The sequence below is a fragment of the Mesorhizobium sp. P3_A2 genome, assembly GCF_056403115.1.
The window spans coordinates 1-55411 of sequence record NZ_JBFUGC010000016.1; the positions used below are offsets into that span (position 1 = coordinate 1).

The 55411-nt window shown below is 62.0% G+C and carries 55 protein-coding genes and 3 tRNA genes (1 of these 58 cut by a window edge); 25 read left to right on the forward strand and 33 right to left on the reverse strand.

What is annotated here, in order from left to right; all coding sequences use genetic code 11:
• Positions 1 to 1009, reverse strand: a 1009-nt coding sequence (gene tuf, locus AC1DXM_RS28010) for an elongation factor Tu (RefSeq protein WP_477238209.1), incomplete at its 3' end; no start/stop codon positions are given.
• A gap of 297 nt (positions 1010 to 1306) precedes the next feature.
• Here tuf and AC1DXM_RS28015 point away from each other — a divergent pair.
• Entirely contained in the window at positions 1307 to 2194 is an 888-nt protein-coding gene (locus tag AC1DXM_RS28015) for a DMT family transporter (protein WP_477238211.1), read from the forward strand.
• A gap of 48 nt (positions 2195 to 2242) precedes the next feature.
• Here AC1DXM_RS28015 and AC1DXM_RS28020 read toward each other — a convergent pair whose 3' ends face one another.
• Positions 2243 to 2500, reverse strand: coding sequence for a GlsB/YeaQ/YmgE family stress response membrane protein (locus tag AC1DXM_RS28020; protein WP_142864859.1), 258 nt, complete (start codon positions 2498 to 2500; stop codon positions 2243 to 2245).
• 134 nt (positions 2501 to 2634) lie between these two features.
• Here AC1DXM_RS28020 and AC1DXM_RS28025 point away from each other — a divergent pair, with 134 nt between their 5' ends.
• The gene (locus AC1DXM_RS28025) at positions 2635 to 3099 is read left to right on the forward strand and encodes a YidB family protein (RefSeq protein ID WP_352558764.1); all 465 of its coding nucleotides are present in this window, start codon (positions 2635 to 2637) and stop codon (positions 3097 to 3099) included.
• Between the two features lie 192 nt (positions 3100 to 3291).
• Here AC1DXM_RS28025 and AC1DXM_RS28030 read toward each other — a convergent pair.
• Both AC1DXM_RS28030 and AC1DXM_RS28035 read right to left on the reverse strand, forming a co-directional pair.
• Positions 3292 to 3365 (reverse strand) — tRNA-Gly (locus AC1DXM_RS28030).
• Between the two features lie 27 nt (positions 3366 to 3392).
• A tRNA-Tyr gene (locus tag AC1DXM_RS28035) sits at positions 3393 to 3477 on the reverse strand.
• 210 nt (positions 3478 to 3687) lie between these two features.
• Between AC1DXM_RS28035 and AC1DXM_RS28040 the strand changes: the two genes are divergently transcribed.
• Positions 3688 to 4539, forward strand: a complete 852-nt coding sequence (locus tag AC1DXM_RS28040; protein ID WP_477238214.1) for a TrmH family RNA methyltransferase — start codon at positions 3688 to 3690, stop codon at positions 4537 to 4539.
• A 30-nt stretch (positions 4540 to 4569) separates the two neighbouring features.
• On the opposite strand, the gene AC1DXM_RS28045 is transcribed toward AC1DXM_RS28040, so the two are convergent.
• From AC1DXM_RS28045 to gcl, 3 genes are read right to left on the reverse strand one after another with little or no spacing between them, the layout of a single operon-like run.
• Positions 4570 to 5457: a 2-hydroxy-3-oxopropionate reductase gene (locus tag AC1DXM_RS28045; protein ID WP_477238216.1), complete on the reverse strand. Its 888-nt coding sequence runs from the start codon at positions 5455 to 5457 to the stop codon at positions 4570 to 4572.
• A gap of 33 nt (positions 5458 to 5490) precedes the next feature.
• Complete coding sequence (gene otnI / locus AC1DXM_RS28050) at positions 5491 to 6288, reverse strand: 2-oxo-tetronate isomerase (protein ID WP_477238218.1); 798 nt, start codon at positions 6286 to 6288, stop codon at positions 5491 to 5493.
• A gap of 27 nt (positions 6289 to 6315) precedes the next feature.
• On the reverse strand, positions 6316 to 8097 hold the full coding sequence (gene gcl / locus AC1DXM_RS28055; RefSeq protein ID WP_477238220.1) for a glyoxylate carboligase: 1782 nt from the start codon (positions 8095 to 8097) through the stop codon (positions 6316 to 6318).
• Positions 8098 to 8301: 204 nt separating this feature from the next.
• Here gcl and bhcR point away from each other — a divergent pair, with 204 nt between their 5' ends.
• Positions 8302 to 9123, forward strand: a complete 822-nt coding sequence (bhcR, locus tag AC1DXM_RS28060; RefSeq protein WP_477238222.1) for an HTH-type transcriptional regulator BhcR — start codon at positions 8302 to 8304, stop codon at positions 9121 to 9123.
• 56 nt (positions 9124 to 9179) lie between these two features.
• On the opposite strand, the gene AC1DXM_RS28065 is transcribed toward bhcR, so the two are convergent.
• On the reverse strand, positions 9180 to 9536 hold the full coding sequence (locus AC1DXM_RS28065) for a hypothetical protein (protein WP_477238224.1): 357 nt from the start codon (positions 9534 to 9536) through the stop codon (positions 9180 to 9182).
• Between the two features lie 124 nt (positions 9537 to 9660).
• Between AC1DXM_RS28065 and AC1DXM_RS28070 the strand changes: the two genes are divergently transcribed.
• Positions 9661 to 10080, forward strand: a complete 420-nt coding sequence (locus AC1DXM_RS28070) for a hypothetical protein (protein WP_477238226.1) — start codon at positions 9661 to 9663, stop codon at positions 10078 to 10080.
• 57 nt (positions 10081 to 10137) lie between these two features.
• On the opposite strand, the gene AC1DXM_RS28075 is transcribed toward AC1DXM_RS28070, so the two are convergent.
• On the reverse strand, positions 10138 to 10446 hold the full coding sequence (locus AC1DXM_RS28075) for a BA14K family protein (RefSeq protein ID WP_023667455.1): 309 nt from the start codon (positions 10444 to 10446) through the stop codon (positions 10138 to 10140).
• Positions 10447 to 10722: 276 nt separating this feature from the next.
• Positions 10723 to 10890 (reverse strand): hypothetical protein, encoded by a 168-nt coding sequence (locus AC1DXM_RS28080; RefSeq protein ID WP_477238228.1) that lies wholly within the window; start codon positions 10888 to 10890, stop codon positions 10723 to 10725.
• 158 nt (positions 10891 to 11048) lie between these two features.
• Here AC1DXM_RS28080 and AC1DXM_RS28085 point away from each other — a divergent pair.
• Positions 11049 to 11124, forward strand: a tRNA-Thr gene (locus tag AC1DXM_RS28085).
• A gap of 121 nt (positions 11125 to 11245) precedes the next feature.
• Here AC1DXM_RS28085 and AC1DXM_RS28090 read toward each other — a convergent pair.
• The 5 genes from AC1DXM_RS28090 to AC1DXM_RS28110 all read right to left on the reverse strand — a co-directional run bounded on the left by AC1DXM_RS28090 (position 11246) and on the right by AC1DXM_RS28110 (position 17286).
• The gene (locus AC1DXM_RS28090) at positions 11246 to 11815 is read right to left on the reverse strand and encodes a DUF2569 family protein (protein WP_477238230.1); all 570 of its coding nucleotides are present in this window, start codon (positions 11813 to 11815) and stop codon (positions 11246 to 11248) included.
• Positions 11816 to 12356: 541 nt separating this feature from the next.
• On the reverse strand, positions 12357 to 13112 hold the full coding sequence (locus AC1DXM_RS28095; protein WP_477238232.1) for a hypothetical protein: 756 nt from the start codon (positions 13110 to 13112) through the stop codon (positions 12357 to 12359).
• 857 nt (positions 13113 to 13969) lie between these two features.
• Positions 13970 to 14662 (reverse strand): TetR/AcrR family transcriptional regulator, encoded by a 693-nt coding sequence (locus AC1DXM_RS28100; protein WP_477238234.1) that lies wholly within the window; start codon positions 14660 to 14662, stop codon positions 13970 to 13972.
• A 66-nt stretch (positions 14663 to 14728) separates the two neighbouring features.
• On the reverse strand, positions 14729 to 16156 hold the full coding sequence (locus AC1DXM_RS28105; RefSeq protein WP_477238236.1) for an amidase: 1428 nt from the start codon (positions 16154 to 16156) through the stop codon (positions 14729 to 14731).
• Between the two features lie 95 nt (positions 16157 to 16251).
• Positions 16252 to 17286: an extracellular solute-binding protein gene (locus tag AC1DXM_RS28110; protein WP_477238238.1), complete on the reverse strand. Its 1035-nt coding sequence runs from the start codon at positions 17284 to 17286 to the stop codon at positions 16252 to 16254.
• 665 nt (positions 17287 to 17951) lie between these two features.
• Here AC1DXM_RS28110 and AC1DXM_RS28115 point away from each other — a divergent pair.
• Positions 17952 to 18719 (forward strand): NAD kinase, encoded by a 768-nt coding sequence (locus AC1DXM_RS28115; protein WP_477238240.1) that lies wholly within the window; start codon positions 17952 to 17954, stop codon positions 18717 to 18719.
• A gap of 191 nt (positions 18720 to 18910) precedes the next feature.
• The gene (locus AC1DXM_RS28120) at positions 18911 to 20506 is read left to right on the forward strand and encodes a DEAD/DEAH box helicase (RefSeq protein WP_477238242.1); all 1596 of its coding nucleotides are present in this window, start codon (positions 18911 to 18913) and stop codon (positions 20504 to 20506) included.
• 68 nt (positions 20507 to 20574) lie between these two features.
• Here the strand turns inward: AC1DXM_RS28120 and AC1DXM_RS28125 are convergent, their stop codons facing one another.
• The 4 genes from AC1DXM_RS28125 to AC1DXM_RS28140 form a co-directional block, all read right to left on the reverse strand.
• A complete protein-coding gene (locus AC1DXM_RS28125) occupies positions 20575 to 21183 on the reverse strand; it encodes a hypothetical protein (protein WP_477238244.1) in 609 nt (202 codons plus the stop codon).
• A gap of 239 nt (positions 21184 to 21422) precedes the next feature.
• Positions 21423 to 22073 (reverse strand): YiaD family glycine zipper/OmpA-like lipoprotein, encoded by a 651-nt coding sequence (locus tag AC1DXM_RS28130; protein ID WP_112564362.1) that lies wholly within the window; start codon positions 22071 to 22073, stop codon positions 21423 to 21425.
• Between the two features lie 152 nt (positions 22074 to 22225).
• Positions 22226 to 22594 (reverse strand): GFA family protein, encoded by a 369-nt coding sequence (locus AC1DXM_RS28135; RefSeq protein WP_142864880.1) that lies wholly within the window; start codon positions 22592 to 22594, stop codon positions 22226 to 22228.
• 130 nt (positions 22595 to 22724) lie between these two features.
• A complete protein-coding gene (locus tag AC1DXM_RS28140) occupies positions 22725 to 23615 on the reverse strand; it encodes a LysR family transcriptional regulator (protein WP_477238247.1) in 891 nt (296 codons plus the stop codon).
• A gap of 103 nt (positions 23616 to 23718) precedes the next feature.
• Here AC1DXM_RS28140 and AC1DXM_RS28145 point away from each other — a divergent pair, with 103 nt between their 5' ends.
• Positions 23719 to 24588: an SDR family oxidoreductase gene (locus tag AC1DXM_RS28145; RefSeq protein ID WP_477238249.1), complete on the forward strand. Its 870-nt coding sequence runs from the start codon at positions 23719 to 23721 to the stop codon at positions 24586 to 24588.
• Between the two features lie 246 nt (positions 24589 to 24834).
• Here AC1DXM_RS28145 and AC1DXM_RS28150 read toward each other — a convergent pair whose 3' ends face one another.
• The 5 genes from AC1DXM_RS28150 to AC1DXM_RS28170 form a co-directional block, all read right to left on the reverse strand.
• Positions 24835 to 25212 (reverse strand): hypothetical protein, encoded by a 378-nt coding sequence (locus AC1DXM_RS28150; protein WP_477238251.1) that lies wholly within the window; start codon positions 25210 to 25212, stop codon positions 24835 to 24837.
• 270 nt (positions 25213 to 25482) lie between these two features.
• Positions 25483 to 25890, reverse strand: a complete 408-nt coding sequence (locus AC1DXM_RS28155; RefSeq protein WP_203280391.1) for a GFA family protein — start codon at positions 25888 to 25890, stop codon at positions 25483 to 25485.
• Positions 25891 to 25932: 42 nt separating this feature from the next.
• Positions 25933 to 27064 (reverse strand): peptide chain release factor 2 gene (gene prfB / locus AC1DXM_RS28160; protein WP_112564354.1). Its coding sequence is split into 2 segments (ribosomal slippage): positions 25933 to 26997 and positions 26999 to 27064, totalling 1131 coding nucleotides; the frame shifts between segments, so codons are not numbered across the junction.
• Between the two features lie 130 nt (positions 27065 to 27194).
• A complete protein-coding gene (locus AC1DXM_RS28165) occupies positions 27195 to 29651 on the reverse strand; it encodes a penicillin-binding protein 1A (protein ID WP_477238254.1) in 2457 nt (818 codons plus the stop codon).
• Between the two features lie 213 nt (positions 29652 to 29864).
• The gene (locus AC1DXM_RS28170) at positions 29865 to 31124 is read right to left on the reverse strand and encodes an N-acetylmuramoyl-L-alanine amidase (RefSeq protein ID WP_477238256.1); all 1260 of its coding nucleotides are present in this window, start codon (positions 31122 to 31124) and stop codon (positions 29865 to 29867) included.
• Positions 31125 to 31773: 649 nt separating this feature from the next.
• Between AC1DXM_RS28170 and AC1DXM_RS28175 the strand changes: the two genes are divergently transcribed.
• Entirely contained in the window at positions 31774 to 34722 is a 2949-nt protein-coding gene (locus AC1DXM_RS28175; RefSeq protein ID WP_477238258.1) for an Rne/Rng family ribonuclease, read from the forward strand.
• Positions 34723 to 34819: 97 nt separating this feature from the next.
• Here AC1DXM_RS28175 and AC1DXM_RS28180 read toward each other — a convergent pair whose 3' ends face one another.
• Positions 34820 to 35749 (reverse strand): glutaminase, encoded by a 930-nt coding sequence (locus tag AC1DXM_RS28180; RefSeq protein WP_477238260.1) that lies wholly within the window; start codon positions 35747 to 35749, stop codon positions 34820 to 34822.
• An 11-nt stretch (positions 35750 to 35760) separates the two neighbouring features.
• On the reverse strand, positions 35761 to 36909 hold the full coding sequence (locus tag AC1DXM_RS28185; protein WP_477238262.1) for a pyridoxal phosphate-dependent aminotransferase: 1149 nt from the start codon (positions 36907 to 36909) through the stop codon (positions 35761 to 35763).
• 155 nt (positions 36910 to 37064) lie between these two features.
• Between AC1DXM_RS28185 and AC1DXM_RS28190 the strand changes: the two genes are divergently transcribed.
• The 6 genes from AC1DXM_RS28190 to aat all read left to right on the forward strand — a co-directional run bounded on the left by AC1DXM_RS28190 (position 37065) and on the right by aat (position 42411).
• The gene (locus AC1DXM_RS28190) at positions 37065 to 38477 is read left to right on the forward strand and encodes a M48 family metalloprotease (RefSeq protein ID WP_477238264.1); all 1413 of its coding nucleotides are present in this window, start codon (positions 37065 to 37067) and stop codon (positions 38475 to 38477) included.
• Between the two features lie 57 nt (positions 38478 to 38534).
• A complete protein-coding gene (locus AC1DXM_RS28195) occupies positions 38535 to 39338 on the forward strand; it encodes a DsbA family protein (protein WP_477238266.1) in 804 nt (267 codons plus the stop codon).
• Between the two features lie 151 nt (positions 39339 to 39489).
• Positions 39490 to 39924 (forward strand): type II 3-dehydroquinate dehydratase, encoded by a 435-nt coding sequence (aroQ, locus tag AC1DXM_RS28200; RefSeq protein ID WP_112564337.1) that lies wholly within the window; start codon positions 39490 to 39492, stop codon positions 39922 to 39924.
• 26 nt (positions 39925 to 39950) lie between these two features.
• On the forward strand, positions 39951 to 40412 hold the full coding sequence (accB, locus tag AC1DXM_RS28205) for an acetyl-CoA carboxylase biotin carboxyl carrier protein (RefSeq protein WP_477238268.1): 462 nt from the start codon (positions 39951 to 39953) through the stop codon (positions 40410 to 40412).
• 10 nt (positions 40413 to 40422) lie between these two features.
• Positions 40423 to 41766 (forward strand): acetyl-CoA carboxylase biotin carboxylase subunit, encoded by a 1344-nt coding sequence (accC, locus tag AC1DXM_RS28210; protein WP_477238270.1) that lies wholly within the window; start codon positions 40423 to 40425, stop codon positions 41764 to 41766.
• Between the two features lie 27 nt (positions 41767 to 41793).
• The gene (gene aat, locus AC1DXM_RS28215) at positions 41794 to 42411 is read left to right on the forward strand and encodes a leucyl/phenylalanyl-tRNA--protein transferase (RefSeq protein ID WP_142864893.1); all 618 of its coding nucleotides are present in this window, start codon (positions 41794 to 41796) and stop codon (positions 42409 to 42411) included.
• A 46-nt stretch (positions 42412 to 42457) separates the two neighbouring features.
• Here the strand turns inward: aat and AC1DXM_RS28220 are convergent, their stop codons facing one another.
• From AC1DXM_RS28220 to AC1DXM_RS28230, 3 genes are all read right to left on the reverse strand, one after another.
• On the reverse strand, positions 42458 to 42844 hold the full coding sequence (locus AC1DXM_RS28220; protein WP_436261993.1) for a hypothetical protein: 387 nt from the start codon (positions 42842 to 42844) through the stop codon (positions 42458 to 42460).
• A gap of 75 nt (positions 42845 to 42919) precedes the next feature.
• Positions 42920 to 43471 carry a DUF2155 domain-containing protein gene (locus AC1DXM_RS28225; protein ID WP_477238273.1) on the reverse strand — a complete coding sequence of 184 codons (552 nt, stop codon included), beginning with the start codon at positions 43469 to 43471 and terminating at the stop codon, positions 42920 to 42922.
• A gap of 115 nt (positions 43472 to 43586) precedes the next feature.
• Positions 43587 to 43985 (reverse strand): NADH:ubiquinone oxidoreductase subunit NDUFA12, encoded by a 399-nt coding sequence (locus AC1DXM_RS28230; RefSeq protein ID WP_477238275.1) that lies wholly within the window; start codon positions 43983 to 43985, stop codon positions 43587 to 43589.
• A gap of 227 nt (positions 43986 to 44212) precedes the next feature.
• Between AC1DXM_RS28230 and panB the strand changes: the two genes are divergently transcribed.
• The 3 genes from panB to AC1DXM_RS28245 all read left to right on the forward strand — a co-directional run bounded on the left by panB (position 44213) and on the right by AC1DXM_RS28245 (position 47276).
• A complete protein-coding gene (gene panB, locus AC1DXM_RS28235) occupies positions 44213 to 45043 on the forward strand; it encodes a 3-methyl-2-oxobutanoate hydroxymethyltransferase (protein ID WP_477238277.1) in 831 nt (276 codons plus the stop codon).
• The gene (gene panC, locus AC1DXM_RS28240) at positions 45040 to 45897 is read left to right on the forward strand and encodes a pantoate--beta-alanine ligase (protein ID WP_477238279.1); all 858 of its coding nucleotides are present in this window, start codon (positions 45040 to 45042) and stop codon (positions 45895 to 45897) included. The genes panB and panC overlap by 4 nt, the downstream gene beginning before the upstream one ends.
• A gap of 218 nt (positions 45898 to 46115) precedes the next feature.
• A complete protein-coding gene (locus AC1DXM_RS28245; RefSeq protein WP_477238281.1) occupies positions 46116 to 47276 on the forward strand; it encodes a helix-turn-helix transcriptional regulator in 1161 nt (386 codons plus the stop codon).
• 17 nt (positions 47277 to 47293) lie between these two features.
• Here AC1DXM_RS28245 and AC1DXM_RS28250 read toward each other — a convergent pair whose 3' ends face one another.
• Positions 47294 to 47782, reverse strand: coding sequence for an N-acetyltransferase family protein (locus AC1DXM_RS28250; protein WP_477238282.1), 489 nt, complete (start codon positions 47780 to 47782; stop codon positions 47294 to 47296).
• A 4-nt stretch (positions 47783 to 47786) separates the two neighbouring features.
• The gene (gatB, locus tag AC1DXM_RS28255; RefSeq protein ID WP_477238283.1) at positions 47787 to 49286 is read right to left on the reverse strand and encodes an Asp-tRNA(Asn)/Glu-tRNA(Gln) amidotransferase subunit GatB; all 1500 of its coding nucleotides are present in this window, start codon (positions 49284 to 49286) and stop codon (positions 47787 to 47789) included.
• Between the two features lie 284 nt (positions 49287 to 49570).
• Between gatB and AC1DXM_RS28260 the strand changes: the two genes are divergently transcribed.
• A complete protein-coding gene (locus tag AC1DXM_RS28260) occupies positions 49571 to 49828 on the forward strand; it encodes a YjhX family toxin (protein ID WP_477238284.1) in 258 nt (85 codons plus the stop codon).
• Between the two features lie 48 nt (positions 49829 to 49876).
• On the opposite strand, the gene AC1DXM_RS28265 is transcribed toward AC1DXM_RS28260, so the two are convergent.
• Both AC1DXM_RS28265 and AC1DXM_RS28270 read right to left on the reverse strand, forming a co-directional pair.
• Positions 49877 to 50308 (reverse strand): CBS domain-containing protein, encoded by a 432-nt coding sequence (locus AC1DXM_RS28265; protein ID WP_112564313.1) that lies wholly within the window; start codon positions 50306 to 50308, stop codon positions 49877 to 49879.
• 88 nt (positions 50309 to 50396) lie between these two features.
• Positions 50397 to 51176: a rhomboid family intramembrane serine protease gene (locus tag AC1DXM_RS28270; RefSeq protein ID WP_477238286.1), complete on the reverse strand. Its 780-nt coding sequence runs from the start codon at positions 51174 to 51176 to the stop codon at positions 50397 to 50399.
• A gap of 272 nt (positions 51177 to 51448) precedes the next feature.
• Between AC1DXM_RS28270 and AC1DXM_RS28275 the strand changes: the two genes are divergently transcribed.
• The 5 genes from AC1DXM_RS28275 to AC1DXM_RS28295 form a co-directional block, all read left to right on the forward strand.
• Complete coding sequence (locus AC1DXM_RS28275) at positions 51449 to 52531, forward strand: WD40/YVTN/BNR-like repeat-containing protein (protein WP_477238288.1); 1083 nt, start codon at positions 51449 to 51451, stop codon at positions 52529 to 52531.
• Between the two features lie 5 nt (positions 52532 to 52536).
• Positions 52537 to 52830, forward strand: a complete 294-nt coding sequence (locus AC1DXM_RS28280; protein WP_477238290.1) for a MoaD/ThiS family protein — start codon at positions 52537 to 52539, stop codon at positions 52828 to 52830.
• Between the two features lie 475 nt (positions 52831 to 53305).
• Positions 53306 to 53944 (forward strand): PAS domain-containing protein, encoded by a 639-nt coding sequence (locus AC1DXM_RS28285; protein ID WP_477238292.1) that lies wholly within the window; start codon positions 53306 to 53308, stop codon positions 53942 to 53944.
• Between the two features lie 168 nt (positions 53945 to 54112).
• The gene (locus AC1DXM_RS28290) at positions 54113 to 54730 is read left to right on the forward strand and encodes a PilZ domain-containing protein (RefSeq protein ID WP_142864907.1); all 618 of its coding nucleotides are present in this window, start codon (positions 54113 to 54115) and stop codon (positions 54728 to 54730) included.
• 290 nt (positions 54731 to 55020) lie between these two features.
• A protein-coding gene (locus tag AC1DXM_RS28295) for a transglutaminase-like cysteine peptidase (RefSeq protein WP_477238294.1) crosses the window boundary here: on the forward strand, positions 55021 to 55411 show its 5' portion. 218 nt of this gene lie beyond the right edge of the window; 391 of the gene's 609 nt are visible here — the first part of the coding sequence; the start codon lies at positions 55021 to 55023; its stop codon lies off the right edge, out of view.

Below are 55411 nucleotides of genomic sequence, written 5' to 3' on the forward strand. Positions count from 1 at the left end.
TCATCACGTCGGTCGTGCGGAAGTAGAACTGCGGACGGTAGTTGGTGAAGAACGGCGTGTGACGGCCACCTTCGTCCTTGGTCAGGATGTAGGCTTCGGCCACGAACTTCTTGTGCGGCTTCACCGTGCCCGGCTTGGCCAGAACCTGGCCGCGCTCGACACCTTCACGGTCAACGCCGCGCAGCAGCGCGCCGATGTTGTCGCCGGCCTGGCCCTGATCGAGCAGCTTGCGGAACATTTCAACGCCCGTGCAGGTCGTCTTGGTCGTCGGACGGATGCCGATGATTTCCAGTTCCTCGCCGACCTTGACCACGCCACGCTCGACGCGGCCGGTCACGACCGTGCCACGGCCCGAGATCGAGAACACGTCTTCGATCGGCATCAGGAACGGCTTGTCCAGCGGACGAACCGGCGTCGGGATGTAGGCGTCGACCTGAGCCATCAGCTCGCGGATCGCGTCTTCACCGATGGTCTTGTTCGAATCTTCAAGAGCAGCCAGCGCCGAACCCTTGACGATCGGAATGTCGTCGCCGGGGAACTCGTTCTTCGACAGAAGCTCGCGAACCTCGAGCTCGACCAGTTCGAGCAGTTCCGCGTCATCGACCTGGTCGACCTTGTTCAGGAACACAACGATCGACGGCACGCCGACCTGACGGGCAAGCAGGATGTGCTCGCGGGTCTGCGGCATCGGGCCGTCGGCGGCCGAAACCACCAGGATCGCGCCGTCCATCTGTGCGGCACCGGTGATCATGTTCTTCACATAGTCGGCGTGGCCGGGGCAGTCGACGTGGGCATAGTGGCGGTTGGCCGTCTCGTATTCGACGTGAGCCGTCGAGATGGTGATGCCGCGGGCCTTCTCTTCGGGCGCCGCATCGATCTGGTCGTAGCGCTTGTATTCGCCAAAATACTTCGTGATCGCCGCCGTCAGCGACGTCTTGCCATGGTCGACGTGACCAATCGTGCCGATGTTCACATGAGGCTTAGTGCGCTCGAATTTACCTTTTGCCATAGTCTCTTTCCTTGGACGGCCTTGACCTTCAGTTCAGTCGAATGCGGGGCGATTAGCGACTACGGCCGAAAAACACAAGTGCCTTGTGGCCGGGTGCGCTGTCCACTCGGTCCTAACCGATGATCCGATTGCGGGGGTATGGCGCTGATATAGGAATGCGCGACGGGAAATGAAATGGGGGCGCCGGCTTCAGCGCGTGTCCTGCAACTCCCGGCTATGTCCTGGCTCTTCCTTGCTGGATTGGCAGCCCGCGCCTGGCCCATTGCCGCTGCGGCGCCGGTCTGATTTGCTCGTCCGATGCATTTCATCCCGACATCCATACGCGGCCCGCTGTTCATGATCGTTTCGACGGGGTCCTACCTCGTCAACGACACGATGATGAAGCTCGCTACCGCGGGCTTACCGTCCTATGAAGTGCTGTTCCTGCGCGGGGTCGCGGCCACGCTGTGGGGCATGCTGCTGTTGTATCTGCTCGGCTATCGTAAACAGATCCCGCTGATCTTCGACGGGCGCGTGCTGCGCCGCAACCTGCTCGAGCTGGCGGCGATCCTTTGCTACGTGGTGGCGCTGGCCAACATGCAGATCGCCGATTCAACCGCGCTCGGGCAGATCACCCCGCTCCTGATGCTGGTCGGCTCCTCCATTCTGTTCGGCGAGCGGATCGGCGGCGTGCGCACGGCGCTGATCGGGCTCGGCTTCGTCGGCGCGGTCATGGTGGCGCAGCCGACCATGGAGGGCATCTCGGTCTATGCCTTGCTGGCGCTCGGCAACGCTGCCCTGTCGGCCGCGCGCGATCTCGCCGGCAGGAGGGTCCCGGCCGAGGTGCCGGGCATGATCGTCGCCATTTCCGCCGTCGTAGTGGTGCTGATCGGCGCAGGTGCCGCGCATCTGGTTTCCGAGCGCTGGGTCATGCCGGAAGCCCGTCACCTGCTTTTGATGGCCGGCGCCGGGTTCTTCCTGATCTTCGGCCATTTCTTCATCTTCATGGCTTATCGCGTCGGGCCGACCGGCGTCGTGGCGCCGTTCTACTACTGCTTCACCGTCTGGGCGGTCATTTCAGGCGTGCTGGTGTTCGGGCAGTTCCCGAATGCGCTGGCCGTGTGCGGCATCCTGCTGGTGGTCGCGAGCGGACTGACGATCGTGTCGCTGGATGAACGCAAGCGCAGGCTGACCGTCGTCGCCTAGCCTTCACGGCAACGTATCGGCAGCCAGCCAGTTCGGCAGAACTGGCGCTTAGAGCGCCCGCCTGCCGCTGATCTGATGATAGGCCCACAGCACGACCACCGCGCCGATCACGGCGACAATCAGGCTCCAGATGTTGAGGCCGGTCACACCCGAAGCGCCGAAGGCGCTGAAGATCACGCCGCCGACAATGGCGCCGACAATGCCGAGCACGATATCCATGATCAGGCCCTGGCCGGTCTTGTTGACGATCTTGCTGCCGATGAAGCCGGCGATGACGCCGAGGATGATCCAGCTGATGATGCCCATTGTTCCTCTCCATTCCACCCGCTGGCCGATCATGGTCACATGATTGTCAAAAGCTCAAGCCAACTTGAAATTCGGCCCCCGCGCTCCATTCTAGCCAATGGGACGGGGCTTGGTCGCTATGGAGGATTGGACCTATGGGACTTTTTGACAACGCCGTACCCGGCGGCAACATCACCAAACCGCTGATGATCGCGCTTGGCGCGCTGCTGGTCGGAAAGATGCTGAGCGGAAGAAGTGCCGAACAGACCGACGAGCCCGCCGCCCAGCCTCAAACGCCCGCCCCCACCGGGACCACGGCTTCCGGCGATGGCGGCCTGCTCGGCGGACTGGGCGGGCTGCTCGACAAGTTGAAGGATGCCGGCCACGGCAATGTCGCCGATTCCTGGGTCGGCACCGGGCAGAACCAGCCGATCAACGCCAATGATCTTGGCAGGGCAATCGGCCCGCAGGTCATCCGCGAGATTGCCCAAAGGACCGGGCTCGACGAACAGGAGCTGCTCAAGCAGTTGTCCACCGCCCTGCCCGGCATCGTCGACAAGCTGACGCCGAACGGCCAGGTGCCGCAACAGCACCAGGTCGCGTCGGCTTTCAACAGCTAGGGCGCCGCTTTCGCTCCAGCATTTTCAGCCAAAACGCCCGGCACCGCCATGCGGCTGTCGGGCGTCGCTTCGACCAGCGCCGCGAACTGCCTGGCGGTCGATGGATCGACCGGCGTGTAGCCGGGAACCGAAAAGTCCCGACGGCAACGTCGTCGAAATATTCGCCTGAAATCTGATGCGAATTGGGAAGTTTGGAGCGGGTAGCGGGAATCGAACCCGCATATTCAGCTTGGAAGGCTGCTGCTCTACCACTGAGCTATACCCGCTTCGCTTAAAGGCTGACGGGCTGGCAGTGGTGGAGAGGGTTGGATTCGAACCAACGTAGGCTAAGCCAACGGATTTACAGTCCGTCCCCTTTAACCACTCGGGCACCTCTCCAGCCTGCCGTCGAAGCCTTGCAACGAGGCATTCTCGCCGATCCGGTCGAAACCAAGGTTTTGTCCGAAATCAGCGAAGCGCCTTATGGCGGCAAGGCCAGTGGGTGTCAACCGCACGTCTGGGCAAAATGCGCTGATTTTGACAGCCCGCCCGGCAAGCCGGCTTTCTGCCTGTATCCATGCCCTTGCGACACGGCTATAGAAGCCGGCCATGAGCAACGACAACACGCCCAAGACCGCCAAAGATACCCATTACGCGAAGCTGCGCCGCGCCCACCGCGACGAGAAGGCCGGCGGTGCGCCCGCCTTCCGGCCGCGCCAGCCGGTGCCGCCGGGCGAGAACGCCGCCGACGGACTGGTGCGACTCTATGGCCTGCACACGGTGCGGGCCGCGCTCGACAATCCGCGGCGCAAGATCAAAAAAATGCTGGTGACGCGCAACGCCGCCGAGCGGCTTGCGATTGCCGACCTCGCCGCTCTGCCGTTCAAGGCGGAGCTGGTCGAGCCCAGGGACATCGACAAGGTCACCGGTTCGGACGCCGTCCACCAGGGCGTCCTGATCGAAGCCGAGCCGCTGAAGCCCAAGCGCCTCGACGCGCTCGGCGACACCAAACTGGTGCTGGTGCTTGACCAGGTCACCGACCCGCACAATGTCGGCGCCATCCTGCGCTCGGCGGTCGCCTTCGGCGCTGGCGCGCTGATCACCACCGCCCGCCACAGCCCTCAGGAATCCGGCGTGCTGGCAAAATCGGCCTCCGGCGCGCTGGAACACATCGACCAGATCGAGGTGAAGAACCTGGCCGACGCGCTGGGACAGCTGCACGAAGCCGGCTTCCAGACCATCGGCCTCGATTCGGACGGTCCGGCGGAGCTCGAAACCAGTTTTTCAGGCGAGAAGATCGCGCTGGTGCTGGGCGCCGAGGGCAAGGGCCTGCGCCAGAAAACACGAGAGACGGTGACGACCCTCGCCCGCCTCGACATGCCCGGCGCCATCCGGTCGCTCAACGTGTCGAACGCGGCGGCGGTGAGCCTTTATGCGGCGCGGAAATTCCTGGGAAAGTGAATGGTGAATGGTTGAGCGGCTTGCCATTCACTATTCACCCACTTCATGTCCTGCCATCCGCTCCAGCGCGCGAACCAGCGCTGAATGATCCTCCTTCGCCCCGCCATTAGCCGCACATGAGTTGAACAGCTGCTGCGTGGTCGAGGTGTTGGGCAGCGAAACACCAAGCGCCTTGGCACCTTCCAGCGCAAGATTAAGGTCCTTCTGGTGCAGTTCGATGCGAAAGCCCGGCGCGAAGGTGCGCTTGACCATGCGCTCGCCATGCACTTCGAGGATGCGCGATGCCGCCAGTCCGCCCATCAGCGCCTGCCTGACCTTGGCCGGATCGGCGCCGGCTTTTGAGGCAAAGACCAGCGCCTCGGCGACGGCTTCGATGGTCAGCGCAACGACGATCTGGTTGGCGACCTTGGTGGTCTGGCCGACGCCGTTCGGACCGACCAGCGTGATGTTCTTGCCCATCTTTTCAAAGATAGGTCTGGCGCGCTCGAACGCCTTGTCCTCGCCGCCGACCATGATGGTCAGCGACACCGCCTTGGCGCCGACCTCGCCGCCCGACACCGGCGCATCGAGATAGTCGCAGCCGAGATCGTTTATTTTCTGGGCGAAAACCTTGGTCTCGATCGGCGAGATCGAGCTCATGTCGATAACCAGCTTGCCCTTGGTGAGGCCGGCGGCGACGCCATTATCGCTGAACAGAACCTCTGCGACTTGAGGCGTGTCAGGCACCATCGTGATGATGATATCAGCCGCGTTCGCCACGGCGGCATGGCCGCAGACAGTCTTCAGGCCCTTGGCGACGAGATCGGCCGGTGGTTTCGAGCGGTGGTCGCTGGCGATGACGGTGTAGCCAGCATCGAGCAGATGCCCCGCCATCGGCGCGCCCATGATGCCGAGGCCGATGAAGCCGATGGTGTCCATTGTTTCTCTCCAAATGACTGCGTGAAACGCGGCCTAAGCCGCTGCGCTCCCCTGCCCGTTGAGCTCCCGGAACCACCCCAGGCCAGCCTCCGTTCCCGCCTTTGGCTTGTATTCCGCCCCAACCCAGCCCGAATAACCAATCCGGTCGATGTGCTCGTAGAGGAAGGGATAATTGATCTCGCCCATCCCCGGCTCGTGACGGCCGGGATTGTCCGCAAGCTGGATATGCGCGATGCGGCCAAGGTTGGCCTCGATGGTACGGGCGAGATCCCCCTCCATGATCTGCATGTGGTAGATGTCGTATTGCAAATAGAGGTTCTTCGAGCCGACGCGGTCGATCAGCGCCAGCGCCTGGTCCGAATAGTTGAGGAAGAACCCCGGAATGTCGCGCGTGTTGATCGGCTCGATCAGCAGCCTGATGCCGGCCTGCTCCAGTTTCTCCGCCGCAAACGCCAGGTTCTCGGCAAAGGTATTTTCCAGCACCGAGCGATCCACGCCCTGCGGCGCGATGCCGGCGAGGCAATTGACCTGCTCGCAGCCTAGTGCGTGGGCGTAAGAGATCGCCTTGGCGATGCCTTGCCGGAATTCCGGCACGCGGTCGGGCAAAACGGCAATGCCGCGCTCGCCCTTGCCCCAGTCGCCGACCGGCAGGTTGAACAGCACCTGTGTCAGCCCGTTCTTTTTCAGCCGCGCCGCGACCACGTCAGGCGCATGATCATACGGGCCGATATATTCGACGCCCTTGAAGCCGACCCGGGCGGCGGCGTCAAAACGATCCAGGAATTCATGCTCGCCAAACAGCATCGACAGATTGGCAGAAAAACGCGGCATTCTTTTTCTCCTTCTTCCCGCCAAAGCTTAATCCAGGAGGACGATGGCCGTCGGCGCATCCTCATGGCTTTCGGCAAGGTCCTCGAATTCGGTGATCTTGTCGATTTCCGTGCCCATGGAAATGTTGGTGACGCGTTCGAGGATGAATTCGAGCACCACGGGCACCTGATGCTCCTTCATCAGCCGCTGCGCTTCCTTGAAGGCGCCGGCGAACTCTTCCGGCTTGCGCACCCGCACCGCCTTGCAGCCCATCGCCTCGGCGACCGCGACATGGTCGACGCCGTAGCCGGCCTCTGGATCGTTGGCCCGGTTGACGTTCTCGAAGGCGAGGCTGACCTCGAAATCCATCGAAAAACCGCGCTGTGCCTGGCGGATCAGGCCGAGATAGGCGTTGTTCACGACGACATGGATGTAGGGCAATTTGTGCTGCGCGCCGGCCGCCAGCTCCTCGATCATGAACTGGAAGTCGTAGTCGCCCGACAGTGCCACGATGGTGCGGTCCGGATCGGCGGCGCGCACGCCAAGGGCGGCCGGCAGCGTCCAGCCGAGCGGGCCGGCCTGGCCGCAATTGATCCAGTTGCGCGGCTTGTAGACATGCAGGAACTGCGCCCCGGCGATCTGCGACAGGCCGATCGTGGTGACATAGGTGGTGTCGCGGCCGAAGGCCTTGTTCATCTCCTCGTAGACGCGCTGCGGCTTCAGCGGCACCTGGTCGAAATGCGTCTTGCGCTTCATCGTCTTCTTGCGACTCTGGCACTCCTTCGCCCAGCCCGACCAGTCGCGCAGTTTTCTCGCCGTCTTCCATTCGGTGGCGACGTCGAGCAGCATCTTCAGCGCCGCACCGGCATCCGAGACCACGCCGAGATCCGGTGCGAAGACGCGGCCGATCTGCGTCGGCTCGATGTCGACATGGATGAACTTCTTGCCCTTGGTGTAGACATCGACCGAACCGGTGTGGCGGTTGGCCCAGCGGTTGCCGATGCCGAAGACGAAATCGGCCTCCAGCATCGTCGCATTGCCGTAGCGGTGCGAAGTCTGCAGCCCGCACATCCCGGCCATCAGCCGGTGGTCGTCGGGGATCGCTCCCCAACCCATCAGCGTCGGGATGACCGGCACGCCGGTGATCTCGGCGAATTCGATCAGCAGATCCGACGCATCGGCATTGATGATGCCGCCGCCGGCAACGATCAGCGGCTTGTCCGCCGCGTTGAGCATCGCCAGCGCCTTTTCGGCCTGGGCGCGCGACATGGCCGGCTTGAACGGGACGAGCGGCTCATAGGCGTCGATGTCGAACTCGATCTCGGCCAGTTGCACGTCGACCGGCAGGTCGATCAGCACCGGACCCGGCCGCGACGAGCGCATCAAATGAAATGCCTTCTGCAACGCCATCGGCACGAGATAAGGCTCCATGACCGTAACCGCCCATTTGGCGACGGGCGCTGCGATGGCGGCGATGTCGACGGCCTGAAAATCCTCCTTGTTCAGCCGTGCCCGCGGCGCCTGGCCGGTGATGCACAGGATCGGAATGGAATCTGCCGCCGCCGAATAGAGCCCGGTGATCATATCGGTGCCGGCCGGACCTGATGTGCCGATGCACAGGCCGATATTGCCGGCCTTGGCCCGCGTGTAGCCTTCAGCCATATGCGAGGCCGCCTCGACATGGCGCGCCAGTATGTGACGGATCGAGCCCCGCGCCTTCAGCGCCGAATAGAATGGATTGATCGCTGCGCCCGGCACGCCGAAGCCGCAGGAAATGCCTTCCTTTTCGAGAACTAGAACCGCTGCATCGACAGCGCGCATCCTGGCCATGTCCAGCCTCCGCAAGATTGTTGGTTGGCTGACAATGCCAGCGCCTCGTTCATTTTTCAATTTTTTCAGAATATTTTTTCATTTCGAGAAAACGGCTTCTATCGATTGATTTTACTGGATTTTTCGTTTTCCACGAATCCGGCTCGAAAAATAAGTGAAAAACTTTTTCATTGTGCTTTTGGAGAAATCGGCGACAATGCCGCCATGGAGACCAGCGAAAAACGCCAGCGCGGCCGTCCCCGCGCCTTCAACGGCCCGGCCGAGGCCGGTTCGGTGCAGTCGCTTGACCGCGCCTTGCGCATCCTGGCCATCGTCGCCGAAGGCAGCGGCCTGTCGCTGAGCGAGATTGCGGCGCGCAGTGAGCTAGCGGCCTCCACCGCCTACCGCATGCTGACGACGCTGCAGAACCACGGGATGGTCGAATTCGATACGTCGGACCAGCTATGGTCGATCGGCGTCGAGACCTACCGCATGGGCGCGGCCTTCCTGCGCCGGCGCAAGCTGGTCGACCGCGCCCGCATCGTCATGCAGGAATTGATGGAAAAGACCGGCGAGACAGCCAATCTCGGCGTCGCCGAGGACGATTGCGTGGTTTTTGTCAGCCAGGTCGAGACGCATCAGGCGATCCGCGCCTTCTTCCGGCCGGGCACGCGCAGCTCCTTCCATGCCTCCGGCATCGGCAAGGCGGTGCTGGCGCAGCTCGAGCCGGAACGCGTCGCCGCCATCCTGCGCAAGTCGGGCCTGCAGCGCTTCACCGACAAGACGCTGTCGGACATTTCGGCGCTCGCCCATGATCTGGCTGTCATCAAGCATCGCGGCTGGTCGGTCGACGACGAGGAACGCCATCCCGGCATGCGCTGCGTGGCCGCCGCCATCTTCAACGAGTTCGGCGAGCCGATCGGCGGTGTTTCGGTCTCCGGCCCGACGGTGCGGGTGACGCCGGAGCGGCTGGACGAGATCGGGCCGCTGGTGCGCGATGCCGCAGCAGAAGTGACCAAGATGATCGGCGGACATAAGTCAGGCTGATCAGCCGAATTTTCAGGCTGCGAGCGACCCGAGAGATCGGCCATCGTCTCTCGGCGTCATGCGCCCGGCAACGCGCTCCGTACCGAAATCTCGAAGAAATCGAGCAGGATCGCCCCGCCGACGCCGCAGGCAGTGAAGATGAGACCGGTGATGAAGATGCGGTTGGCGCGCTCAAAAATGCGTCGTTGCAGCGACGCGATGTCGAGCAATATGGCAAGCGCCCGCATCTGCAAGGCGATACCGATCAGGATCGGCACGACCGCGACCAGGTGGTAGGCCCGCCACGGAATGGGATTGGCGGCCCAGTGGGTGATGAAACCCAGCGAAAAGGCGAGCAGGAGCCCGACGGTGGTGACGGTGCCGTTGCGAAAAGCCGTTTCGACCAGATCTTCCTTCGGGTCCTGCTCGTCCAAGCCACCCTCCCCTCAATTGGCGCTCGGGTGGCAGACTAGACTTTCGCAAAATCGCTGTACATCGCCGGCCACATGGACGTTGCCCGTCTTGCCGCGGCTTTCGCAGGCATGCAAAAGGGCGAGCATGCGGAAAACGATCCAGCTTTTGCTCTTAGCTTCGCTTTGCGGTTGCGTGGCGACGACACCGCCGCCACCTGAACCCGCCGCGAGCCAGCGCACCGATCCGATTGCGATCTCGCTCGCCCTGGAGGAGACCATCACCATTGGCGTGCGCCAGCACTTGAAAAATCCCGTCGCGGCGAGGTTCGGACCCATACTTGCCGGCGAGCGCAGGGGGAACGGCCGCAAAGAGGTCGTGGTATGCGGCTCTGTCGATGAAAGGAACACTGCCGGCGGCTCTGCTGACTATGAGCCTTTCCTTGGCAAGATCTACCCGGATGCCGACGACAGCTTCGAACTCACCGCGATGGGCAACACGCATCAAGGCGCGATTGCGGATGCCTGCCGCGCAGCAGGCTTGCCGATCGATACGCAGAAATCCTAGCGCGAATAATGAAAAAGGGGCTGTGGAGCCCCTACTTCATTGCCTGAAACCGACCTGTTAAAGGCGGCAGTAGTGGCGATAGCCGTCGTAGCCGACATAGGTGTCGGAGTACGGATCGTAGCTGGCGTAGCGATTGGCGCAGCGGCGGACGTGCCAGGAACCACCCTCGTCGTCGACATAGACGGTGCGCGGCTGCTGGTTGAGCAGGCTGCCGAGGACGAAGCCGCCTACGCCGGCGGCGATGCCGATGCCGATTTCGCGGTTGTGGTGATGGCTGTGGGCGGCCGAGGGCTGGACGGTGCCGACCAGCGAGGTGGCGGCGACGGTGGAGGCAATGAGGGCCGAAGCGATTTTGCGCGTGAACATGATGATCTCCTTGTTTCGTTGCTAGAGGCGATCCGTCCGCCTCTTGATCATCTGTCGTTGCGGCGCCGAAAAAGGTTCGAAGCGGTTTTTGATTTTTTTCACGGGCCGGCAAAACCCTGCTGCGGCAAGGGTCTCGTCGCCTCGGTGGATCTTCGCGCCACAGCGAAGGGTTGGAGGGTTGCAAAGCGAATAGCGAGTAGTGAGTAGCGAGTAGCGAAATGGCGTTCGGGAGCTAAAGCTTCCCTATTCGCTACTCCCTATTCGCTATTCGCTCCCCTACCCCATTCCTGTGACATGCCGCAGCCAGAACGCCATCGCGATGAAACCGACGATGGTGGCGATACCGGTCCAGTCGATGTTGGCGCGCTTCACATCCTTGATGAGCTTCACCACGAGAAACCAGGCGATGACGACGAGCGGGAGAATGATGACAAGTCTGATCATGCGAGCCCCCTAACCAGGCGATTGCACCTCAACAATATGTAGGAAAGGAATTGGCGGTTTTCAGCATGGCGGCGCCAGCAGGCCCGGCGGGTCCATTAGCAATCGAAAACGGAGTTTTGTCTTTACTGGCGCACCAAATATGCTAACCGGAGCGCCGTGCCCTTGTAGCTCAGCTGGTAGAGCAGCGGTTTTGTAAACCGAAGGTCGGCGGTTCGATTCCGTCCGGGGGCACCACCCTTCGCTCTTCGAGCTTCGGGTGGCAAGCCACCTGAAGCTCGTTAGACGAAGGAGTGTCCTCCGAAGCCTTGGCGTAGGAGGACTGCTGACGGCCAAGCGAAAAACCGAACTCCCCGCCTTACTGAAAGGCAGTCGCGATCTGCGCACTTGCCGCAGCCCTGTCGAACGTGTTTCTGACCCTGACGGAGTTGTAGAGATAGGCAACCCAAATTCCTGATACTACGAAGGAAACAATGGGCTTGACCAGCGCATCTCCGGCAAGGATCTGGCTTACCGGAACCTGAATAAGAGCGGAGACCCAAACAACGTCGACTACGAACACGACCGGGATTGCAATCCACTGGAGCAGAAACAGCCTCTTGAAACGGGGACTGCGCCGAAACATAGCAATGGTAACAACCAGCTGAAGCACCAAAAATGCCAGCAACAACACGACCTCGCCATAGGTCGTCAACGGACCGTAGGGAAGCGTCATCAGCTGCTTGTAACCTTCGATTGATGCAGCGAATTCGCCCAGTGTGCGCAATGGCGACACGGTCTGACCGAGTGCGAGCAGCAAAAGCCACCCCCCAAACCCCACCAAATCGCTCTTATCCTGTGAAGGTTTGCGTGCTGACCGGACAGCGAAGAAGACGGGCACGCCGATCAGCAGCAACAAGATCGCCCAATGCCAAATTGAAAACTGCATCCATACCCCTCCCTCTAATGCTCTTTTAAGTTGTATATTGTTTTCTGATACAACTCAATAGTGTCCTCTGGAAATCGATTGTACGACACCCAAGGCAAGCCGATCGACGGGTATCTGGTGCAATGCGCCAAGCTCGCCGGCACCTATGGCAGTGTCCTAGCGGATCAAGGCATCAACTCAACATGCCGCGGAAACGCCTGATGCAGCAGGAGGAGCATGGTTTTGCGCAGCACGTCGGTGTCACGGCTGGATGGATTGAGATGATCCCAGTACCAGGCGCCGTGAACCGGATAGTTCAGGCTCTCTGACAGCGTGTCTATGTCGACGCCGGTATAACCGCCACTGCGGGAAATCTCGATCAGCAGCTCTCGCGGGCTTCGGCGGTGTAGGCGAGATCGCTGGGCAGGCCGATTTCATTGTAGATCCGCATGCTCTGCGGTCGCTGGAGAACACGACGAACACCGAGACGCCTGCCGGCGACCTGAAGAATATCCTCAGCCACGATATCGACGGGCGGCTGCAGTTCTATCGGCGTTGGGCGCTAGGCTTCCGCAGCTTTGCACTGTCCATCAGAGCCCATCGCGCCAATCTCCCTTGCAACTCGAGCTACACTTTCCTGCAGACCGCCTTCATCCGACGTATCGATGCTCAATACGAACCTGCCGCTGCCGAGAAGGATGCTTTTTACGTGGTCGATTATTGGGATCGATTGCAGGTTGGTTCTGCAATCCGCCTCGAACATGCGCTCCAAATAGGTCTGCCGAAGGAGCCGAGCACTCAGGCGCTGTGACAGCAATGGCTCGGCCGCGCTGGTAGCTATGGCGAGATGCGATGATGGGATCAGTTCCAAAGCAGATTTAAGTTTCTCTATGTCCGAAACGCCGCTGAACACGCCTAATGAAACGACAAGCTGGATAAAACCTTGGTCGAAGATCACAATCTGACGAGCGTCGTACGGTTGATGCCAAACGTGGGAGAGAGCCATGAGATACTGACTGAACCTGATCAGCCAGATCGGATTTCTCGGCGTCAGAATCCTTATCAGCTTGCCGGCCAGTCTGAACCCTTCGGCGTTGTCGATAGGGTGACAAGCAAAGGCGGCAGTCCTGATCGTTGATATGGCAAGACGGTGTAGTGCATAGCGGAACCCACCAGGGTCTAGCGGTGAGCGATGGACACCGGGTTCATATGAAAGCACTACCTTGGCGTCGTAGCCTTGTGCTTGCAGATGACGTTGAAGCGCATGAGCGAAAGTGGTCTTACCTGAGCCGGCCGGACCAAATAGCTCGATGATCACTTTTCGGCCCTCGAAGGCGCTTGAAATTGGCAACCGCTGTAAACCAGGAGCCCCTCCTGGATGATCGGAAGGCCAATAACGGCACTCACGCATGCGTCTGCATTGGCGGGTGCATTTTACCCTCCAAGGCGGCCGCCAAGAAAGCGTCTGTTGCCCGTCTGGGCCCAATGCGTGTGCGAGTCAGACTTTGGTCCCTCAAGGGAGTGCGGGACGAAGAAATGGCGTGGGGATCTAATACCTTCCGATGGCAAAGCGCTTTTCGATTTCCGACTTTGGTCTGTTGCACAGTAAGCCCAAAGCCCCCGGCAGGAACCATTGCTTAGCATGGAAGTTCAAGTCACACTTGGTGGCTCAGCTGAAGACCGCCACCGTTCAATTTCGGTGCATTGCTGGGGGAGTGGCTCCATGCCCATTTCAGAAAAAATGATGGACGAGTACCTAAAATTTGAATGCCCCAACTGTTCCCATGTAATCGTAAAAAGGGGCTCGTGGGTGAAGGTTATATCTGCCTTCAACTGCGATCACTGCGACGCGAGGATCAGGATCGGTTATATGACCAAGCTCGCGCTTTTCGATCAAAAAATGCAGAGCATGCGCCTATCATAGTCCAACGTGTCCCTGAGCGAGGGAAACTTCCAGGCGGCCCGACAGATCATTGGGGTGAATCCGTGAACTGTCGGGCCTGACCGGCCCGAGGGCTTGGGAGCCAGGCCGGCTGATCAAATCGTATATATTAGGGACTGCTTAAAAAAGCCCTTATTGACGATTTCCCCAACTGAGGGTGGCACCTCGAAACAACAAATGGCGAGGGTACGTTTGAGCGCATGCTTGATGCTCGGAACGTCCTGATCGGGAGCCTAGCGCATCGACTCAAAATGCCGCGGAAATGCCTGGTGCAGCAGGAGTAGCATGGTCTTGCGCAGCACGTCGGTGTCACGGCTGGACGGGTTGAGATGATCCCAATACCAGGCGCCGTGAACCAGATAGTTCAGGCTCTCCGATAACGTGTCAATGTCGACGCCGGTGTAGCCGCCGTCACGGGCGATTTCTATCAGCAGATCGCGGGCTTCGGCGGTGTAGGCGAGATCGCTGGGCAGGCCGATTTCATTGTAGATCTGCATGCTTTTGCGGTCGCTGGAAAACACGACGAAGACCGACACCCATTTCGGATGCAGCCGGGCAAAGCGCTGCGCGCAATCGACCGCGCCCAGCGCCCTCTCGACAGGCGACAGGCCGGGCGCCCGCACCAGCGTCACCCACAGCGCGTCATACTGATCGCTGAGATACTGCAGAACGGCCCGGAACAGGTTCTCCTTGCTGCGAAAATGAAAGACCACCAGCGCGTTGGACGAGCCGACATGCTCGGCGATGCGCTGCATTGTGACGCTAGCCAAGCCCTCCTCCGCGATGAGCTCGATGGTGGCGTCGATGATGCGCTGGATGCTCGCTTCGCCGCGCTCGCGCCGGCGGTCCTTGGGCGCGGCGTCGTTCGCTGCACCCTTGGTCGCCCTGTCTTTTCCCGCCTCAGCGGTGGCTTTGCGTTGCGCCATTGTCGTCAAGCCTTTCCCCGGCGAAAACATCCCGCCGCTGCTTTGGCACGCCGGCGCGTTGCGGACTCAGAGCGACGGGCGCGTCCCCGCATTCATGTACCATTGACCCTGAGCCGTCTCATAGGCCATCGCCGCCCGGAAAACATCGGCGTCGCTATAGGTGCGGCCGACGATCTGGATGCCGGTCGGCACGCCATTGGCGGCGCGGCCCGACGGCACGGACAGAACCGGGCAGCGGCTCAGCATGTTGAACGGCGTCGTCATCACCCAACCCAGCGACGGGTTTACTTGCTCGCCGTTGATCTCGACCTTGCCTTTGGTCTGATCGAATTCCGCCGGCACCGCCGGAAGCGCGTTTGTCGGGCAGATCAGCACGTCGTATTTTTCCAGCAACGGCCCCAGCATCTGGTACATCCTGGCCGCTACGTCCAGGGTCGCGACAAAATCCGTCGCCTTCGACTTCTGCCCATCCTGCGCAAACTGCCTGGCATAGCTGGTCATGTCCTTGCCGTGCTTGGCGAGCAGTGGCGACAGCGAGGCGCCGAAAAGATGCTCCAGATAGGCCATGCCCGCCTTGAGCACCTCGTCGCCCCAGCCGAGGTCGACCTCCTCGACGGTAGCGCCGAGCGAGCAGAACACGTCGCAGGCAGCGAGCGTGTTCTTGCGCACGTCAGGGTGAACCTCAAAAGAACCAAGATCCATGGAAAAGGCGATCTTCCAGCCCTTGATCGGCTTGTAGTCGTTGGGCAGGCGCAGTTTCGGGCGAAGCGTGGCGATGTCGAGCGGGCTCGGCCCGGCCATGACATTCTGCAGCAGGATCGCATCGCCAACGTTTCGGGCCAGCGGCCCGGTGTGGCAATAGAAGTCGAGGTTGAAGGGCGGCTCGTCGGGGTTGCGGCCGTAAGGCGGCTTGAAGCCGACCAGGCCGCAGGCCGAGGCCGGGATGCGGATCGAGCCGGCAATGTCCGAGCCGGTGGCAATCGACGATGTGCCCGAGGCCAGCGTCGCCGCCGAACCGCCCGACGACCCGCCCGGCGTATAATCCGGATTCCAGGGGTTGCGCGTCACGCCCCAGCGCTTCGACCAGGTGTAACCGGCGCAGCTGAATTCGGGTGTCGCCGTGCGGGCATGCACTATGCCGCCGGCCTTCATGACACGCTCGTTCATCGTCGACGTGTGGCCACCAATGGCGTCCTTCGAAAGCAGCGAGCCATGCGAGGTCGGCTTGCCCTTGATGTAGCTCTCATCCTTGATGCCGATCGGCAGGCCTTCCAGCGCCCCGGTTTTGGCGCCCTTGGCGTATTTGGCTTCCGCCTTCCTGGCGAGAGCCATCGCCTCGTCGAAATGCTCGAAAGTGAAGCAGTTGATCGTCGCCTTGGTCGCCTCGGCGCGGTCGATTGTCGCCTGCATCAGGTCGACAGGCGACAGTTTCTTCGCCTTGAACAGCCGCAACGCCTCGCTGGCCGGCATGTAGCAAAGGTCGAGATCGGACATCGAAAATCTCCCGCGGCGGCTGGACCGCATCTGAGAATGGCCGGGCCGCAGGGTGCGGCCCGAAGGATGTTGGTCAGGTTCGGTTGACGGCGCGGCTATTTCTGCAGGTCGGTCCAGATCCTGGTGTAGAGCGCCTGGATGTCGGCGGGACAGGTCGGCATGAACTGGCCCTTGTCGGCAAATTCGGCCGGAACATCCACTTCGGGTGCTCCCTTCATGTCGTCCGGCAGGAAGGGCTCGGAGCCCTTGATGCCGTTGGCGTAGTGCGCGAAGGCCGAGATCAGCGCGGCATTCTTCGGGTCCATGATGAAATTCTGGAAGAGCTTGGCGTTCTCGACGTTCTTGGCGTCCTTGAGCACCGCGACATTGTCCATCCAGATCGGAAAGCCTTCCTTGGGATAGCCGTAGACGATCTTGTCGTTCTCAATCCGCTCGCGCAGCGATATGCCGTTCCAGTTGACGCCGGCGGCAATGTCGCCTCGGCCGAGGCCATCAACGGCAGCGTAATCGAGCGATAGCCATTTGCCCTTCGCCTCGACAAGCTTGTCATGCACCTTCTTCAGCAGCGCCTTGTCGTCGGTGCAATACTTGCCGCCCTCATAGGCAATGGCCAGGAACATGATGTCCCCCATTTCGGGCACGACATTGATCTTGCCGACGAGTTCCGGCGGCGGATCGAGGAAAATCGCGGACGTGTTCGGATCGCCCGCATAGACCGATTTGTTGACCGAGATGCCGGTCGTGCCCCATTGCCACGGCACTGAGTATTTGCGGCCGGGATCGAACGGCACATCGACCCATCTCGGATCGACATTTCTAAAATTCTCCATCGTGTTGGGATCGGTTTCCAGCAGCAGGCCTTCGCTGATCCAGATCGGCATGACACTGGCCGAGGGCACGACGATGTCGTAGCCGGAAGCGCCCTGGCGGACCTTGGCCAAGGCGGTGTCGTTGGAATCGTAGTCGGTGACGGTGACCTTGATCTTGTAGGTGTCCTCGAACTTCTTGATCAGCTCCGGACTGGTGTAGTTGCCCCAATTGTAGATCTGGAGTTCGCCATCGGCGCGGGCAATGCCGGTCATCGCCAGCAGCGACAGGCCGAGCGCCGTCGCGGTGGATTTCAGCTGCATGCTTATTGTCTCCCATTGTCGGGACCGGCGGCATTGCCGCCTCGAGTCCGTATGTTCCCTTCGTCCTGGTGGTCATTCACCGGCGGATGCCGGCTGACCAACTCGGTATGTCCACAAAGGTATTAGTTACTAAACATACAGTCAATATCTTTTTGCTGGCCCAGACGTCGACGACGCGTGGTCGATGCCGTCAAACCTACAGATTCAGGCAATGGGTGAGGGATTGCCGCCGCGCCGTCGGCGGTCGCTTGCGGCTTCAGCCTACAATGCGTTCTGCGGGCATGGCATGCTGGCGTCGCCGCAGCGTGAGGCCGTCGGCCTTGGCCTGGAACTCATGTCCTCGGACTGCCGCACAAGTTCGGCGAAGAGAAGCGCGAAACTTCCCAGCATGAGGAAGACGATAATCAGGCGTGTCACCGGCAATAGACAGGTCTCAACTGGCTAGCCCCCAGCCACCCATCCTCTGCCGGCTAACATGATCGATCGGGCTTTACGAGTGTTTAAGCTCGCTCTTAACCATCACATTCGCCTCTCCGGCGACATGAAGCGAGAGCCACCGGTTTTCGATCCGGCGCAGCCGCGGTGGGACCGGACGCGGCCTCCCTTTGCAGATGCGCTTGCCCATGCTACCCCACGCAACCGCCGCCGACCGCCATCGGGAAGTCATGAGCAACGCCAGTCTCGCCTTCGTCTCGTCCGACACCGCCGATGCCAGGGCGGCGATGGAAAGCCTGTCGGCCCGCTATGGCCAGGCCTCGTTCGAGGACGCCGAGGTGGTGGTGGCGCTGGGTGGCGACGGCTTCCTGCTGCAGACCTTGCGCGACACGATGAGCACGGGAAAGAAGGTCTACGGCATGAACCGTGGCACCATCGGTTTCCTGATGAACGAATACCGCGTCGGCGGCCTCACCGAACGCATCGCCGCCGCCGTCGCCGAAACGATCCGGCCGCTGGAGATGCTGGCGGTGACGCATGAGGGCGAGACGGTTTCAGCACTTGCCATCAACGAAGTGGCGCTGTGGCGCCAATCCTATCAGACCGCAAAAATCCGCATCACCGTCGACGAACAGGTCCGGATCGAGGAACTGAACTGCGACGGCGTGATGATCGCGACGCCGGCCGGCTCCACCGCCTACAATCTGTCGGCGCACGGGCCGATCCTGCCGCTCGACGCACCGCTGCTCGCGCTGACCCCGGTCAGCCCGTTCCGGCCGCGCCGTTGGCGGGGCGCCCTTTTGTCCAACCAGGCGACCGTTCGCTTCGATATTCTGGAGCCGGAAAAGCGCCCGGTGAACGCCGCTGCCGACCACACCGAGGTCAAGGCGGTGGCTTCCGTCACGGTTCGGGAATCACTGAGCGCGACGGCGACGCTGCTGTTTGACCCCAACCATTCGTGGAACGAACGCATTCTCGCCGAGCAGTTTCGCTATTGAGCCGGCGCAAAAAGACACTACCTGATTAAGCATCGCGATTAAGCTTACGTTTCACAATCGCGCCAATCCCGCCCGTTTCTGTTGACAAATCGCGGGCTTGCGCCTAATCGCAATACCAATCTTGCAGGCACGCTGTGCTTGCCGCGACGAATGCCGTTGCGCTTCCCCGAACCAGCCAAAGACAACAACACTTGTCCTCAGACACCACGACCGCTCCAGAAGCGTTGACCTTTTCAGACCTCGGCCTGTCGCCCAAGGTCCTTTCCGCAGTCACCGATGCCGGCTATAGCAAGCCGACGCCGATCCAGGCCGGCGCCATCCCGCATGCGCTGCTCGGCAAGGATATTCTGGGCATTGCCCAGACCGGCACCGGCAAAACCGCCTCCTTCGTGCTGCCGATGCTCACCCGCCTCGAAAAAGGCCGGGCCCGCGCCCGCATGCCGCGCACGCTGATCCTCGAACCGACGCGCGAGCTCGCCGCGCAGGTCGAAGAGAATTTCATCCGATACGGCAAGAACCACAAGCTCAACATCGCGCTGCTGATCGGCGGCGTCTCCTTCGACGAGCAGGACAAGAAGCTCGAGCGCGGCGCCGACGTGCTGATCGCCACGCCCGGCCGCCTGCTCGACCACCGCGAACGCGGCAAGCTGTTGCTCAACGGCGTCGAGATCCTCGTCATCGATGAAGCCGACCGCATGCTCGACATGGGCTTCATCCCCGACATCGAGCGTATCTGCGAAATGATCCCGTTCACAAGGCAGACGCTGTTCTTCTCCGCGACGATGCCTCCGGAAATCACCAAGCTCACCGAGAAATTCCTGCATGCGCCGGTGCGCGTCGAGGTCTCGAAGGCGGCGTCCGCCGCAACCAACATCATCCAGAGACTGGTCAAGTCAGGCTCGAAGCCTTGGGACAAGCGCGAGACGCTGCGCAATCTGATGAAGGCCGAAGACGCCGAGCTGAAGAACGCCATCATCTTCTGCAACCGCAAGGTCGAAGTGTCGGAACTGTTCCGCTCGCTCTTGAAGTATGATTTCGACGCCGGGGCCCTGCATGGCGACATGGATCAGCGCGCCCGCATGCAGATGCTGGCCAATTTCCGCGACGGCAAGCTGCGCTACCTGGTGGCGTCCGACGTCGCCGCGCGCGGCCTCGACATCCCCGATGTCAGCCACGTCTTCAACTACGATGTGCCGATCCACGCCGAAGATTATGTCCATCGCATCGGCCGCACCGGCCGCGCCGGACGTTCGGGCAAATCCTTCACCATCGCCACCAAGTCGGACACCAAATACATCGACGCCATCGAGCGGCTGATTGGCAACAAGATCGAGTGGCATGACGGCGACCTGTCGACGGTGGTCGCCAGCGAAGGCGGCGAGGACGAAGCGCCCCGCCGTGGCCGTGGCGCCCCGCGCCGCGCCGGCCGCAAGGACGAGGACCGCAAGGATCGCGGCGAGCGCAAGCCGCGCGAGCGTCACGCCAAGCCCGGCGAAGCTGCCCCGGCAGAAGCCGCACGCGAGGAACAGCCGGTCGTGGCCGAAGCCGCGGTCGCCGACATCGGCGAACGGCGTCATCGCAAGGAATCGATCCGCTCCGAAAACAGCGAGCGCAAGGTCTCCGATCGCAACAACGAGAACCGTGCTCCCGAACGCGGCGACACGAGGCCGCAGCGCGCCAGCAACAGCCGCCCTGCCCGCAACAATCGCGGCGGCGACGACAATGACGGCACCGTCGGCTTCGGCGATGACATGCCGGCCTTCATGAAGATCGTCGCCAAGGTCTGACTTCCGATTTTCGTTTTCGCAGGGCAAGCCGATCACCCGGCTTGCCTGCCGCGATCACATCTCGTCCGTCACATCGGGCCGGGCATCATCTTGGTCGGTTTTTCCAGCATCGGAAACTCGGCCTTGCTGCATTTCACGTTCGGGTTCGTCGGGCTGAACATGCCGTTCGGGTTGTCCTTGAACAGCCAGGCATGAAGGTCGTAGTGGACGAACTCCCTCGGAATGAGCGGATAGTGCCCTTCCATCGGCCCCATGAAGGTCTGGCCAAAGAGTTTTGGAGCTTCCTTGGTGTCTGGCGTCAGGGGCACCAGCCATTCCACGCCAACCAGCTTCAAGCCTTTCTTGGTCGGCTCGTAGATCAAGACATTGGGTTTCATCGGGTCGAGTTTCTGGCCGACGCTGGGAACATTGACGAAATGGATGCCCATGGCGCCCTTCGGATAGTCCATTGCGCCGGCGATCTTTTCCCCGGAGTAGTAGACGCACCCGACGGTCGACAGATAAAGGTCGCGGATGGCGGCCGTGTAGTCCTCATATTTGGCGAGCGACTTTTTCAAGGCTTCGATGTCGGCCTTGTTCGCGTCTTCGGCTCGGACCGAGGCCATTCCGCACCAGGCAGAGATCACACCAGTCAAAACGAGGACGCCGCAACGCCCAAGGCGAGCTGTTCTTGTCATGCATTCCTCCCAGATTTCACGATCTGGCCGCGCAAGACCGGGGCGAAAGAAGAATGATGATCGCGCGGCCATTTGTACCGCCCCATCCCCTCTGGAACAGCGCCGATGCTAGTCCTTTCCAAGGTCTGCGGGAAGAAAATATTAGAAAAATCTAATTCTTTAGATCGTTTGGCGAACCCGAGCGCCAAAATGAAAACGGCCCCTTACGGGGCCGCCTTCGCATGTCGATGCCGACCTGATCAGGTAAGCGGCGAAAGCTGGATCTCGACGCGCCGGTTCTGCGCGCGGCCGGCCGACGTTGCGTTGGATGCAATCGGACGGGTCTTGCCGAAGCCGGTGACGGCGAAGCGGCGCGAATCGACGCCCTGTCCCGACAGATAGTTGGCGACCGCCAAAGCACGGCGCTGCGACAGATCGAAATTGTGCTCGTCGCCACCGGTCGAATCGGTGTGGCCGAACACGTCGACCGTGGTCTGGCGGAACTTGTTCAGCACCAACGCCACCGAATTCAGCACCTGGTAGAAACCTGGCTTCACCGCATCCTGGTCGACGTTGAACGTAATGTCGGACGGCATGTTGAGGATGATCTGGTCACCGGTGCGGGTGACGCTGACGCCGGTGCCCTGCAGCTGGCGGCGCAATTCAGCCTCGTTCTGGTCCATCGTGGCGCCGATGGCGCCGCCGGCCAGCGCGCCGATACCGGCCCCGATCAGCGCATTGCGGCGGTCATTGCCGCCGGCAAGCAGACCAAGGCTGGCGCCGGCCAGGGCACCAAGGCCTGCACCCGCGGCGGTGTTGGAAATCTTCTGATCGCCGGTATATGGATCAGTGGTCGTGCAGGCGCTCACCAACACAGCCGTCGCAACGGCGACGAGCACAGTCTTTTTCATCGAAATCGTCCCTCTCCAAACCGCGGCCTTTGCGGCCCGCGCATATCAGCCCTTCCACGGGTCTTGTACCATGAAATACGGCGAAAAGCGGAACGGCGAAAGCGGCTTTTCCCCCGCTTGCGCCGCTCTTCTGCTTCGGTGGATGCGGCCGACTACCAGAGATTCTTGCCGTCGATGACGACCACCTCGACCTTGTCGAGGTCGAAATCGTCGAACAGCCGTGAATTGACCGAGATCTTGGGGTTGTCGAAGTCGGGTTTGCCGGTCGACCAGTCCGGCGTTTCGGTGAAGGTGCCGCAGCCGCAAATGGCGCAAAACCCGTGTTTGACGGTCTTCGATCCCCATTGATAGACGGAGACATTCTTTGCCGGGCTGGTGAGCTTGAATTGCGACGGAACGTAGTAGGCCCACAGCGAGCCGCGCTTGGAGCAGAACGAGCAGGTGCATTGCGTTACTGTCTCGGGCGCCTGCGAAACCTCGAATGTCGTCGCCCTGCAGTGACAGCTGGCCTTGATGGTCATAAAAAGCTTTCCTCTCCGTTGCCCGCCGCGCCATGCGGCAAAGGCACCATAAAGGGAGGCTCCTGACAACCGTCTGTCAGCAGGCTCTGATCGATAGAGCCGAGCGGCGTTCTGGCTGAGCGCTCTGTCGTCACCTGCCAATATAGGCAGCTAGTTCGTCCGGCGTCCCATTTGGGAAAGCCTGTTTTAGAAAATCCATGAACGCCGACACACGCGCGCTGAGCAGCCGCCGGGATGGGTAGAGCGTCCATAGAGCGATCTCGGGGCCGTCAATATCCCCCCAATTCACCAGTGTGCCGTCAGCCAGATCGTGGGCCACCAACGAAATGGGAAGACGCGCTGCACCGACGCCGGACCGCACCGCATCGCGGACCATGATGAGCGTTGACAAAGCGAGGACAGGTTCGATTGTAATTGTTGAGCGGCCAGCTTGTGTCTTCACGTGCCAAGTTTGCCGCTCGCCTGTCCCGCGAGCAACGCCAGGAGCGGCGAGCCCAGCGGTCGTACGAGGAAGGTCGGGGCTCGCCACAACGACCAGGCGGTCGCGGAGAAACGCCCGTCCGACCAGGCTTTCATCGGGATCTGGATTGACCCGGATTACCAGATCGTAGCCTTCCTCGATCATGTCGACATGCCGGTCCTCAGTCGTCACTTCAAGCTTCACTTCCGGATACTTAAGGGCAAAACCCGCAGCGATCCTCCCCATTGCGGTCTGCGAAAAATGCAAAGGTGCGCTGATCCGTAATCTGCCCTTGGGCCTCTGACCGCCCGAGGCAATCGCCGAAGCCGTCTCGTCCAGCTCGGCGAGCAACGCCCCCGTCCGCTCGAAGAGCGCCCGTCCTTCCTCGGTCAGCTTCAGGTTACGCGCACCCCGTTCAAACAGGCGCAACTCAAGACTGCTTTCCAATTCTCCAACGCGCCGGGACAACGTTGCCTTGGGCCGGCCGGTGGCCCTTGCCGCTTTGCCGAAGCCACCATGGCGGGCAACGAGATTGAAATCGGCGAGGGCAAGAAGATCCATGAGTGTCCCACCAGTGAGACGACGTGTCTAAAATTACCGTCTACTGTGCGCTTTCTGAGCCACACATATTGGAGGTGTCAAGCAATCCAACAGGAGAAATTTCATGACCATTCTCGTTACCGGCGCCACCGGCAATATTGGCCGCCAAGTCGTCGAACACCTCGTCAAGCGCGGCGCCGATGTCCGTGCTCTCGTGCGCGATCCGTCGAAGGCGGGCTTCCCGGCAGGCGTATCCGTCGTACAAGGCGACTTTCTCGACGTCGACTCGCTGCGCAAAGCCATGTCCGGGGTTTCCACGCTGTTCCTCTTGAACGCCGTGGTACCGGATGAATTCACCCAGGCTTTGATCGCGCTGAACGTCGCCCGATCGGCCGGCATCGAGCGGATCGTCTATCTGTCGGTGATCCACGCTGACGCCTATGTGAACGTGCCGCATTTCGCGGGCAAGTTCGGTGTCGAGCGAATGATCGAGCAGATGGACTTCAAGGCTACGATCTTGCGCCCGGCTTACTTCATCCAGAACGATCTGATGATCGAAGACACCATCACCGGCTATGGCATCTACCCAATGCCGATCGGCGCCAAGGGTCTCGCCATGATCGACGCCCGTGATATCGCCGAGATCGCCGCTCTTGAGCTGCTGCGCCGCGAACAGTCCGAGGAGCCGCTGGCGCTCGACCGGATCAACCTCGTCGGTCCGCAGACACTGACCGGGACGGATATTGCCGCAATCTGGTCAGACGTGCTTGCCCGCCCGATCAGCTACAGCGGCGACAATGCAGAGGCCTTTGAGCAAAATCTCAAGCAGGTCTTGCCCGCCTGGATGGCTTACGACATGCGCCTGATGGGCGAGCGCTTCTTCACCGACGGGATGCTGCCTGAGGCCGGCGACGTCGAGCGCCTGACGGCGCTTCTGGGCCGCCCCCTGCGCTCATATCGCGACTTCGCCTCAGCAGTCGCTCCTTCCGTGTGACGCAAGCACAAAAACACCTAGAGCGGTTCACGCCTTTACGGAATCGAAGGGGATTCCCGATTTTGTCGGTTTTGTGATTCAAGATGCTGGCTGGAGTGGAGGCCAGCATCTGATGACCCGACGTCTTTCCAATGATCTTCGCGAACGTGTGGTGGCAGCGGTTTTAGGCGGTGAGAGCCGACGCTCTGCCGCCAAAAGAAATTCTGGAACTACGGCCTGCCTTCCGATGAACTTTGTCGACAGCCGTCAGTAGGAACGCGGCGGTACGAACAGGCAGATCGTCTTGCCGGCGTCGAGACCAGCCTGGTGCGCGCACCAGTGGAAATCGCCGTCGGGTGAGTCCTTGACCCGCTTGTCGCTCATCGGAACGACCTCCCCCGTTCCGGCGATGACATAGCCCTCGGGTTTTTCCAGCACCTCGCCCGTATGGGTGGTGCGGCAGTCATAGTTGGCGCAGCAGGCGAAGGGATAACTCCAGCCTAGCGGCTTCGCCGCCGTCGGCTTGGCGTCATGGGCGAAGCCGGGAGCGGTCAGGCCCGCGATCGCGCCGATCACGAACAGGGAAAACAAAAGTCGGCCAGCCGGTTGAACGGCTCTGGCCGATCGGACTATGGCAGCAGACATGGAAACGTTCCTTTCAAGCGAGCATCAAGCGTTTGCTTGCCCGTTCTTGGAACGTGTCTTCCCAGTGGCCGAATCGTCAGCTCGCAGATATGCCGCGTCCGGCCATAAATGCTTTTTCACCCCTCAGCCCGAGATGCTGGGCTGATTCCTTGGTCGGCGCAAGAAGTGCATAGGTGCTACAGTGCCGCACCCCGCGCGCCGACATCTGCCGTCCAAAAGGGTGCGCCGGCTTGGTTAATGAGAGATTAACGACGCGATGCCCAAGAAGCATTAGCCGTCGGAGGCGTGTCCTTCATATTGCGGCAGGTCGTCGGCGATGGTGAACCACGGCGCCTTGGAGCCGACGAAAATATGCGCCGTCGGCCGGATCGTCGGATCGTCGACCAGCGTGCCCATGGCGACATGGACATAGGCGCCGTCGCGGACCAGCGAATAGAGCAGCGAGCCGCAGCGGCTGCAATGCGCATCGTGGCCGCTGTCGTCACCGAAATGGATGAGCCCGTGATGCCCTTCGGCAAGGGCGAACTTGTCGCGTTCGATGCCGGCGAACGGCTTGAAAGCCGAACCTGTGGTGCGCCGGCAGTTCGAACAATGGCAATTCGCGGCATAGACGAATTCGTCCGCCACCTCATAGTGGACCGCGCCGCAAAAGCACTTTCCGCTGAGCTTGCGAGTCATCGGTCTCTCCTTTGCCCGACGCCTTGAGGATATGGACGTGTCTTAGTCGAGGTCGGCCACCGCTTCGCCCGCCCCGCCTTCAATGCGCTGCGACAGCGAGGCTTCCATGAAGTCGTCGAGATCGCCGTCGAGCACGCTCGACGGGCTGGTGCTTTCGACGCCGGTGCGCAGATCCTTCACCAACTGGTAGGGCTGCAGCACATAGGAACGGATCTGGTGTCCCCAGCCGATGTCGCTCTTCGACGCCTCGGTGGCGTTGGCCACCGCTTCGCGCTTCTTCAGCTCTTCCTCGTAGAGGCGCGAGCGCAGCATTTCCCAGGCCTTCGCCTTGTTCTTGTGCTGCGAGCGCTCGGCCTGGCAGGCGACCGCAATGCCGGTCGCGATATGCGTGATGCGGACAGCCGAATCCGTCGTGTTGACGTGCTGGCCGCCCGAACCGGACGAGCGGTAGGTGTCGATGCGCACGTCGGATTCCGAGACGTCGATCTCGATCCTGTCATCGACGACCGGATAGACCCAGATGCTGGAGAAGGACGTATGGCGGCGCGCATTGCTGTCATAGGGCGAAATGCGCACGAGGCGATGGACGCCGGATTCGGTCTTCAGCCAGCCATAGGCGTTGTGGCCCTTGATCAAGAGCGTAGCGGATTTGATGCCGGCCTCTTCGCCGTCATGGACTTCCAGCACTTCGACCTTGAAGCGGCGCCGTTCGGCCCAGCGCGTATACATGCGCAACAGCATCGAGGCCCAGTCCTGGCTCTCGGTGCCGCCGGCGCCGGCATGGACTTCGAGATAGGTGTCGTTGGCGTCGGCTTCGCCCGACAGCAGCGTCTCGACCTGGCGGGCCTTGGCTTCGCCTTGCATCGAGCGGATGGCGGCTTCGGCCTCGGCGACCACGCCCTCGTCGCCCTCTTCCTCACCAAGCTCGATCAGGCCGATATTGTCTTCCAGTGCCTGCGTCAGGCCCTTGACCGCAGCAATGCCTTCTTCGAGGCCCTGACGCTCGCGCATCAGCTTTTGCGCTTCCAGTGGTTCGTTCCAGAGGCTGGCGTCCTCGGCCCGCACATTCAGGTATTCAAGCCGCTTTATGGCCTGATCCCAGTCAAAGATGCCTCCTCAGCAGGGTTATCGCCTGCCTGATCTCATCGACAATGTTCTGCGTTTCCGCGCGCATGGCTGGTTGTTCTGTCCTGTTTTTGAAGTGGCGCTTGGGTCGGCGCGATACATAGGGACGGCATTGCTGCCTGTAAAGCGAAATGGGCCGGCTTAACAGGCCAGCCCATTCAACATAAGAAGTCAGATCGTCAGTAAAGCCCGCCGCCGGGCGCCTGGATGGCTTCCGTCGCCTGCGGCGACAGCGGTCCCCCGGCGCCATTGGAGCCGTCGGCCCCCATGCCGATCACCCAATAGCTGTCAGCGGGGCCGGTGCCGGGCTTGAAGGCTTCGATGATGGTGCCGGCATCGCCCGCCGCGGCACGCATGCCGGTCTTGCGGTTGATGGCGACCAGGTTCATGCCTTCCGGCACCTTGAAGTCGACATTGGGCGTGCCGTCCAGCGCAACGCGCATGAAATCCTTGAAGATGGGCGCCGCCAGACCACCACCCGTCGCGCCCTTGCCAAGCCCTTTCGGCGTGTCAAAGCCCATATAGAGGCCGACGACGAGGTTCGGCGTGTAGCCGATGAACCAGGCGTCCTTCTCGTCATTGGTCGTACCGGTCTTGCCGGCAATGTGGCGGCCAAGTTCGGCGATGGTAGCGCCGGTGCCGCGCTGGACGACGCCTTCCATCATCGAGGTGATCTGGTAGGCGGTCATCGGGTCGAGCACCTGCTCGGAATTGTCGACCAGTTCCGGCTCAGGCTGGTTGTTCCATTCGGACGCATTGCAGCCTTCGCAGCCGCGCTCGTCCTGCTTGAACACCGTCTTGCCGTAGCGGTCCTGGATGCGATCGATAAGCGAGGGTTTGATCGACTTGCCGCCATTGGCCATGATCGAATAGGCCGACACCATGCGCATCACGGTCGTCTCGCCGGAGCCCAGCGCCATTGGCAGATACGGCGCCAGATGGTCGTAGACTCCGAAGCGCTCGGCATATTCCACCACCAGCTTCATGCCCATGTCGTTGGCCAGCCGCACCGTCATCAAATTGCGCGACTTTTCGATACCGGAGCGCAAGGTCGCGGGGCCGGCGACCGTGCCGTCATAGTTCTTCGGCGTCCAGGTCGTGTTGCCGCTCTGGATGGTGATCGGTCCGTCCATGATCACCGAGGCCGGCGTATAGCCATTGTCGAGCGCGGCCGAATAGACGATCGGCTTGAACGACGAGCCCGGCTGGCGCATCGCCTGCGTGGCGCGGTTGAACTCCGACTGCGCATAGGAGAAGCCGCCGACCATGGCCAGCACGCGGCCGGTATGCGGATCCATGGCGATCAGGCCGCCCTCCACTTCCGGCACCTGGCGCAGCGTATAGGCGCCGTCCGAACCTTCGTTTTTCTGCACGAAGATGACATCGCCCGGCTGCAGCACGTCGGCCGGCGACTTGGCCTTGACCGTCTTGCCGTCGACCACATGGCGCATGGCAAAGCTCATGTCTTCCTTGCTGACGGTGCCTTCGACGCGTTCCTTGACGATATCGCCTGAAATCTGCCGCTTCGGCTGCAGGCCGATGGAAAGGCCGGTATCCGAGCTGTCGAGCACGACGGCAAGCGACCATTCCGGCACGTCTTCCAAGCCCTTGACGGCGCCCAGCGCCACGCCCCAGTCGCCGGAAGCGTCGATATGCGTCACCGGTCCGCGATAGCCGCGCAGCGTATCGTATTTGAGCAAACCGTTCTGCATCGACTTGCGGGCGATGAGCTGGATCTTCGGATCGAGCGTCGTGCGCACCGACAGGCCGCCCTCATAGAGCGCGTTCTCGCCATAGCGCGCGATGATCTGGCGGCGCACTTCCTCGGTGAAGTATTCGCCCGCAAACAGATAGGAGCCGTTGCGGCGCGGCGTCACGCCGAGCGGCTCGGCCTTGGCCTTGTCGCCTTCCTCGCGCGTCACGTAGCCATTCTCGACCATCTGGTCGATGACCCAGTTGCGGCGCTCGATGGCGCGGTCGGCATGCTTGAAGGGATGGTAGTTGTTGGGACCTTTCGGCAGCGACGCCAGATAGGCGGCTTCCGCGACGGTGAGTTCGTTGACCGACTTGTCGAAATAGGTCAGCGCCGCGCCCGCAACGCCATAGGCGCCGAAACCGAAGAAGATCTCGTTGAGGTAGAGCTCGAGGATGCGGTCCTTCGAATACGCCTGCTCGATGCGGAAGGCCAGGATCATCTCCTTGATCTTGCGCTCGTAGGTCTGGTCCGAGGACAGCAGGAAGTTCTTTGCCACCTGCTGGGTGATGGTCGAGGCGCCGACCTGGCGCCTGCCCGAGCCCACATTCTGCAGGTTGACGTAGACGGCGCGGCCAAGCCCGGTGATGTCGATGCCGGGATGGTTGTAGAAATTCTTGTCCTCGGCCGACAGGAACGCCGCCTTGACCCGGTCCGGAACCGCCTGGATCGGCAGATAGAGCCGCCGTTCGCGCGCATATTCTGCCATCAGCGAGCCGTCGGAGGCATGGATCCGGGTCGTCACCGGCGGCTCGTACTTGGCCAGCACTTCGTAGTCGGGCAGGTCCTTCGACAGATGGCTGATGTATATCGCCACGCCCGCGGCAACCAGAAGCGCCAGCGTCGTGCCGATACCAAAGAAATAGCCGATGAGACGAATCATGCCCGCTCCAGTCCGAGGTTCGGGAATTTCCTAGACGAAGCCGCCTTTCGCGCAAGCCTTCGCAATGGTCCCGATCCGTGATGGAAAACCCATGTCGCCACCATGTGGACAAAATGGGGCAGCGCCCGATTTCTGCATCCCCCACCGGAAATAAAAGCGCCCGGTGTTGTCGTCGTGCAACGCTGCCTCTGGTTGTGGGCGGCGGCGGCCATCTCAGCCTCCGGTTCCCGTTCCCATCTTGGCGGAGGCAAACAAAGCGACGGCGTTGGTGATGCTCTGCGCCGCCTTGCCGCGCCAGTCGGCGTCGAGCAGTTGCGCCTCGTCCTTGGCGTTGGAGAGATAGCCGAGTTCGACCAGCACCGACGGCACATCGGGCGCCTTCAGCACCTTGAAGCCTGCCGAGCGCTGCGGATTGTTGATCAGGCCGACGCTGGTGGACAGCTGGCCGACCAGCGTGTGGGCAAAGCTCATCGAGAAATTATGTGTCTCGCGGCGGATCAGGTCGATCAGGATGTCGGTGACTTCCTTGTTGTCGTCCTTGATCACCATGCCGGCGAACTGGTCGGAAAGGTTTTCGCGATCGGCCAGCGCCTGCGCTTCCGGGTCGGATGCCTTGTCGGAGACGGTGTAGACGGTGGCGCCTCTGATGCCCTTGACGCTGATCGTGTCGGCATGGATCGAGATCAACAGGTCCGCCTCGTGCTGGCGGGCAATGCGCACGCGGTCGTCGAGCCGCAGGAATTCGTCGGTCTCGCGCGTCATGAACACGTCGTAGCTGCCGACGGCGGCGAGCTTGTCGCGCAATTCGGTGGCGAAGGCCAGCGTGACGTTCTTCTCGATGGTGCCGTTGAGACCTTCGGCGCCACCGTCGATGCCGCCATGGCCGGGATCGATGACGACGGTGAAGCGATGCCCCGGATTGGAGACCGGCCCGGTGCCGACCCTGGCGCCCTTGTCGGTGGAGACGGTCGAGCCAGTGGTCAGCGCCTGGTTGGCAAGGGCTTCATCGAACTCGCGATCCGAGGCCGCCGACATGTCGATGGCGATGCGGTAGCCGGTTCCATCATCGTTCTTGAGCACGTCGAGCTTGTCGACCGCGAACGGCCCCTTGCCGGTGAGGATCAGCCGCGATCCCTCGCCTTGATCGCCATAGCGCACCGCCTTGACCAGGCCGCGCGCCTTGGCGTCCTTCGCGCTGATGGCGAATCGTGTGCGCGGCAGGTCGACGACCAGCCGGTTGGGGCCGCGCAGCAGGAACCATTTGATATCGGGTTCGCGGTCGAAATCGATGACGATGCGCATCTTGGTGGCGTCGCCCGCCATCTTGTAGGCGGTGGCGCCGAGCGGCGCATCGGCCGCGCGTGAACCCGGCGCAAAACCGGAGCAGAGCGCCAGCAGCAAAAGCACAATCGCAGCGCGCAGCAAAAGGCCTGCACGGCCATGGCCCTTGTCTGTGGTGCCCGCCAGTCCCATCTCTTTGCAGTCGCTCCCGGTTTGGCGCCTCGCGCCCGCGTGGTTGGTCGAAATGCCGGTCAGGCCGCAGACTCGATTAACGATTGGTATCCAGAGAAGGTTAACCAAGCCTTTTCATTGAGGATTAAGGCCTGTGCTTCCGTTACGGCACTGCTTTTTGCCGGCATCCGAAATCGGGGTTGCCTTCCACCCCGTCAAATCATAAAAGCGATGGTGGATCACTGCAATCCTGGAACCGCTTCTCCCGCAGCTTCCTGCTACAGGTCAGATGAAAGGCGGCTCCTTTCGCTTCCAGCGAAAAGGCTTCAGGTGATCGCGACGAATTTCGCAGGTGTGCGCCCGTGGCGGGGGAATCGCCTGCGTGAGGAAAACGGCCGGGTTTGTTCCCGTGCCGGCTCTGTATGAGCAAACAAGCTGGTCCGGTTCGCCCGGGCTTTGGTTCAAAAGGTTCTGCTGGTGACGATGGCTTCAAGCGCAATCATGGAAAGGTCCGCATCAAACCGCGCCATAATGGCTGCGGGCGGCACCGCCATGGCGCTCAAGCGGCGGCCAGCAACCATCCAGACATCCGGCACCCACATCACAGACACGCAGCAGCGGGCTTTGCCTCGCAAGCTGCGGCTGGCGGCTGCCGGGGGGAAACGAAATAATGCCCAACAAAATGCTGATAGACGCCTCCCACCCGGAGGAAACACGCGTTGTCGTTATCCGCGGTAACCGTATTGAAGAATTCGACTTTGAATCCCAGGACAAGAAGCAGCTCAAAGGAAACATCTATCTCGCCCGCGTAACGCGCGTCGAACCTTCCCTTCAGGCAGCCTTTGTCGAATATGGCGGCAACCGTCACGGTTTCCTCGCCTTCAGTGAAATACACCCCGACTATTACCAGATCCCGGTCGCCGATCGTCAGGCTCTGCTGCGCGCCGAAGCGCAGGAAGCCGAAGACGAGGAGAATGAGGACAATGACGGCGACGACCGCCAGAGCCGCGATCGCGGCCGGCGCGGCCGCCGGCGCGGCGGCAAAGGCCGCGAGCGTGGCGAACACAAGCGCGACGCCGGTACCGATGATGAAAACGGCGAACATGGCGACACCGGCAGCGATGCCGTTGCCGAAGAGCCTGCTTTCGAGCATGCCGCGGCTGATACCGCCGGGCATGAAGATCACGCCGCGCATAGCGACAGCGAAACCTCCGAGACTGAGACATCCGAGACCGAACCGTCAGAAGGCGGCCCGACATCGATCGCGGCAAGCGTCGAAGCGGATGTGATCTCCGAAGCCGTCCCGCAGGCTGAGGCCGGCGACGAGGCGGCCTCCAGCGAGGCTAGCGGCGAAACTGTTTCGGCCGATCACAGCGGCGAATCCACCTCCAGCGACAATGATCGCGGCATGCTGGAAGAGGTGCAGTCCTCGCATCCCGACGACCACGAGATTGAATCGGTCGGCGCCGAGGATGCGCTGGAAGAGGTGCGCAACCGCCGCAAGCCGGTGCGCCGCCAGTACAAGATCCAGGAAGTCATCAAGCGCCGGCAGATCCTGCTGGTGCAGGTGGTCAAGGAAGAGCGCGGCAACAAGGGCGCGGCTCTGACCACCTATCTGTCGCTTGCCGGCCGCTATTCGGTGCTGATGCCCAACACGGCGCGCGGTGGCGGAATTTCGCGCAAGATCACCAGCGCGGTCGACCGCAAGCGCCTCAAGGAGGTCGTTGCCGATCTCGAAGTGCCGCAGGGCATGGGCGTCATCCTGCGCACCGCCGGCGAAAGCCGCACCAAGGCCGAGATCAAGCGCGACTACGAATATTTGATGCGGCTTTGGGAAAACGTCCGCAATCTGACCCTGCAATCCACCGCCCCTGCCCTTGTTTATGAGGAAGGCAGCCTGATCAAGCGCTCGGTGCGCGACCTCTACAACAAGGATATCGACGAGATTCTTGTCTCCGGCGAGGAAGGCTATCGCGAAGCCAAGGATTTCATGCGCATGCTGATGCCGAGCCACGCCAAGGTGGTTCAGCCTTTCCGCGACACGACGCCGATCTTCGTGCGCAACGGCATCGAGGCGCAACTCGACCGCATGCTGCAGCCGCAGGTGACGCTGAAGAGCGGCGGCTACATCATCATCAACCAGACCGAAGCTCTGGTCGCCATCGACGTCAATTCGGGCCGTTCCACCAAGGAGCACTCGATCGAGGACACCGCGCTCCACACCAACCTCGAAGCGGCGGAAGAAGTCGCCCGGCAGTTGAGGCTGCGCGATCTCGCCGGCCTGATCGTCATCGACTTCATCGACATGGAGGAGAACCGCAACAACCGCTCCGTCGAGAAACGGCTAAAGGATCACCTCAAGAACGACCGGGCTCGCATCCAGGTCGGCCGCATCTCGCATTTCGGCCTGATGGAAATGTCGCGCCAGCGCATCCGCGCCAGCGTGCTGGAATCGACCATGAAGCCCTGCCCGCATTGCGGCGGCACCGGCCATGTGCGCTCCGATTCGTCGGTGGCGCTGATGGTGGTGCGGGCGATCGAGGAATTCCTGCTCAAGGATTCGCGCAGCCACATCACGGTGCGGACGCCGGCGGCAACCGCGCTCTATGTGCTCAACCACAAGCGCGGCACGTTGGTGGAACTCGAAAGCCGCTTCGGCCTGACCATCACCATCGAGGCTGATGACACGGTCGGTGTGCAGCACTATGCGATCTTCCGCGGCGCTATTGCCGAAAAGCCGGAAGGCTTTGTCGAGCAGCGGAGCCTGCCCGCCTATGTCGAGCCGGAAGAGCCCGAGGACGAGATCGTCATCGAGGAGGAAGAAGACGAGGTCGTGGTGCAGGCCGAGCAGCCGCGCCAGGCGCAGCCGCAGTCGCAGCAGCAGCCGAGATCGGCTGAGGACGGCGAAGGCCGCGACCGCAAGCGCCGCAAGCGCCGCAGGCGGCGCGGCGGCAAGGATCGCGACCGCGAGCACGGCGAGCGCGAGCATGGCCAGACCGCCGAAGGTGCTTCGATCCCTGTGGCAACCAACGACTTTGCCTCTGAACCGGGCGAAGATAATGCGGTACCGCAGAGCGAAGCCCCAGTTGGCGCCGTCGAAGCCGTGGAGGCATCTGATGACGCCCAGGGCAAGAAGCGTCGGCGAGGCAAGCGCGGTGGCAAGCGCAATCGCCGTGAGGACGGCGAAGGCGGCACCGAGATCGAAGCCGGCCAAACCGCCGACGTTTCGGTGGCCGATGCTGCTGAAGCCGAACCGGTCGCGGCGGTAGCGGTTGAAGAAGCTGCGGCTCCCGCCGCGGCTAACGACGACGCCCCAGCCGAAAAGCCGAAGAAGAAGCGCGCCTCGAGGGCGAAGAAGGCCGTGGCCGAAATCCCCGCCGAGACGGTGGCCGAAGTGCCGGCTACTGCCCCAGTCGAGGAAGTCGCACCGGCAAAGGTGGAGACGCCTGCGCCTGTCGCTCCAGTCGAGGAGGAAGCGCCTGCTCGACCGACCCGGCGCAAGGCCGTCGCGGCGGATACCCCGGTCGTGCCGGTGGTTTCCTCCAGCGTTGCCGACGAGGCAAAGGCCGAGGAAAAGCCGAAGCGTGCCGGCTGGTGGCAGCGGAAGGGCTTTTTCTAAGAATTTCAGTCAGTTGAACTGATTGCTTGAACAATAGAAATCCCGCGCCGCTCGAAAGACGGCGCGGGATTTTCGTATCTGGGAATGGCCGAACCCGTCAGGGAGCGAAGATCGACCAGTTCATCGTCCTGGCCAGTTTTTCCAAGGCGATCGACCCCAGCTTCGAATTGCCGTTGGCGTTCAAGCCGGGCGACCACACGGCAAGCGAGGCGACACCCGGCACGATCCCCAATATGCCACCGCCGACGCCGCTTTTGCCGGGAATGCCGACACGGAAAGCAAAATCGCCGGAGCCGTCATAGTGGCCGCAGGTCAGCATCATGGCGCCGATGCGGCGTGCGCGCTCGGCCGACACCACGGAATGCCCGGTCGCTGGGTTCTTGCCGCCATTGGCGAGAAAACGGCCGGCCAACGCCAGTTGCCGGCAGCTCATGGCGATGGCGCAATGGTGGAAGTAGACGCCCAGCGCCAGCTCCGGCGCATGGTGAAGATTGCCGAAGGATTTCATATAGTTGGCAAGCGCAAAGTTGCGGTATCCGGTGGCGCGTTCGGACGCCGCGACCTCGCGATCGATGATGATCGTCTCATCGTCGGCGAGGAACTGGATGAAGCGCAGGATCTCGCCGATCGCTTCACGCGGCTGGTGGCCGGCGAGCAGGATGTCGGAAACGACGATGGCGCCGGCATTGATGAACGGATTGCGCGGAATGCCGTTCTCATGCTCGAGCTGGACGATCGAGTTGAACGGATTGCCCGAGGGCTCACGCCCAACACGCTGCCACAGCGCGTCGCCGACATTGCCCAACGCCAGCGTCAGGGTGAAAACCTTCGAAATGCTCTGGATCGAGAACGCCTGGTCGGCGTCGCCGGCAACAAGCACGCGGCCGTCATTGGTGACGGCGGCAATGCCGAATTTCTTCGGATCGACCTTGCCGAGCTGTGGAATGTAGGTGGCGACGTCGCCGCGATCGGTTCGCTCAGCCATTTCGGCGGCAACTTCGGCCAGCGCTTGTTCGAGTTCCGGCATGCTCGTCCCCGCTATTTCAGCCAGCGCTCGATGCGCGCCATCGCCTCGACCATATCGTCATGGCTGCCGGCATAGGAAAACCGCATTGTGCGGTGTCCGGCCAGCGGATCGAAATCACGGCCGGGCGTCGCCGCCACATGCGCCTCGGCCAGCATTTTGCGCGCAAAGGCCATGCTGTCATTGGTGTGCCGGGTGACATCGCAGAAAGCATAGAACGCGCCGTCCATGGGGGCGGCCAGCGGAAATCCGAGCTCCGGCAGGCGCTGCATCAACAGCTCGCGATTCCAGGCGTAGCGCGCCTTCACCGCTTCCAGCTCTTCCGTCGCCTTGAAGGCTTCGATCGCCGCGATCTGCGACAGTTCCGGCGGCGAGATATAGAGGCTCTGGGCAATGCGCTCGATGGGCCGCACCAGGGCGTCCGGCAGCACCATCCAGCCGATACGCCAGCCGGTCATGCAATAGTATTTCGAGAACGAATTGATGACCGTCACCCCGGAACCATAGGCCAGCGCCGTGGTGTCGGGCGCGGCATAAGCCAGCCGGTGATAGATCTCATCCGATATGACCGCGATGCCGAGTTCTTCGGCTGTCCTCACCAGCGCCGAGAGCTCATCGGCGGGAATGACGGCGCCGGTCGGATTGGCCGGACTGGCGAACAGCACGCCCTTCAGCGGTTTTTCCCGATGCGCCACCTTCAAATGGTCGGCATGCAGATAGGCGTCGCTGCCGAGCTCGATCTCGACGATCTCGATGCCGAGCGCGGCCATGATGTTGCGATAGGCGGGATAGCCAGGCGCTGCGATGGCGACGCGGTCGCCCGGATCGAACATCGCCAGGAAGGCCAGATTGAAGGCTGCCGACGATCCCGTCGTCACGGCGATCCGGTTCGGCGCGACGTCGATCCCGTAATGATCGCCATAATGCGCGGCGATCGCCTTGCGCAGATCCACCAGGCCGAGCGCATCGGTATAGCCGATGCGACCGATCTTCAGCGCATTTACGGCGGCTTCCCTGACCCCCACCGGCGCCGGATCGGATGGCTGGCCGACAGCCATGGAGACGACAGGCACGCCTGTCGCCTTCAGCCGGTTGGCCTCGGCCAGGATGTCCATGGCATGAAACGGCTCGACTTCACCGCGGCGCGACAGCGAAACAACCATTTGACCTCACTCTTTCCGCCCGATCCCGCCGCTCCAGGCCATCAACCCGGATGGCAGCGCCGCACAAATGCCCGATTGATGTGAGGATCACAAGTTAGCCTAGTTTCGGTGCCGACTCTTTTCATCGTTCGCCCGCTCGTTTACCAGTGGACCTCATGCTGAGCCGACCCAAATCGACGATTTCAAAATATTCCATCGGGAAGACAGCGCGCGGCTTCGCGACGCTTTTGCTTGCCGCCACTGTTGCGATCTCCGGCACGGTGACAGCATTCGCGCAGGCCGTGCCGGTGGTGCGCGATGCCGAGATCGAGGCGCTGGTGCGCGACTATGCGCGGCCGATCTTCAAGGCGGCTGGTCTTGCCAATGACGGCGTCGATATCGTCCTGGTCAACGATCAGAGTTTTAACGCCTTCGTCACCGGGCGTCGGCTGTTCATCAACACCGGCGCGCTGATGCAGGCCGAAACGCCCAATGAGATCATCGGCGTCATCGCCCACGAAGCCGGCCACATCGCCGGCGGCCATCAGCAGAAATTGCGTGACCAGCTCGAGCGCGCCAAGACGATGGCCATCATCGCCACGCTGCTTGGCGCCGGCGCCATCGTTGCCGGCGCCACCACCAACAGCCGCGGCCTTGCCGGCGCCGGCATGGGTGTCGCCGCCGGCGGTGGCGAGATGGCGCAGCGCAGCATTCTTGCCTACCAGCGCACCGAAGAGTCGACCGCCGACCGCTCGGCCATCACCTATCTCAACGCCACCGGCCAGTCCGGCATGGGCATGCTGAAGACCTTCGCCCGCTTCCAGAACGCGCTGTCTCTGTCCGGCACGCAGGTCGATCCCTACCGGATCAGCCATCCCATGCCGCAGGAGCGCATCGCCAATCTCGAAGTGCTGGTCAAGCAAAGCCCCAATGTCGACAAGGTCGATCCGCCCGCGCTGCAGCAGCGGCACGACATGATGCGCATCAAGATCGCCGCCTATATGGGTGGCCAGGCCGCTGCCACGCGGCTGATGCGCAAGGCCCCGGGCAGCCTCCCATCGCGCTATGGCGAGGCGCAGATGGCCTATCTCTACGGGAATCTGGGTGCGGCACTCACCAAGACCAACGCATTGATCAAGGAACAGCCGAAGAACCCCTATTTCCAGGAATTGCGCGGCGACACCCTGATGAAGGCCAACAAGCCGAAGGATGCGGCGGATGCCTATGCCAAGGCGGTCAGCCTCGATCCGGTGAAGTCGGGCCTGTTGCCCGTGTCCCTCGGCCAGGCACTGATGGCCATCGGCACCCCCGATTCACTGAAGAAGGCGGTGGTGCAGATCAACAACGGTCTCGGGCGCGACAAGGAAAATACCGCCGGATACCGCTATCTGGCCCAGGCCTATGGCGAACTCGGCAACATCCCGGCCGCGGAACTCGCCACCGCCGAGGGCCATTTCTATTCCGGCGACTACAAGAATGCCAAAATCTTTGCCATGCGCGCACAAAAGGACTTGAAGCGCGGCGAGCCCGGCTGGATTCGCGCGCAGGACATCATAAACTACAACCCTTCAGGCAAACTCAAGAAATGAACCTTCCGGTCGCTCGCAGCGACTAAAATAGACCGGAACCGGTAAGAGGATCAGACGATGAACAAGGCAATATTGCTAGGCACGACGGGAGTGGCGGCTGCTCTTGCCATGCTGGCTTTCGGGTTCGTCGCCGGCAGTCCGCAGGTGGCAAAGGCCGATACGGCGCAGATCGTGCAGGTAGCGTCCTCGGACACCAAGATCGACCGCGCCGAGGTCGAAGGCATCATCCGCGACTATCTGTTGAAGAACCCGGAAGTGCTCCTCGAAGTGCAGGACGCGCTGGAGGCCAAACAGAAGGAAGAGCAGCGCATTGCCGCACTCGGCGTCATTACCAAGGCCAAGGATGAGATCTTCAACTCGGCCTTCGACGGCGTCGTCGGCAATCCGAAGGGCAAGGTCACCATCGTCGAGTTCTACGATTACAATTGCGGCTTCTGCAAACGCGCCATCGAGGACATGCGGGCGCTGACCAAGTCCGATCCGGACCTGCGCTTCGTGCTCAAGGAATTCCCGATCCTCGGCCCGGATTCGCAGAAGGCCAGCGTCGTCTCGATGGCATTCCACCTGATGAAGCCGGAGAAGTACGGCGAGTTCCACAATGCGCTGCTCGGCGGCCAGGGCCGCGCCACAGAGGCTGCGGCCATCAAGGTGGCGCTGTCGCTCGGCGCCGATGAGGCGGAGTTGCGCGAGAAGATGAAGGACCCGACCATCACCGAGGCTTTCTCCAAGACTTTCGACCTCGCCAACAAGCTGGCCATCACTGGAACGCCGTCCTACGTGGTCGGCAACGAGGTGGTGTTCGGTGCGCTTGGCCAGGAAGTGCTGGCCGAAAAGATCGAGGCGGCGAAAGCCGCGCTCTGATCTTGCGCGCGAGCCTATTTCTCACGGGCACATTTCGGCCTGTTGTGGACAGGGAAAGATCGCACTTGCGCTCTTTCCGCGGGCGACTATGCCCATTATAGAAGGCCCTGCGCGCCGGCTTGAGGCAGGTGCTGGGAAAAGGTCGGCATTTTTGAAAACGATTTTCGTCCTGAACGGTCCCAACCTGAACGCGCTCGGCAAGCGCGAGCCCGGCATCTATGGCGGCAAGACGCTTGCCGCGATCGCCGACGATTGCAAGCAGGCAGGCGCCGCACTTGGCCTCGAGATCGATTTTCGCCAGTCGAACCATGAGGGCGACCTCGTCGACTGGATCCAGGAGGCCGGCGACAAGGCCGCCGGCATCGTCATCAATCCGGGTGCCTACAGCCACACCTCGATCGCCATTCACGACGCCATCCGCGCCATCGCGCCGCTGCCCGTCGCCGAAGTTCACCTCTCCAACATCCACGCGCGGGAACCATTCCGCCACGTCTCCATGGTTGCGCCGGTCGCTGTCGGCATGATCTGCGGGTTCGGGCCGCTTGGCTACTCGCTGGCGCTGCAGGCGCTGGCGGCACGCCTATGACCGGCCAACAAACAGAAGGCTCGAAAATGTCGATAAAGAAGACCGGTGTTGACCAGCAACTGATCCGCGATCTGGCGGGCATACTGAACGACACCAACCTCACCGAGATCGAGGTCGAGCTCGGCGACCTGAAGGTGCGCGTATCGCGCCAGGCGCCGGCCGCCGTCCACGCCATTGCAGCACCTCAAGCAGGCTATGCACCGGCAGCGCAGCCCGCGGCGAGCGCTGCTGCACCCGCGGCGGCCGATCCGTCCAAGAACGCGGTCCCCTCGCCGATGGTCGGCACCGCCTATCTCGCCCCCTCGCCCGACGCCAAGGCCTTCATCGAGATCGGCCAGAAGGTCAAGGAAGGCCAGACGCTGCTGATCATCGAGGCGATGAAGACGATGAACCAGATCCCTTCGCCGCGGGCCGGCACGGTGATGGCGATCCTGTTCGAGGACGGCCAGCCGGTCGAATACGGCATGCCGCTCGTCGTGATCGAGTAGAGCGGGCCGGATGTTCCAGAAGATCCTCATCGCCAATCGCGGCGAAATCGCGCTTCGGGTGCTGCGCGCCTGCAAGGAACTCGGTATCCAGACGGTGGTGGTGCATTCGACCGCCGATGCGGACGCCATGCATGTCAGGCTTGCCGACGAGAGCGTATGCATCGGCCCGCCGCCGTCGCGCGACAGCTATCTCAACATCCACCAGATCGTTGCCGCCTGCGAGATCACCGGCGCCGACGCCGTGCATCCAGGCTATGGCTTCCTGTCGGAGAACGCCAAGTTCGCCGACATCCTGGCCGCCCACAACATCACCTTCATCGGCCCGTCCGGCGACCATATCCGCATCATGGGCGACAAGATCGAGGCCAAGCGCACCGCGAAGCGTCTCGGCATCCCGGTGGTGCCCGGCTCGGAAGGCGCCGTCACCGATCAGAAGGAAGCCAAGCGCATTGCCGCCGAGATCGGCTATCCCGTGATCATCAAGGCCTCGGCGGGCGGTGGCGGGCGCGGCATGAAAGTCGCTCTTACCGAGGCTGACCTTGAGATCGCCTTGCAGACAGCGAGCACGGAAGCCGGTGCCGCCTTCGGCGACGATGCCGTCTACATCGAAAAATACCTGCAAAAGCCGCGCCACATCGAGGTGCAGGTGTTCGGCGACGGCGCCGGCCGCGGCGTGCATTTCGGCGAGCGCGACTGTTCGCTGCAGCGCCGCCACCAGAAGGTCTGGGAAGAGGCGCCCTCGCCGGCCCTCAATGCCGAGGAGCGCGCCCGCATCGGCGGTATCTGCGCCAAGGCCATCGCCGACCTCGGCTATTCCGGCGCCGGTACCATCGAATTCCTCTACGAGAATGGCGAGTTCTACTTCATTGAGATGAACACGCGCCTGCAGGTCGAGCATCCGGTGACGGAAGCCATCACCGGCATCGATCTCGTGCATGAGCAGATCCGCGTCGCCTCCGGCGGCGGGCTTTCGGTGCGCCAGGAGGACATCAAGTTCAACGGCCACGCCATCGAATGCCGCATCAACGCCGAGGATCCGCGCACCTTCACGCCCTCGCCCGGCACGATCACGCATTTCCACACGCCTGGCGGCCTCGGCATCCGCGTCGATTCCGGTGTCTATTCCGGCTACAAGATACCGCCCTATTACGACAGCCTGATCGGCAAGCTGATCGTGCATGGACGCAACCGCGTCGAATGCATGATGCGGCTGCGCCGGGCGCTCGACGAATTCGTCGTCGACGGCATCAAGACGACGCTGCCGCTGTTTCGCGACTTGGTCGGCAATGCCGACATCGCCAATGGCGACTACGACATCCACTGGCTGGAAAAGTATCTGGCCAAAGAGGAATAGCGCCCAAATTGCCGCTATGATGCCGCGATGACCCGCCCCTACGCGCCCGGCTATCGCATTCCGACCGACCTTTTGCTCAAGGCCTATGCCTCGGGCGTCTTCCCGATGGCCGAGAGCGCTTCAGACCCGGAAGTGTTCTGGGTGCGGCCGGAGACGCGCGGCATCATCCCGCTCGAGGCGTTCCACACGCCGAAGAGCCTGAAGAAGACGATCCGCAAGCACCCTTTCGACATCCGCTTCGACTTCGATTTCGAGGCGACGATCGACGGCTGCGCCGAAAAGCGCGAGGAGCGCCGCTCGACCTGGATCAACGCGCCGATCCGCGAAGCCTATATCGAACTGCACCGGCTCGGGCATTGCCATTCGGTCGAGGCATGGCGGGAGGAACGGCTGGTCGGCGGCCTCTATGGCGTCTCGCTCGGGCGGGTGTTCTTCGGCGAAAGCATGTTTGCCCGGGAGACCGATGCGTCCAAGACCTGCCTTTATTATCTCGTCGAGCGGCTGAAGGCGCGCGGCTTCGCGCTTCTCGACACGCAGTTCACCACCGAACACCTCAAGCGCTTCGGCGCGGTCGACGTGCCGCGTGGCAAATACGAGAAGATGCTGGCCGACGCCCTGAAGGGGGAAGCCGTTTTCTACCCCTGAACGGGAGACCGGACGTGCCCGACCCACTCATCGACGGCTTGAGTGATCAGCTTTTCGCTGCGGTCTCCATCGGCGTCTGCGAATGGAACATCATCTTCCATCCGGTGACGCGATGAACATAGCCGGTGCTGACCAGAGCCGCGTAGGCTTCGCCGTTTTCCCGTGTCGCATGAGCCTCATAAGTCAGCATGATAATGTCGCTGCCGGGCTCGATGATGCCCTTGAGGTCGATCTGCAGGTCGCGCCAGCGGTTGGGCTTGGTCGCGGTCTTAGCGAGATCGGCATTGTCCATCGCCTTTGCCATCTCAGGAAATGCCACCAGGCATTCTGTGTCGGCGTTGGCCGCGTAATAGGCCGAGTCGCCCGTCCAGAACCCCTTTTCGAGGTCGAGCAGTTCTTTCTTGTTGGCAGTGATCCGCTTGCTATCTGACATCGCAAAATCCTCCAAGCGCATAAATGCGCGGTCGTTCATGGCCAAACGCGTGGTGGCTACGACGGTTCCGGAGGATCAGTTGGTGTCGGTCGCGTCAGGCTCCGTGGGATCTGGCTGTTCCACAGCCGGAGCAGCGGCGGGCTTTGGCTTGGAGGTATCGACTTTGGGGGTTTCGGCCTTGGCCGCATCGGGCGGCGGCACATCCGACTTCTGCTTGCAGCCCTTCAGCCACACGTCATAGACGGCATGCTCGACGGCGTTGAGGCCGGGGCTTTCGGCGAACATCCAGCCGGTGAAGATACGCCGGATCTTGCGGTCCAGCGTGATTTCGTCGACCTCGACGAAGGAATCGGTCTTTGGCTCCTCGTTCTCCGGCCGCGAATAGCAGATGCGCGGCGTCACCTGCAAAGCGCCGAACTGCACCGTTTCGTCGATATAGACATCGAAGGTGATGATGCGGCCGGTGATCTTGTCGATGCCGGCGAATTGGGCGACCGGGTTGGTGATACGTTCCGAGATTGCCGGCGCCGCGGCGGGCTCCTGGGCTGCCGCAAACCCGGTCGGGCAGATGGCAACAGCGGCAACTGCCGTCAGTCCGGCCATCGATGTCAGGCTGAAAATGTTCATGCTGATATACCGGTGGTTTGGGCTTGGGTGATTCTGTCACGCCCAAGGCTATTCGCCGTTGTCATACCAACAAGCAGCTAAACGCCAATTGTGGCGACAAAAGACCGCCCGGTGGTCAAGAACCAGGCGTCCACGCATCATAGTCGCCCGTGACCTGCGGACGGTGCTGATTGGTGAGCACGGAACCCTTCGGGCGATAGGCGGCCGGTGTTCCCGTGAGGTTCGGTTCGTGCGCCTTTTCCCATTCGCGCGGACGATAGTCGTCGCTCGGCGGCGCGACATCAACACGATGATGGATCCAGCCATGCCAGCCCGGGGGAATCGCCGAGGCTTCCGAATAGTTGGCGTAAATGACCCAGCGGCGGGTGCGGCCTTCCGAATCGACGCCGCCTTCGTAGTAGACATTGCCGGTCGCATCTTGGCCGACCCCGGTGCCGTGGCGCCAGGTGTGGAAACGCGTTCCCAGCGTCTGGCTGTTCCACCAGGTGAAAAACTGCGTAAGGAAGGTTTTCATCAAAAATCCTCGCGGCGCGCGCGGCGGTGCCTGCTTCCCTGCTTATGGCGTCAGGTCATCGCGAAGGCAAGGGTTTTGCGGCGACTGCGGCACTGACGGCACGCTGAAAGCATGGGCATCGGTCGATCCATTTCGCAACTGCGAGCACCACGCTTGCCAAGCCGGCTGCGTCTTCCTAAAGCTCTCATCGCCCGGCGCTGGTCAACGCCGGCTGCGGGAGGTGAGGAATGGCCCCAGCTGTCGTCAGGATCAGCGCGGAGACGATTCGCGCCCGCAAGGGCGGCGTGCCGATCGTCTGTCTGACCGCTTACACCTATCCTGTCGCCCGCCTGCTCGACGACTATGTCGACCTTCTCCTGGTCGGCGACAGCGTTGCCATGGTGCTGCATGGCCACAAGACCACGCTGGGCGCCTCATTGGAGATGATGATCGCCCATGGCCAGGCGGTGATGCGCGGCTCGGCAAAGGCTTGCGTGGTGGTCGACATGCCGGCCGGCAGCTATGAGACGTCAGTCGCGCAAGCCGTTGCCGCGGCGCGCCGCATCTCCGAGCAAACCGGCTGCCAGGCGGTGAAACTGGAAGGCGGCGTTGACGTCGCCGGCCAGATCGCGGCCATCGTTACCGCCGGCATTCCGGTGATGGGCCATATCGGCCTGCAGCCGCAATCCGTGGAAAAGGACGGCGGCTACAAGATCAAGGGCCGCACGCCGGAGAATGTCGCAGCCCTCATGCGCGACGCCGATGCGGTCGAAAAGGCCGGCGCCTTTTCGCTGGTCATCGAAGGCACGGTCGAGACTGTCGCCGCCGACCTGACCCGGCGCATCGCCATTCCGACCATCGGCATCGGCGCCAGCAGCGATTGCGACGGCCAGATCCTGGTCATCGACGACATGGTAGGCCTGACCGTCGACCGAGTGCCGAAATTCGTCAAGGAATATGCCGATTTGCGCAGCGTGGTCGCCGATGCCGCCGCGCGTTATGCGGCAGAGGTGCGCAGTCGCACCTTCCCCGGACCAGGCCATGTCTTTTCAGCCAAAACGGGCAAGGATAACGCATGAACCAGCCTGTCGTTGTCGACACTGTGCTTGCCCTTCGCGCCGCAATCCGCGACTGGCGGCGCGACGGCCTCAGCGTTGCCATGGTGCCTACCATGGGCGCGCTGCATGACGGCCATATCTCGCTGGTCAGGGCCGCGCTCTCGGCGGCCGATCGCTGCATTGTCTCGATCTTCGTCAATCCTGCCCAGTTCGCCCCTACCGAAGACCTCGACAAATATCCGCGCCAGCTGGCGCGCGACCTCGACCGGCTGGCGCAAGCCGGCGCCCATCTTGCCTTCACGCCGACCGTTTCCGAAATGTACCCGGCGGGCTTTGCGACAAGGATTTCGGTCGGCGGCCCGTCTTCGGGACTGGAATCGGATTTCAGGCCGACCTTCTTCGAGGGCGTCGCCACTGTCGTGGCCAAGCTCTTCCTGCAAGCCCTGCCCGATCGCGCCATTTTCGGCGAAAAGGACTACCAGCAGCTTTGCGTCGTCCGAAAACTCTGCAGGGATCTCGACCTGCCGGTGGACATTGTCGGCGCGCCGACCGTGCGCGACGCGGACGGCCTCGCAATGTCGTCGCGCAATGCCTATCTCGGCGCCGCCGAGCTCGGTGTCGCACGCCAGCTCAACGTCATCCTGCGCCAGGCAGCGGTGGAGCTTGCGGCAGGCACCGACGAAAGCAGCGTGACCGCCAAGGCCGCCGCCGCGCTTCTCGAGGCAGGCTTCGACCGCGTCGATTATGTCGCCGCGCGAGAAAGCCTGACCCTTGCCCCCTGGCGGCGTGACAGCGATGGCCGCCTCCTCGCTGCGGCCTGGCTTGGCAAGACCAGGCTGATCGATAATGTGGAAGTTTCCTCATCTATTCCCTGAAAAATTCCAAATTCGTTCACTTTGATTTGTATCGCAGCTTGGCGTGAGCGCCCGTAAACAGTGGTCATTCAAGGTCATATCGGCTGGTCTGATAGCGATAACACACCAAAACGTCGCTGTGAGATGTTTCACAGACGCGGCGTACCCGGCAATGTTGTGTTACCTTAGGCAGAGATAATGTGTGACCTGCCACTACGCCGCGATGCAAACGAGGCTCTATGTCTATCCAGCCCAACATCAACGGTCGCGCTATGCCGCAGATCGTGGAGGCAATTTACGATTCGATTGCCGATGTCGGCCGGTGGCAGTCGACGCTTGAATCAATCTGCAAATTGGCGATCGGCCGGCTTGCCATGCTGGCGGTCGTCGACACATCAAGCAATTCGGCTCGGTTTTCGATGTGTTGTGGCGACCCGGCCCTGCTCGAGCCGCTGCAGCGCGACTATGCCTCCGAAGTGCCGTTCTTCAAGGCGGTGCCGAAGATGGACATCGACATGCCGTTCACCGTCGATAGCGTCTATGCGCTGCAAGGTCCCGATGCCCGGCAGAACTGGATCGAAAGCCGCATCGTGCGCGAGTGGGTGGAACCCAACCGTCTCGATGATTTCTTCTGGGTGGCGCTGATGAAGCAGCCGGCGCGCACCGGCACGCTGATGGTGGTGACCGACAAGGACAGGCCCCAGATTTCGGCCAGGGATATCGACCTGGTTTCCACGCTCGCACCTCATGTCCGGCGCGCGGTGACCATCGGCGACCTGTTCGAGGCCGAGCGGCGCAAGGCCGACATCTTTGCCTCGATGATCGAGAGCTTAGACCATCCGGTGTTGATCGTCGCCGACGACATGCAGATCATCTTCGCCAATCCGGCAGCCGAGGCGTTGCTCACGGAGAACACCTCGGTGTCCTCGGTTCGCGGCCATCTCTCCTTCGCCTACGCGAATGCCAACACCGCGATTGGCCGCGCCGTGCAGCTCGGCACCCGCAACGAATTCGCGCTCGGAGCTTCCGGCATCAACATCCCTCTGGTCCGGTCCATGATTCCGGCGGTGGCGCATGTCATGCCGCTGGCGCGACGCGCAACTTCGGCCCGCATGTCGCAACGCGCCGCCGCCGCCATCTTCATTGCCGCCGCCGGCGCAGCACCCGTGCCGGCGCTGGAAGCGATCGCCGCGCTGTTCGGATTGACCGCTGCGGAAAAGCGCGTCGCCGGCCACGTCTTCGCCGGCCGGACGCGGCGCGAAATCGCGGCTGCCAGCGGCGTCTCGGACGGCACCATCAAGTCGCAACTGGCGACGATCTTCGACAAGACCGCCACCGGAGACCAGCGAGAGCTGCAACTGCTGATGCGCGAGTTGACGCCGCCGCTGCGCTCGGCCTGACACCCGCCGTTAGCCACCTATCCCAGCGGCTTCTCGAAGATCAACGCAGGCAATCCCGAACCGCCGCCGCAATCGGCGGTGCTGCCGGCCGGCAAAAATCCCTTCGAACGGTAGAATGCAATGGCCGGCGTGTTGGCTTCTTCCACCTCGACACGCAGCGTGTTTGCCTCGGGAAAGCTGGCCTCGACCTCGTCCAGCAAGGCCTGGCCGATGCCTTGCCGCTGGCAGGCGGGCAGCACATAGAGCTGGTTCAGCAGCACGATCTTTGGGTCCGTCGTCGCGGCGGCGAAAGCCATGCCGCCGATGCGCTTGCCGTCATCGGCAACCAGGAACTCGGAATTGGGCCGCGTCAGCCGCGCCTTGAGCGATGCGATCGAATGCCAATCGTCGGTGATTTCGGTCACCCGCTTGGGGCCATAGATGGCGTCGTAGGTTGCATGCCAGGTTTCGACCAGCAGCGCGCGGATGGCGGCAAGGTCGCGTTCCCCGGCGGTGCGGACGAACATCGTTTTACTCGATACCGAGCTTGGCCTTGACGAGATCGTTGACCGCCTGCGGGTTGGCCTTGCCGCCGGTCGCTTTCATCACCTGGCCGACGAACCAGCCGGCCATGGTCGGCTTGGCGCGCGCCTGCTCGACCTTGTCGGGGTTGGCGGCGATGACCTCATCCACGGCCTTCTCGATGGCGCCGGTGTCGGTGACCTGCTTCATCCCTCGGCTTTCGACCAGCTGGCGCGGATCGCCGCCCTCGTTCCAGACGATCTCGAACAGATCCTTGGCGATCTTGCCGGAGATGGTGCCTTCCTTGATCAGATCGATGACGGCACCGAGCTGCTCCGGTGTGACAGGAGCATTTTCAATATCTTTGCCAGCCTTGTTGAGCTGGCCAAGCAGATCGTTGATGACCCAGTTGGCGGCTAGCTTGCCGTCGCGGCCGCTGGCGACCTGCTCGAAATAATCGGCGATCGGCTTTTCCGACACCAGGATCGAGGCGTCGTAGGTCGACAGCCCGAGCGAAGAGACCAGCCGCGCCTTCTTGTCGTCGGGCAGTTCCGGCAGGTCCTTGGCCAAAGCATCGACATAGGCCTGGTCGAATTCCAACGGCAAAAGATCGGGATCGGGGAAATAGCGGTAGTCATGCGCCTCTTCCTTCGAACGCATCGAGCGCGTCTCGCCCTTGACCGCATCGTACAGCCGCGTTTCCTGCTCGATCTTGCCGCCGTCCTCAAGGATGGCGATCTGGCGGCGCGCCTCATAGTCGATGGCCTGGCCGATGAAGCGGATCGAGTTCATGTTCTTGATCTCGCAGCGCGTTCCGAACTCGCCACCGGGCCGGCGTACCGAGACGTTGACGTCGGCGCGCATCGAGCCTTCGTCCATGTTGCCGTCGCAGGTGCCGAGATAGCGCATGATGGTGCGCAGCTTGGTGACATAGGCCTTGGCCTCGTCACCGGAACGCAGGTCAGGCTTGGAGACGATCTCCATCAGCGCCACGCCCGAACGGTTGAGGTCGACATAGGACATGGTCGGATGCTGGTCGTGCATCGACTTGCCGGCATCCTGCTCCAGGTGCAGGCGCTCGATGCCGACCTCGATATCCTCGAACTCGCCCTGGCGGTCGGGGCCGACAGAAACGATCACCGTGCCTTCGCCGACGATCGGCTGCTTGAACTGCGAGATCTGATAGCCCTGCGGCAGATCCGGATAGAAATAGTTCTTCCGGTCGAAAACCGACTTGTGGTTGATCTGCGCCTTCAGCCCGAGACCGGTGCGGATCGCCTGCTTGACGCATTCCTCGTTGATCACCGGCAGCATGCCCGGCATGGCCGCATCGACCAGGCTGACATTGGCGTTGGGGGCCGCACCGAAAGCGGTCGAAGCGCCGGAAAACAATTTTGCTTCCGAGATGACCTGCGCGTGCACTTCGAGACCAATGATGATTTCCCAATCGCCGGTGGCGCCGGAGATCAGGCGCTTGGCGTCGGGCGTGCGGGTATCGATGAGGGTCATGGTGGCCTGCGTACCTAGAATTCTCGGATATGCATGAGACGCATATTTGGATGTGAAAACTTCGCTAGTGCAAACCACCAAAAGAGACAAGGCCAAAGCCGCAGTCTGGCCTTTTCCGCCACTTTCGCCTATAGGACGCCCATCCCAATGGAGAGTGGATGTCCACTTACGCTCAGTCCCGGTAAGGCCCTGACCTCGTAGCGAGGCAGGGCAAGAAGACCTGAAACCCCGTGCCGCGAAGCTTCGCGGCGGCGGCATTTTTCGTTTTCCCGGGAATTTCTCCAATGGATATTTCGCGCACTGAACAGCGCATCCTGCACCTGCTCGCACAGGGCGGGCGCATTGAAGTCGAAAAGAACCACAAAAGACGGATCGCGTCGGTCAAATGCATGACCCGCGACGGCTGGCACTATCCAGGCGTCGATCTCGATCTGTTTAGCAAACTGAGGCGGAGGAAGGCGGTTTCGTCTTGCGACGGCGGCCCCTACCGCATCACAAGGCGCGGACTGCAGCTGGTCCGCTCCGAACTCGACAACCGATAGAGTAAAATACCGCCGGCCGGTCTTCCAGTCGGCGGTTTCTTCGTCGACTCAAGCCGTTGCGATATAGGCCCGGATCTCTTCAGCCTCGCGCTCGACATCCTCGATGCGGCGCTTGACCACGTCACCGATAGACACGATGCCGTCGAGCATCCCGTCCTTTTCCACCGGCAGATGGCGGAACCGGCCTTTGGTCATAATCTCCATCACCTCGTTGACCGTATGGTTCTCGTTGCAGATCTTCACTTTCGGCGTCATCGCCGAGCGCACCGCGATATCGAGCGCCGCAGCACCTTCCTTGGCAACGACCCGCACGATGTCACGCTCGGAAAGGATACCGACGATCTTGCGATCGCCATTGGTGATGACCAGTGCACCGATCTTGTGGTCGACCAGGATTCGAATGGCTTCGCTCAGCTTTTCATTCGGCCCGAGCGTGAACACGTCATGGCCTTTTTTCTCGAGAATTGCCTTAACCGTCATGGCGTCCTCCTCCTCCTGCTTGGCTAGCCAGCTCCCCCAGACCGGCTTCACATAAGAGTGAACATCGTGCGCCGTGAACGGTTGCATTTCAAGTGTGCTGGTCGGGGGTGTGCTGGTCGTCGGCTATTTCCCATTCAGGCGCCCGCCAGCGCCGGTCGAACCAGCGCAATCCGAAGAAACCGGCGACAAGCCCGCCAATATGCGCCTCCCAGGCGATCTGGCCGGGCGCGCCGAGCCCGAGACCATAGAGGCCGGTGACGAGATTGATGATCATCCAGGCGCCGAGAAAATTGACGACGCCGCGCATGCGCAGAACGATTGCGATCGGCAGCACGGGACCGGCAAAGGCAGCCCTGCCGGACGAGCGGTCGGTACGGAATCCGAAACGCGCCGCAGCACCCATCATGCCCGATATCGCGCCGGAAGCGCCGACCAGCGGCGCTTCGCCGTATGGATGGACGGCCCAGAACAGCACCACCGCGGCCAATCCGGTGGCGGCGAAAAACAATGCGAACCAGAACCAGCCGAGACGGTTGGCCAGCGGCGAACCGAAGGCGGCCAGCGCAACCATGTTGATGGCAATGTGGGCAAGGCCGCCATGCATGAAGGCATAGGTGAAAGGACGGGTGAAGAGGAACCAGTCGAAGCCGTACTGGCCGGTGTAGAGGACGGGAATGAAGGCCCCGTCGGTGAGCAATGTTATCTGCTGGTCCTCGGTCAGCACATATTGCTGCAGCAGGAACACGGCGACGCAAATGCCGATCACCGCCAGCACCACCGGTGGCAGGTTGAACACCGGCTCGCGGCGCGGCGGCGGCGGCGCCTCTTCGGTGTGTTCGGTATCGGCAGGGCTTATCGGTTCGCTCATTCACGTGGTCCAGGGATTCGTTCCGCGAGCTTTAGAGCAAGGATGCTTCGGTTGAAACTGCCCTGCATCCTCCGACACCTCGCATGGCGCTCTCCAGCGCGGCGTCAGGTGATTACAGCACAGATCGCACTGTCCCCGATGCCAGAGCCAGGGAGGCGGCAGATCTTCTCACCTTGACCTCGACGGGTTTAGACTGAAAAAAATCGTTGGCCCTGTCGGCTAGGCCCGCGCTCCGCCGTCCTTGGTGAAAGGGACGCAATCGGGAGGAGAAAATGCCAGAAAAGATCCTCGTGCTCATCGGCACGAAAAAGGGCGCCTTCATCGCCGAGAGCGATGGCAAGCGCGGGTCGTGGAAGCTGCGCGGTCCGTTCTGCGAGCACTGGCCGATGAACCATGTCGTCGGCGACCCCGAGACCGGGGCGATCTACGGCGCCGGCGGCAACGAATGGTTCGGTCCGGCGGTCTGGAAGTCGGACGACCTTGGCCAGACCTGGACGCATTCAAGCGAGGGCTTGGCCTATGCGGCTGGCGAGGAACCGATCAAGGCGGTGTGGAGCCTCGCCAAGCGCAACGGCATCCTCTACGCCGGCGTGCAGCCGGCCGGCCTGTTTCGCTCCGACGACGGCGGGGCCACCTGGAGCCACATCGAGGGCCTGCAGCATCACCCGAGCCGCAAGGACTGGAACCCAGGTGGCGCGGGCCTCATCCTCCATTCCATCGTCACGCACCCCAGAGATGAGGAGCAGATCTGGGTGGGCATCTCGTCCGCAGGCGTGTTCTACACCTGGGACGGCGGCAAGACGTGGGAGCCGCGCAACCGTGGCACCCGCGCCGACTTCCTGCCCGAAGGACAAAACTATCCAGAATTCGGTCAGTGCGTACACTGTCTGGTGATGGCGCCCGGCAAACCCGACCGGCTCTACCAGCAGAACCATTGCGGCATGTACCGTTCCGACGATGGCGGCAAGAACTGGCAGAGCATCGAGAAGGGCCTTCCCTCGACCTTCGGTTTTCCCGCGGCAACGCATCCGCGCGACGCCGACACGCTCTTCCTTCTGCCGCTCAACGGCGACAGCGCCGGCCGTTACGTGCCGGACGCGAAGGCGGCGGTCTGGAAGACGAAGGATGCTGGAGCCACATGGCTCGACGAGCGCAAGGGTCTGCCGCAGGAGAACTGCTATGCGGGCGTGTTGCGGCAGGCTATGGCGACCGACAGCCTCGAGCCGGCCGGAGTCTATTTCGGCACCAGCGGCGGCTCGCTCTTTGCCAGTGCCAACGAAGGCGAAAACTGGTCGGAGATCGCTCAGCATCTGCCCACGATTCTGTCCGTCGAGACGATGGTGGTGGGCGAGTAGTGCAAATGTCGAACAACCCCGCCCGCAGTGTGCACCATGTTATCGCGCGGCTCCCGGGCGTGCTCATCGACCTGTTTCCTGGCGCGCAGCGCCGGGTCGAACTGCCGGCCTCGACTGTGAAGGAAATGATCGACGGGTTGGACGCGCTCTGGCCCGGCATGCGCGACCGGATGTGCGATTCCCGCCCAGCCATCCGCCGCCATATGAACGTTTTCGTCGATGGCGAGAAGGCAACCCTGGAAACCAGGCTCGCGCCCGGCACCGAGGTTTTTATCCTGACGGCAATCAGCGGCGGTTAGGCCAGGAAACAGGTAGCCCACCCTCCCGACGATATCCCTGGCCGCAAGCGAGGGAGAAGGGATCAGTTGGGGGGATTCAGCTGGTGGCGGCGCATTCATCGCTCGCCGACGGCAGGAAGCCTGGCGTCGAGATCCTCGACCGTTTTCGAAGCGCGCGAATCACCGGGTGTGAATCAAAAAGAAGCCGTCCAAGGTTTCCCTTGAACGGCCGGTCGAGCCCCTGCTCCCCCTAAAACTCTTGACTGAAGTGCTGCCGATCGTCGCGAAACGACCGCTTCTGGAGTGGTTTTGCTGTGCCATGGCGGCCTCGCGCACGCAACGTAAACCACTTGTTAACCTTAACGTCCCCGACCCGTGAACAAGTGTTAACGACGCTGGCACGCATCCTGCGAGGCACCGCATGTAGGTCATCGGAGAGCGCCCTTTCTGTTCACCGATGGGACACCAAAAGACAGATCGCGCGGAGCCGCATAGCATGAACCAGAACGGATCAATCACGCTGTTCCAATATTGGAACCGGCTGCGTGATGGGCGCCCTGCCCCGAAGCGATCGGAAGTCGAACCGGCCGACATCAAGGGGCTTTTGGCCGATACATTCATCCTGGAAAGGGACACGCGCGGCGAAGCGGTGTTCCGGCTTGCCGGCACCAGGCTTTGCGCCGGCTATGGCCGCGAACTCAAGGGCTTTTCCTTCCCGTCGCTGTGGCGCGACAAGGACCAGCGGCTGGTGTCGCGGCTCATTCACGGCGTCTTCGAGCAGAAATCCGTAGTGCTCATCACCTATGAGGGGTTCAGCCGCAACGGCCGTTCGAATCGCTTCGAGCTGCTCGCCCTGCCGCTCGACGGCGGTGTCGAGAACCCGCGCTGCCTTGGCGTCGTCAGCGCCGTCGAAAAGCCGTTCTGGCTGGGCGCAGACCCGATCACCGACGCCTTGATCGATTCCATCCGTGTCATCGATCCCGACAAGGAACCGATGTTCCTGAAAAACCGGCCGGAAATATCCGTTCCTTCGCTGGCTCCTACCGAGCTCGAAGCGCCGGAGACCATCTCGGCGCTCGGTCGGTCGCGACGCATCCGCCACCTCGTCGTGTTCGAGGGAGGGCGTGGCGAATAATGCATGTCGCCTGAATGCGTTCAAACACGACACGCTTTAGGCTCAAATCCAGGCTCCGACCTTAAGTATCGGCGGCCTGCTTTTCCCCTTTGTTAACCTGATTTGCTGTAGCGTTTCAGCGTGAAGTTCCACGCGCGATGCGGGAATGCCAACGGGGTGTAGGCAGTCATGAGGTCAGCGGCGGTCGAATATGCGCCGTCCCGCGCCGAAAGGCGTAATTTTCAGCGCGTCCGGGTCAAGATCTACGGACGGTTCATGCTGGAGGACCGCACCGAACACCCTTGCCAGGTGGTCGACATGTCGCCGGGCAATGTCGCGCTGCGCACCGAGCGCGTCGGCATGCCGGGCGAAAAAGTCATTGCCTATATCGATCATATCGGCCGCATCGAGGGCGTGGTGACGCGCACCTTGCAGGACGGCTTTGCCATGACCGTCATTGCCTCGGACCGCAAGAAGGACAAGCTTGCCGCGCAGCTGACCTGGCTTGCCAACAAGCATGAGCTCGACCTGCCGGAAGATCGCCGCCACGAACGCGTGGCGCCGCGAAACCCGACCAGCGTGCTGCAGCTCACCGATGGGCGCCAGTATCAGTGCCGCATTATCGACCTGTCCCTGTCGGGCGCGGCGGTCGAGATCGACGTCAAGCCGGCGATCGGCATCCAGGTGATGCTTGGAACCATGCGCGGCCAGGTGGTGCGTCATTTCGAGGACGGCGTCGCCATCGAATTCGCTGTCATCCAGCGCCCGGAAACGCTCGATTCCGAGTTCAACGCGCCGCGCGCCTGAACGATCGGCAACATGCGGTAAAAACGAACCGGCCTTCGCGGCCGGTTTTTTATTGCCAGGCATTCCGTCTGCTTTTTCTTGCAGCGGTCGACACGCCGCAAATCCACCGCTCTGGCCGAAATCCGTGCCTCGACACCGTGGTTTTTGCGCAGAGACCTGAACGATTTTATATTAAAATAGATCAAATTTTACGCTTATTCTATTGTGGTTTTACTCAATGTCTACTTCGGGTTTTTGCGTGAAATAAATCGACCCGTGTCATTGTCTCCTCAAACGGGGAGACTGACCAAATGGCGAAGACGTGGGGCAAGCTGTTGCTCTTGGCAATGGCGATGCAGCTTTCCGCTTGGGGAACGGCGGAAGCAGCGGAACCGGCCTACATGCACACTGGCGGCCGCACCACACAGCCGGTCGGTCATTACGAATTCTGCCAGAAGCTGCCGCAGGAATGCGCGCAGCGCACACCCAAGCAGGCGCCGGTCGAACTGACCCGCAAGCTGTGGGCGTCGATCGTCAGCATCAACAATTCGGTCAACACCGGGATCGTGCCGCGCACCGACATGGAAATGTGGGGCAAGGAAGAAGTCTGGTCCTACCCCGACAGCGGCTTCGGCGATTGCGAGGACTATGCGCTTGAGAAGCGCCGCGAATTGATGGCGCTCGGCGTTCCGGCCGGCAATC

Bases quoted from the DNA above. Each gene is read 5' to 3' on its own strand.
- AC1DXM_RS28075 (WP_023667455.1), bottom strand. From the start codon at position 10,446: ATGTTCACGCGCAAAATCGCTTCGGCCCTCATTGCCTCCACCGTCGCC.
- AC1DXM_RS28110 (WP_477238238.1), bottom strand. From the start codon at position 17,286: ATGCAGCTGAAATCCACCGCGACGGCGCTCGGCCTGTCGCTGCTGGCG.
- AC1DXM_RS28190 (WP_477238264.1), top strand. From the start codon at position 37,065: ATGCTGAGCCGACCCAAATCGACGATTTCAAAATATTCCATCGGGAAG.
- AC1DXM_RS28280 (WP_477238290.1), top strand. From the start codon at position 52,537: ATGTCGAACAACCCCGCCCGCAGTGTGCACCATGTTATCGCGCGGCTC.
- AC1DXM_RS28135 (WP_142864880.1), bottom strand. From the start codon at position 22,594: ATGACCATCAAGGCCAGCTGTCACTGCAGGGCGACGACATTCGAGGTT.
- AC1DXM_RS28175 (WP_477238258.1), top strand. From the start codon at position 31,774: ATGCCCAACAAAATGCTGATAGACGCCTCCCACCCGGAGGAAACACGC.
- AC1DXM_RS28245 (WP_477238281.1), top strand. From the start codon at position 46,116: ATGTCTATCCAGCCCAACATCAACGGTCGCGCTATGCCGCAGATCGTG.
- AC1DXM_RS28020 (WP_142864859.1), bottom strand. From the start codon at position 2,500: ATGGGCATCATCAGCTGGATCATCCTCGGCGTCATCGCCGGCTTCATC.
- AC1DXM_RS28275 (WP_477238288.1), top strand. From the start codon at position 51,449: ATGCCAGAAAAGATCCTCGTGCTCATCGGCACGAAAAAGGGCGCCTTC.
- AC1DXM_RS28130 (WP_112564362.1), bottom strand. From the start codon at position 22,073: ATGAAAAAGACTGTGCTCGTCGCCGTTGCGACGGCTGTGTTGGTGAGC.
- AC1DXM_RS28115 (WP_477238240.1), top strand. From the start codon at position 17,952: ATGAGCAACGCCAGTCTCGCCTTCGTCTCGTCCGACACCGCCGATGCC.
- AC1DXM_RS28150 (WP_477238251.1), bottom strand. From the start codon at position 25,212: ATGTCTGCTGCCATAGTCCGATCGGCCAGAGCCGTTCAACCGGCTGGC.
- AC1DXM_RS28015 (WP_477238211.1), top strand. From the start codon at position 1,307: ATGCATTTCATCCCGACATCCATACGCGGCCCGCTGTTCATGATCGTT.
- gatB (WP_477238283.1), bottom strand. From the start codon at position 49,286: ATGACCCTCATCGATACCCGCACGCCCGACGCCAAGCGCCTGATCTCC.
- AC1DXM_RS28040 (WP_477238214.1), top strand. From the start codon at position 3,688: ATGAGCAACGACAACACGCCCAAGACCGCCAAAGATACCCATTACGCG.
- AC1DXM_RS28070 (WP_477238226.1), top strand. From the start codon at position 9,661: ATGCGGAAAACGATCCAGCTTTTGCTCTTAGCTTCGCTTTGCGGTTGC.
- AC1DXM_RS28125 (WP_477238244.1), bottom strand. From the start codon at position 21,183: ATGACAAGAACAGCTCGCCTTGGGCGTTGCGGCGTCCTCGTTTTGACT.
- accB (WP_477238268.1), top strand. From the start codon at position 39,951: ATGTCGATAAAGAAGACCGGTGTTGACCAGCAACTGATCCGCGATCTG.
- aat (WP_142864893.1), top strand. From the start codon at position 41,794: ATGACCCGCCCCTACGCGCCCGGCTATCGCATTCCGACCGACCTTTTG.
- bhcR (WP_477238222.1), top strand. From the start codon at position 8,302: ATGGAGACCAGCGAAAAACGCCAGCGCGGCCGTCCCCGCGCCTTCAAC.
- AC1DXM_RS28090 (WP_477238230.1), bottom strand. From the start codon at position 11,815: ATGCAGTTTTCAATTTGGCATTGGGCGATCTTGTTGCTGCTGATCGGC.
- AC1DXM_RS28180 (WP_477238260.1), bottom strand. From the start codon at position 35,749: ATGCCGGAACTCGAACAAGCGCTGGCCGAAGTTGCCGCCGAAATGGCT.
- AC1DXM_RS28105 (WP_477238236.1), bottom strand. From the start codon at position 16,156: ATGTCCGATCTCGACCTTTGCTACATGCCGGCCAGCGAGGCGTTGCGG.
- AC1DXM_RS28165 (WP_477238254.1), bottom strand. From the start codon at position 29,651: ATGATTCGTCTCATCGGCTATTTCTTTGGTATCGGCACGACGCTGGCG.
- accC (WP_477238270.1), top strand. From the start codon at position 40,423: ATGTTCCAGAAGATCCTCATCGCCAATCGCGGCGAAATCGCGCTTCGG.
- panC (WP_477238279.1), top strand. From the start codon at position 45,040: ATGAACCAGCCTGTCGTTGTCGACACTGTGCTTGCCCTTCGCGCCGCA.
- AC1DXM_RS28260 (WP_477238284.1), top strand. From the start codon at position 49,571: ATGGATATTTCGCGCACTGAACAGCGCATCCTGCACCTGCTCGCACAG.
- AC1DXM_RS28270 (WP_477238286.1), bottom strand. From the start codon at position 51,176: ATGAGCGAACCGATAAGCCCTGCCGATACCGAACACACCGAAGAGGCG.
- otnI (WP_477238218.1), bottom strand. From the start codon at position 6,288: ATGCCGCGTTTTTCTGCCAATCTGTCGATGCTGTTTGGCGAGCATGAA.
- AC1DXM_RS28025 (WP_352558764.1), top strand. From the start codon at position 2,635: ATGGGACTTTTTGACAACGCCGTACCCGGCGGCAACATCACCAAACCG.
- AC1DXM_RS28185 (WP_477238262.1), bottom strand. From the start codon at position 36,909: ATGGTTGTTTCGCTGTCGCGCCGCGGTGAAGTCGAGCCGTTTCATGCC.
- AC1DXM_RS28195 (WP_477238266.1), top strand. From the start codon at position 38,535: ATGAACAAGGCAATATTGCTAGGCACGACGGGAGTGGCGGCTGCTCTT.
- AC1DXM_RS28045 (WP_477238216.1), bottom strand. From the start codon at position 5,457: ATGGACACCATCGGCTTCATCGGCCTCGGCATCATGGGCGCGCCGATG.
- AC1DXM_RS28140 (WP_477238247.1), bottom strand. From the start codon at position 23,615: ATGGATCTTCTTGCCCTCGCCGATTTCAATCTCGTTGCCCGCCATGGT.
- AC1DXM_RS28220 (WP_436261993.1), bottom strand. From the start codon at position 42,844: ATGTCAGATAGCAAGCGGATCACTGCCAACAAGAAAGAACTGCTCGAC.
- AC1DXM_RS28230 (WP_477238275.1), bottom strand. From the start codon at position 43,985: ATGAAAACCTTCCTTACGCAGTTTTTCACCTGGTGGAACAGCCAGACG.
- AC1DXM_RS28250 (WP_477238282.1), bottom strand. From the start codon at position 47,782: ATGTTCGTCCGCACCGCCGGGGAACGCGACCTTGCCGCCATCCGCGCG.
- gcl (WP_477238220.1), bottom strand. From the start codon at position 8,097: ATGGCCAGGATGCGCGCTGTCGATGCAGCGGTTCTAGTTCTCGAAAAG.
- AC1DXM_RS28265 (WP_112564313.1), bottom strand. From the start codon at position 50,308: ATGACGGTTAAGGCAATTCTCGAGAAAAAAGGCCATGACGTGTTCACG.
- panB (WP_477238277.1), top strand. From the start codon at position 44,213: ATGGCCCCAGCTGTCGTCAGGATCAGCGCGGAGACGATTCGCGCCCGC.
- AC1DXM_RS28170 (WP_477238256.1), bottom strand. From the start codon at position 31,124: ATGGGACTGGCGGGCACCACAGACAAGGGCCATGGCCGTGCAGGCCTT.
- AC1DXM_RS28145 (WP_477238249.1), top strand. From the start codon at position 23,719: ATGACCATTCTCGTTACCGGCGCCACCGGCAATATTGGCCGCCAAGTC.
- AC1DXM_RS28285 (WP_477238292.1), top strand. From the start codon at position 53,306: ATGAACCAGAACGGATCAATCACGCTGTTCCAATATTGGAACCGGCTG.
- AC1DXM_RS28290 (WP_142864907.1), top strand. From the start codon at position 54,113: ATGAGGTCAGCGGCGGTCGAATATGCGCCGTCCCGCGCCGAAAGGCGT.
- AC1DXM_RS28225 (WP_477238273.1), bottom strand. From the start codon at position 43,471: ATGAACATTTTCAGCCTGACATCGATGGCCGGACTGACGGCAGTTGCC.
- AC1DXM_RS28100 (WP_477238234.1), bottom strand. From the start codon at position 14,662: ATGGCGCAACGCAAAGCCACCGCTGAGGCGGGAAAAGACAGGGCGACC.
- AC1DXM_RS28155 (WP_203280391.1), bottom strand. From the start codon at position 25,890: ATGACTCGCAAGCTCAGCGGAAAGTGCTTTTGCGGCGCGGTCCACTAT.
- AC1DXM_RS28080 (WP_477238228.1), bottom strand. From the start codon at position 10,890: ATGATCAGACTTGTCATCATTCTCCCGCTCGTCGTCATCGCCTGGTTT.